At 45.2% G+C, this 57,671-nt stretch carries 53 protein-coding genes and 1 tRNA gene (1 of these 54 running past the window's edge); 31 read left to right on the plus strand and 23 right to left on the minus strand.

Annotated elements, in window-relative coordinates:
- Positions 1–89 precede the first annotated feature (89 nt).
- Both ACFI6J_RS00005 and ACFI6J_RS00010 read left to right on the plus strand, forming a co-directional pair.
- Entirely contained in the window at positions 90–1,184 is a 1,095-nt protein-coding gene (locus ACFI6J_RS00005) for a mechanosensitive ion channel family protein (RefSeq protein ID WP_321825179.1), read from the plus strand.
- A gap of 435 nt (positions 1,185–1,619) precedes the next feature.
- On the plus strand, positions 1,620–3,167 hold the full coding sequence (locus ACFI6J_RS00010; RefSeq protein WP_321825180.1) for a pectate lyase family protein: 1,548 nt from the start codon (positions 1,620–1,622) through the stop codon (positions 3,165–3,167).
- Positions 3,168–3,287: 120 nt separating this feature from the next.
- On the opposite strand, the gene ACFI6J_RS00015 is transcribed toward ACFI6J_RS00010, so the two are convergent.
- The 3 genes from ACFI6J_RS00015 to ACFI6J_RS00025 all read right to left on the minus strand — a co-directional run bounded on the left by ACFI6J_RS00015 (position 3,288) and on the right by ACFI6J_RS00025 (position 5,759).
- The gene (locus tag ACFI6J_RS00015; RefSeq protein ID WP_321825181.1) at positions 3,288–3,866 is read right to left on the minus strand and encodes a porin family protein; all 579 of its coding nucleotides are present in this window, start codon (positions 3,864–3,866) and stop codon (positions 3,288–3,290) included.
- 171 nt (positions 3,867–4,037) lie between these two features.
- Positions 4,038–5,213, minus strand: a complete 1,176-nt coding sequence (locus ACFI6J_RS00020) for an MFS transporter (protein WP_321825182.1) — start codon at positions 5,211–5,213, stop codon at positions 4,038–4,040.
- Positions 5,214–5,462: 249 nt separating this feature from the next.
- The gene (locus ACFI6J_RS00025; RefSeq protein ID WP_321825183.1) at positions 5,463–5,759 is read right to left on the minus strand and encodes a hypothetical protein; all 297 of its coding nucleotides are present in this window, start codon (positions 5,757–5,759) and stop codon (positions 5,463–5,465) included.
- A gap of 192 nt (positions 5,760–5,951) precedes the next feature.
- Between ACFI6J_RS00025 and ACFI6J_RS00030 the strand changes: the two genes are divergently transcribed.
- Together ACFI6J_RS00030 and ACFI6J_RS00035 are read left to right on the plus strand one after the other, a co-directional pair.
- Positions 5,952–6,209 (plus strand): ribbon-helix-helix domain-containing protein, encoded by a 258-nt coding sequence (locus tag ACFI6J_RS00030; protein WP_061484850.1) that lies wholly within the window; start codon positions 5,952–5,954, stop codon positions 6,207–6,209.
- Positions 6,196–6,483 (plus strand): type II toxin-antitoxin system RelE/ParE family toxin, encoded by a 288-nt coding sequence (locus ACFI6J_RS00035; RefSeq protein ID WP_061484854.1) that lies wholly within the window; start codon positions 6,196–6,198, stop codon positions 6,481–6,483. Before ACFI6J_RS00030 ends, ACFI6J_RS00035 begins: the two co-directional genes overlap by 14 nt.
- A 176-nt stretch (positions 6,484–6,659) precedes the next feature.
- Here ACFI6J_RS00035 and ACFI6J_RS00040 read toward each other — a convergent pair.
- Positions 6,660–6,736: transfer RNA gene (locus ACFI6J_RS00040), tRNA-Ile, on the minus strand.
- 126 nt (positions 6,737–6,862) lie between these two features.
- Positions 6,863–9,616, minus strand: a complete 2,754-nt coding sequence (locus ACFI6J_RS00045) for a choice-of-anchor B family protein (RefSeq protein WP_462585558.1) — start codon at positions 9,614–9,616, stop codon at positions 6,863–6,865.
- 83 nt (positions 9,617–9,699) lie between these two features.
- On the opposite strand from ACFI6J_RS00045, the gene ACFI6J_RS00050 reads away from it, so the two are divergent.
- From ACFI6J_RS00050 to ACFI6J_RS00060, 3 genes are all read left to right on the plus strand, one after another.
- On the plus strand, positions 9,700–10,509 hold the full coding sequence (locus ACFI6J_RS00050) for an MbnP family copper-binding protein (RefSeq protein WP_458733530.1): 810 nt from the start codon (positions 9,700–9,702) through the stop codon (positions 10,507–10,509).
- A gap of 71 nt (positions 10,510–10,580) precedes the next feature.
- Positions 10,581–11,630 (plus strand): MbnH family di-heme enzyme, encoded by a 1,050-nt coding sequence (locus ACFI6J_RS00055; RefSeq protein ID WP_462585586.1) that lies wholly within the window; start codon positions 10,581–10,583, stop codon positions 11,628–11,630.
- Between the two features lie 154 nt (positions 11,631–11,784).
- Positions 11,785–12,114, plus strand: coding sequence for a hypothetical protein (locus tag ACFI6J_RS00060; protein ID WP_014948463.1), 330 nt, complete (start codon positions 11,785–11,787; stop codon positions 12,112–12,114).
- A 48-nt stretch (positions 12,115–12,162) separates the two neighbouring features.
- On the opposite strand, the gene ACFI6J_RS00065 is transcribed toward ACFI6J_RS00060, so the two are convergent.
- Positions 12,163–12,822 carry a hypothetical protein gene (locus ACFI6J_RS00065; protein ID WP_462585560.1) on the minus strand — a complete coding sequence of 220 codons (660 nt, stop codon included), beginning with the start codon at positions 12,820–12,822 and terminating at the stop codon, positions 12,163–12,165.
- 312 nt (positions 12,823–13,134) lie between these two features.
- On the opposite strand from ACFI6J_RS00065, the gene ACFI6J_RS00070 reads away from it, so the two are divergent.
- The 9 genes from ACFI6J_RS00070 (at position 13,135) to ACFI6J_RS00110 (ending at position 21,067) form a co-directional block, all read left to right on the plus strand.
- Entirely contained in the window at positions 13,135–13,461 is a 327-nt protein-coding gene (locus tag ACFI6J_RS00070; RefSeq protein ID WP_014948465.1) for a DUF3718 domain-containing protein, read from the plus strand.
- Between the two features lie 152 nt (positions 13,462–13,613).
- Positions 13,614–14,375 (plus strand): LytR/AlgR family response regulator transcription factor, encoded by a 762-nt coding sequence (locus tag ACFI6J_RS00075; protein ID WP_061484920.1) that lies wholly within the window; start codon positions 13,614–13,616, stop codon positions 14,373–14,375.
- A 138-nt stretch (positions 14,376–14,513) separates the two neighbouring features.
- Positions 14,514–14,915: a CidA/LrgA family protein gene (locus ACFI6J_RS00080; protein WP_239220363.1), complete on the plus strand. Its 402-nt coding sequence runs from the start codon at positions 14,514–14,516 to the stop codon at positions 14,913–14,915.
- On the plus strand, positions 14,912–15,622 hold the full coding sequence (locus ACFI6J_RS00085; RefSeq protein WP_014978487.1) for an LrgB family protein: 711 nt from the start codon (positions 14,912–14,914) through the stop codon (positions 15,620–15,622). The genes ACFI6J_RS00080 and ACFI6J_RS00085 overlap by 4 nt, the downstream gene beginning before the upstream one ends.
- A gap of 366 nt (positions 15,623–15,988) precedes the next feature.
- Complete coding sequence (locus ACFI6J_RS00090; protein WP_014975809.1) at positions 15,989–16,984, plus strand: response regulator; 996 nt, start codon at positions 15,989–15,991, stop codon at positions 16,982–16,984.
- Positions 16,984–17,496, plus strand: a complete 513-nt coding sequence (locus tag ACFI6J_RS00095) for a PAS domain-containing protein (protein ID WP_014948470.1) — start codon at positions 16,984–16,986, stop codon at positions 17,494–17,496. Before ACFI6J_RS00090 ends, ACFI6J_RS00095 begins: the two co-directional genes overlap by 1 nt.
- A gap of 111 nt (positions 17,497–17,607) precedes the next feature.
- Entirely contained in the window at positions 17,608–19,386 is a 1,779-nt protein-coding gene (locus ACFI6J_RS00100) for an Lcl C-terminal domain-containing protein (RefSeq protein WP_039224958.1), read from the plus strand.
- Between the two features lie 2 nt (positions 19,387–19,388).
- The gene (locus ACFI6J_RS00105) at positions 19,389–19,961 is read left to right on the plus strand and encodes an Lcl C-terminal domain-containing protein (RefSeq protein ID WP_014948472.1); all 573 of its coding nucleotides are present in this window, start codon (positions 19,389–19,391) and stop codon (positions 19,959–19,961) included.
- A 311-nt stretch (positions 19,962–20,272) separates the two neighbouring features.
- A complete protein-coding gene (locus ACFI6J_RS00110) occupies positions 20,273–21,067 on the plus strand; it encodes a YggN family protein (RefSeq protein WP_014975812.1) in 795 nt (264 codons plus the stop codon).
- A 101-nt stretch (positions 21,068–21,168) separates the two neighbouring features.
- Here ACFI6J_RS00110 and hemW read toward each other — a convergent pair whose 3' ends face one another.
- From hemW to ACFI6J_RS00140, 6 genes are all read right to left on the minus strand, one after another.
- Positions 21,169–22,308: a radical SAM family heme chaperone HemW gene (hemW, locus tag ACFI6J_RS00115; RefSeq protein ID WP_338357078.1), complete on the minus strand. Its 1,140-nt coding sequence runs from the start codon at positions 22,306–22,308 to the stop codon at positions 21,169–21,171.
- On the minus strand, positions 22,301–22,903 hold the full coding sequence (locus tag ACFI6J_RS00120) for an XTP/dITP diphosphatase (protein ID WP_239259726.1): 603 nt from the start codon (positions 22,901–22,903) through the stop codon (positions 22,301–22,303). Before ACFI6J_RS00120 ends, hemW begins: the two co-directional genes overlap by 8 nt.
- 220 nt (positions 22,904–23,123) lie before the next feature.
- The gene (gene srmB / locus ACFI6J_RS00125) at positions 23,124–24,350 is read right to left on the minus strand and encodes an ATP-dependent RNA helicase SrmB (protein WP_014948476.1); all 1,227 of its coding nucleotides are present in this window, start codon (positions 24,348–24,350) and stop codon (positions 23,124–23,126) included.
- Between the two features lie 73 nt (positions 24,351–24,423).
- Entirely contained in the window at positions 24,424–25,137 is a 714-nt protein-coding gene (locus ACFI6J_RS00130; RefSeq protein WP_342291107.1) for a hypothetical protein, read from the minus strand.
- 274 nt (positions 25,138–25,411) lie between these two features.
- Complete coding sequence (locus ACFI6J_RS00135) at positions 25,412–26,446, minus strand: WD40 repeat domain-containing protein (RefSeq protein WP_462585563.1); 1,035 nt, start codon at positions 26,444–26,446, stop codon at positions 25,412–25,414.
- 13 nt (positions 26,447–26,459) lie between these two features.
- Positions 26,460–27,638 (minus strand): CCA tRNA nucleotidyltransferase, encoded by a 1,179-nt coding sequence (locus tag ACFI6J_RS00140; protein ID WP_342291105.1) that lies wholly within the window; start codon positions 27,636–27,638, stop codon positions 26,460–26,462.
- 219 nt (positions 27,639–27,857) lie between these two features.
- Between ACFI6J_RS00140 and ACFI6J_RS00145 the strand changes: the two genes are divergently transcribed.
- Together ACFI6J_RS00145 and ACFI6J_RS00150 are read left to right on the plus strand one after the other, a co-directional pair.
- Positions 27,858–28,769 carry an ExeA family protein gene (locus ACFI6J_RS00145; protein ID WP_168532564.1) on the plus strand — a complete coding sequence of 304 codons (912 nt, stop codon included), beginning with the start codon at positions 27,858–27,860 and terminating at the stop codon, positions 28,767–28,769.
- Complete coding sequence (locus ACFI6J_RS00150) at positions 28,762–29,997, plus strand: general secretion pathway protein GspB (RefSeq protein ID WP_342291104.1); 1,236 nt, start codon at positions 28,762–28,764, stop codon at positions 29,995–29,997. Before ACFI6J_RS00145 ends, ACFI6J_RS00150 begins: the two co-directional genes overlap by 8 nt.
- A 110-nt stretch (positions 29,998–30,107) precedes the next feature.
- Here the strand turns inward: ACFI6J_RS00150 and ACFI6J_RS00155 are convergent, their stop codons facing one another.
- The 9 genes from ACFI6J_RS00155 to mutS all read right to left on the minus strand — a co-directional run bounded on the left by ACFI6J_RS00155 (position 30,108) and on the right by mutS (position 43,418).
- Positions 30,108–31,304: an HD-GYP domain-containing protein gene (locus ACFI6J_RS00155; protein WP_462585564.1), complete on the minus strand. Its 1,197-nt coding sequence runs from the start codon at positions 31,302–31,304 to the stop codon at positions 30,108–30,110.
- A gap of 346 nt (positions 31,305–31,650) precedes the next feature.
- Positions 31,651–32,256 carry a 3-isopropylmalate dehydratase small subunit gene (gene leuD, locus ACFI6J_RS00160; RefSeq protein ID WP_014948483.1) on the minus strand — a complete coding sequence of 202 codons (606 nt, stop codon included), beginning with the start codon at positions 32,254–32,256 and terminating at the stop codon, positions 31,651–31,653.
- A gap of 3 nt (positions 32,257–32,259) precedes the next feature.
- Positions 32,260–33,660 carry a 3-isopropylmalate dehydratase large subunit gene (gene leuC / locus ACFI6J_RS00165; RefSeq protein WP_239219967.1) on the minus strand — a complete coding sequence of 467 codons (1,401 nt, stop codon included), beginning with the start codon at positions 33,658–33,660 and terminating at the stop codon, positions 32,260–32,262.
- Positions 33,661–33,669: 9 nt separating this feature from the next.
- Complete coding sequence (gene leuB / locus ACFI6J_RS00170) at positions 33,670–34,767, minus strand: 3-isopropylmalate dehydrogenase (RefSeq protein WP_342291102.1); 1,098 nt, start codon at positions 34,765–34,767, stop codon at positions 33,670–33,672.
- Positions 34,768–36,327 (minus strand): 2-isopropylmalate synthase, encoded by a 1,560-nt coding sequence (gene leuA, locus ACFI6J_RS00175; RefSeq protein WP_061484942.1) that lies wholly within the window; start codon positions 36,325–36,327, stop codon positions 34,768–34,770.
- A 430-nt stretch (positions 36,328–36,757) separates the two neighbouring features.
- Positions 36,758–37,510, minus strand: coding sequence for a hypothetical protein (locus ACFI6J_RS00180; protein ID WP_061484944.1), 753 nt, complete (start codon positions 37,508–37,510; stop codon positions 36,758–36,760).
- 147 nt (positions 37,511–37,657) lie between these two features.
- The gene (eno, locus tag ACFI6J_RS00185) at positions 37,658–38,950 is read right to left on the minus strand and encodes a phosphopyruvate hydratase (RefSeq protein ID WP_039230614.1); all 1,293 of its coding nucleotides are present in this window, start codon (positions 38,948–38,950) and stop codon (positions 37,658–37,660) included.
- Positions 38,951–39,008: 58 nt separating this feature from the next.
- Positions 39,009–40,640, minus strand: a complete 1,632-nt coding sequence (locus ACFI6J_RS00190; RefSeq protein WP_014948503.1) for a CTP synthase — start codon at positions 40,638–40,640, stop codon at positions 39,009–39,011.
- Positions 40,641–40,796: 156 nt separating this feature from the next.
- Entirely contained in the window at positions 40,797–43,418 is a 2,622-nt protein-coding gene (gene mutS, locus ACFI6J_RS00195) for a DNA mismatch repair protein MutS (RefSeq protein ID WP_462585588.1), read from the minus strand.
- A 143-nt stretch (positions 43,419–43,561) separates the two neighbouring features.
- On the opposite strand from mutS, the gene ACFI6J_RS00200 reads away from it, so the two are divergent.
- From ACFI6J_RS00200 to ACFI6J_RS00215, 4 genes are all read left to right on the plus strand, one after another.
- Complete coding sequence (locus ACFI6J_RS00200) at positions 43,562–44,101, plus strand: CinA family protein (RefSeq protein WP_156086020.1); 540 nt, start codon at positions 43,562–43,564, stop codon at positions 44,099–44,101.
- 120 nt (positions 44,102–44,221) lie between these two features.
- Positions 44,222–45,268 carry a recombinase RecA gene (gene recA, locus ACFI6J_RS00205; protein ID WP_014948506.1) on the plus strand — a complete coding sequence of 349 codons (1,047 nt, stop codon included), beginning with the start codon at positions 44,222–44,224 and terminating at the stop codon, positions 45,266–45,268.
- 317 nt (positions 45,269–45,585) lie between these two features.
- On the plus strand, positions 45,586–46,407 hold the full coding sequence (locus tag ACFI6J_RS00210; RefSeq protein ID WP_156086021.1) for an ABC transporter ATP-binding protein: 822 nt from the start codon (positions 45,586–45,588) through the stop codon (positions 46,405–46,407).
- Entirely contained in the window at positions 46,391–47,587 is a 1,197-nt protein-coding gene (locus ACFI6J_RS00215; RefSeq protein ID WP_156086022.1) for an ABC transporter permease, read from the plus strand. Before ACFI6J_RS00210 ends, ACFI6J_RS00215 begins: the two co-directional genes overlap by 17 nt.
- A 136-nt stretch (positions 47,588–47,723) precedes the next feature.
- On the opposite strand, the gene ACFI6J_RS00220 is transcribed toward ACFI6J_RS00215, so the two are convergent.
- Positions 47,724–48,041: an EscU/YscU/HrcU family type III secretion system export apparatus switch protein gene (locus ACFI6J_RS00220; RefSeq protein WP_156086023.1), complete on the minus strand. Its 318-nt coding sequence runs from the start codon at positions 48,039–48,041 to the stop codon at positions 47,724–47,726.
- 11 nt (positions 48,042–48,052) lie between these two features.
- Positions 48,053–50,638, minus strand: a complete 2,586-nt coding sequence (locus tag ACFI6J_RS00225) for a flagellar hook-length control protein FliK (protein ID WP_197044390.1) — start codon at positions 50,636–50,638, stop codon at positions 48,053–48,055.
- A gap of 323 nt (positions 50,639–50,961) precedes the next feature.
- On the opposite strand from ACFI6J_RS00225, the gene ccmA reads away from it, so the two are divergent.
- From ccmA to ccmI, 9 genes are all read left to right on the plus strand, one after another.
- Positions 50,962–51,585: a cytochrome c biogenesis heme-transporting ATPase CcmA gene (gene ccmA / locus ACFI6J_RS00230; RefSeq protein WP_043959982.1), complete on the plus strand. Its 624-nt coding sequence runs from the start codon at positions 50,962–50,964 to the stop codon at positions 51,583–51,585.
- Positions 51,585–52,250, plus strand: a complete 666-nt coding sequence (gene ccmB, locus ACFI6J_RS00235; protein ID WP_012517453.1) for a heme exporter protein CcmB — start codon at positions 51,585–51,587, stop codon at positions 52,248–52,250. The genes ccmA and ccmB overlap by 1 nt, the downstream gene beginning before the upstream one ends.
- The gene (locus tag ACFI6J_RS00240; RefSeq protein ID WP_156086024.1) at positions 52,250–53,038 is read left to right on the plus strand and encodes a heme ABC transporter permease; all 789 of its coding nucleotides are present in this window, start codon (positions 52,250–52,252) and stop codon (positions 53,036–53,038) included. The genes ccmB and ACFI6J_RS00240 overlap by 1 nt, the downstream gene beginning before the upstream one ends.
- 1 nt (position 53,039) lies before the next feature.
- Positions 53,040–53,249: a heme exporter protein CcmD gene (ccmD, locus tag ACFI6J_RS00245; RefSeq protein WP_156086025.1), complete on the plus strand. Its 210-nt coding sequence runs from the start codon at positions 53,040–53,042 to the stop codon at positions 53,247–53,249.
- Between the two features lie 74 nt (positions 53,250–53,323).
- The gene (ccmE, locus tag ACFI6J_RS00250) at positions 53,324–53,818 is read left to right on the plus strand and encodes a cytochrome c maturation protein CcmE (RefSeq protein ID WP_156086026.1); all 495 of its coding nucleotides are present in this window, start codon (positions 53,324–53,326) and stop codon (positions 53,816–53,818) included.
- 3 nt (positions 53,819–53,821) lie between these two features.
- Positions 53,822–55,879 carry a heme lyase CcmF/NrfE family subunit gene (locus ACFI6J_RS00255; protein WP_156086027.1) on the plus strand — a complete coding sequence of 686 codons (2,058 nt, stop codon included), beginning with the start codon at positions 53,822–53,824 and terminating at the stop codon, positions 55,877–55,879.
- On the plus strand, positions 55,879–56,580 hold the full coding sequence (locus tag ACFI6J_RS00260; RefSeq protein ID WP_156086028.1) for a redoxin family protein: 702 nt from the start codon (positions 55,879–55,881) through the stop codon (positions 56,578–56,580). Before ACFI6J_RS00255 ends, ACFI6J_RS00260 begins: the two co-directional genes overlap by 1 nt.
- Before the next feature lie 2 nt (positions 56,581–56,582).
- The gene (locus ACFI6J_RS00265) at positions 56,583–57,074 is read left to right on the plus strand and encodes a cytochrome c-type biogenesis protein (protein WP_156087318.1); all 492 of its coding nucleotides are present in this window, start codon (positions 56,583–56,585) and stop codon (positions 57,072–57,074) included.
- Positions 57,071–57,671: the 5' end (the start) of a c-type cytochrome biogenesis protein CcmI gene (gene ccmI / locus ACFI6J_RS00270; protein ID WP_156086029.1), read on the plus strand. The gene runs 731 nt beyond the window's last position; only the first 601 of its 1,332 coding nucleotides appear in the window; it begins with the start codon at positions 57,071–57,073; its stop codon lies off the right edge, out of view. The genes ACFI6J_RS00265 and ccmI overlap by 4 nt, the downstream gene beginning before the upstream one ends.

A 57,671-nucleotide genomic window follows, 5' to 3' on the forward strand; every position in this document is an offset into this window, starting at 1 on the left:
CTGGTGCACCTTTTGCCTCTTCTTTCACGTACTAAGGTGTAGCTAAAAATAAAAAGTGCCTACTCATATATGCAGGAGCCCCGTCAGCCGTGGACAGCACTCAACTTCTTGAAAACCAGCAGGCAATAGCAATAGCCGGATTAGTAGGCGTTGTTATTGTGCTCTTCATTGTTAAACGACTTATTTTGGTGCGTTTGAAAGCTAAAGCGCGCTCAGAAAACAGCAGTATGTCTGATATTTATCGCGTGCTTGTATTGTCATTAAATGCTCCACTTAATTTGCTTATCTGGGTGATTTTCCTGCTGTTGGTTAAAAGTATTGTTTCAGTATTTCAGATAGAAGATGAAGGGGCGATTAAAGCGCTAACCATTGTTATCGAAGCTGGCCTCATCATTACTCTATTTCTCTTCTTCGAGCGTTTTGTCACTTACTCGTTAAGTCGTTATCGCGACCAGTCAACCATAGTTAAAAATACCAGCGCAATTGCCGGTGGAGCAGTTAGAGCGCTATTCGCTGTATTAGCAATTTTGATTATATTAAGCACCATGGGGGTGTCTGTAACACCCGTTGTTGCATCGTTAGGCATTACTTCGCTCGCAGTAGCACTAGCGCTACAGCCAACGCTTGAAAACTTCTTCTCGGGTATTCAGTTGGTAATGGATAAGCCCATTCGTATAGGCGACTTCATCGAGCTGGATTCCGGAGAACAAGGTTTTGTAGAGAAAATAGGATGGCGCTCCACGTGGGTTAGAATGCTACCTAACAACATCGTGATCATGCCTAACAGTAAGTTGTCTAATTCAAAGTTGATTAACTACTACTACCCTGAACGCGAACTGTCGGTGCCTGTTGAAGTTGGCGTGCATTATAGCTCTGATTTAGAGCATGTTGAAAACGTATGTTTAGAGGTTGCCAATACAATTCTAGAGCAGCACGAGTTTGGTGTTGAAACTTATCAACCTTTTGTTCTGTTTCACACTTTCGACAATTCTAGTATCAACTTAACAGTGATGCTGAGAACCCGTGAATACTTTAACCGCTTCTTCATAAAGAGCGCCTTTATAAAAATGCTTAAAAAGCGTTTTGATGAAGAAGGGATTGTCATTCCATTTCCAATTACTGCGCTTAACCTAGAGCAGGAAGGTGCAGCTCAATCCACAGAGAATTTAACGCCCAAAGCTTAAAAATCTCGCTAAATATGACTTGAGCAAATGATGTCTCAGACTTCTTACGGGGAGTTTTCGCCAAAAATAGTCAACATGCGTTTATCCGTATCGCTCTCTTTTCTATACACCGTTTATTTTCACCGAGTGATTTTTGACTCCTTAAAAGATACCGGTGGCAATTTAGGTTGTATTTCTCTTTCCTATAAAAAAATTAACTTTAAGCTTTTCAAGGTTATACCGCTTTTTGTATATTTTTTGTTATATTTATTAATAATTTGTTATTAATGCAATTGTTAATTATTTCCTTTTGCCTGCTACTATCTTTTTGCTACCGGTGGCAAGCGGGCGGTAATTGAGTTCCGTTAGTTCGCGTAAAAAGAAGAACTAATTGATGTTGTCTTGTTGAGTAATTGAAGCAGTACGCCCTTCTAATTATTAATCTAAGGACAAAAAATGAAAAAGAACTTACTTATATTTCAATCGACGATAATTGCGTCATCAATTGCCTTTGCCGTCTCTACGTCTGCAGTTGCTTCAGGTTTTCACACACAGAACGGAGGCACGACAGGCGGTCAAGGTGGACAAGTAGTACAAGCTTCTACGGGTAAACAAATTCACGAAGCATTGTGTAATAGAAACACCTCAGAAACGCCAATCATTATTCAAGTCTCGGGTACAATCAATCATGGTAATACTGAAAAAGTGTCTGGAGACAGCTGTAATACCGCAGAAGACAAAATTGAGTTAAAAGACATCGCGAATGTGACACTTATTGGTGTAGGCAGTGGCGCTACATTTGACCAGCTGGGTATACACATAAGGAATTCCCAAAACATCATTATAAGAAACGTTCATGTTAAAAATGTCAAAAAATCGGGCTCACCCACGTCAAATGGCGGAGACGCGATAGGGATAGAAAAAGACGTTCACAACGTATGGGTTGACCATGTAACCTTAGAAGCTAGTGGTGGTGAAAGTGATGGTTATGACGGCTTGTTCGATGTAAAGGATAACTCGAAATACATCACCTTATCTTACAGCATTTTACGTAACTCAGATCGAGGTGGTTTGGTAGGTTCAAGCGAATCACAAGTCAATAACGGTCCGATCACCTATCACCACAATATCTTTGACAATTTGAACTCGCGCGTTCCCCTTGTAAGGGGGGCAACAGCTCACATTTACAATAACTACTATGACGGCGTTCGCTCTTCAGGGATTAATTCCCGCGCAGGAGCCGAAGTCAAAGTAGAAAACAACTATTTCGAAAATAGTAAAGATCCACTGGGTACGTTTTATACAACAACTGACGGTTATTGGCAGGTTGCGGGAAACACTTTCGGAAGTGGCGTAACGTGGAGCGACTCAGACAGTGACTATGAACCTGCAGGGCCAAACGTTCAATCAACAGCATCAATATCTATTCCCTATAGTTACTCGCTAGATGGGGCATCTTGTATACGAGATATTCTTGAGAACACCGCTGGTGCCAACAAAAATCTTGCAGTATCAGACGGTAGCTGCGGTTCAACTGGTGGCGGTGGCGATACCGGAGGTGGTGATACAGGAGGTGGCGACACAGGGGGAGGTGATAATGGTGGCGGCGATGATAACTCAGGTGGTAATCCGCCAAGCGGCACCAACTTAGCGTTAAATGCACAATCTGACGGTAGCTCAAAGTACAGTGGAACAAGCTACGGGAACGTTAGGGATGGGGATGTATCTACTTACTGGTCTCCGAGCGGAACGACGGGAAGAATTAGCATTAAACGCTTGAATACGACAGTAAATACTGTACGGGTAATTGAGACTTCTTCTACTAAAGGTGCGGTAACTTCATGGCAACTTGTGAACAATGACACAGGCAGCGTATTGGCATCAGGAAACTCAATTCCAAGTACGATTTCGTTTTCAAATACCAATTTGGATAAAATCAACTTTGTCATCGATTCTGCGACACAGCGACCACAAATTGCAGAGTTTGAGGTGTATTTAGATTAAGTCGGTTGCGCTTGTTCTAAACCTTTTTAGGTGACTCTCGGTAAGAGTTTATTTAACTCAATAAAAAAGCCACGTTGTGTAACGTGGCTTTGTTGCGAGTACGTTAACCCATAAACGGTGTTAGAAGGTGTAACGTGCAGATACGCCTAGTAGGTCAATATCATCAGCTATAACGTAAGTTGCGCCGAAAGAGAATTGTGGTGTAAAGAAATAGTCTGCGCCAATTTCAAAAGCTGTTTCGTCGTCTTCAATGTCGATATAGCGGATAGCACCGCGAAGCTCAAATTGCTCTGACAGCATTGAACGAATACCGGCAGTAATGCCATAGCCATTGTCGTCAGCTTCAGCAGAAGCGAAGCTTGAATCTAGGTCAATATCCACATACTCATACGTCAACTCACCAAAAAAGTCAGTTGTTGTAGTTAAACCATAGCGGTAACCAACCCCTGCAGAGATATAGTCAAGTTCACCGTCAACACCATATTCGTCTTCACTCAACTGACCATAACGACCTGTCAGGTATACATTTTCGTTAAGTGATTTGAAGCCTTGAATTTGAAAACCGGTTGGCTCGAAGTCGCCTGCGTCTTCAATATCTGCTTGTACGTATCCAACTTTAACGAAGTCATATGAAGGCGAAGCTGCGAAAGCATTTAAAGAAAGCGCGCCAAAGATACTGGCGAGAATAGTACGTTTCATTGTTTCTAATATCCTTTTAACAATAATTACTCCCAACCACTTCGGGAGCCTCATCATTATGGGGATGGATTTTAGAAATCAAATGGGCAACACGACTCGATTTTCACTATTCAACACCTTAAGTGGTGTACGTTATTATCAATACAACGGCATTGCCGTACAAGAGCTTAGTTAATTCCTCTTCAGTGTTGTACAGATGAGGATACTTGCAACGCTTAAGCCGCAAGAGGACAAACAAAAAGAAATGATAGGTTCTAGGGTAATTAAGGTCACCGCGTAAGCGCCTATTGCTGCCCCTGTTAGGTGAAAAAAGCCGGTTAGTGCCGCTAAAAAACCTGCGGATTTATCAGAGTAGCCAAGCATGATAGTTACGCTGCAGGGCATTGCGATGCCAATAAAAAAGAAGGTGATATAGGAATAAGTCAAAATACCCACTAACCCTTTTATTGCGAAGGGGGAAATAAGTAACCAAAAAAGCACTGAAAGCACAGCGATAAACAAGCTTGAATACTTGAATTTAAACAATGGTGAAACAGAGGCTAGTCGAATATTGATTATGCTTCCCATCACAAAAGACAGCGTAGCTAGAAGCGAATATATCGAGAACATAGTTTTCGTGAGTCCGAATTGCTGCATTATCATTGACGGCGAGGTGGTAATGAAGCTAAACACAATGCCATAAAGTAGTCCGCTGGCCATACCCACTGAGACGATTTTCATCATTGTGCTTTTAATAAGCGCTAAAGTATCTCTAAAGACGTTCTCTGAGATTGTCGGCGTATACTGTTTGAGGGTGGTGGAAACCGAAAGCAGTAAAAGTAAGGCGAATACTCCCATTACTAGTACAAAATAAAAGATAGATGAAACTCCGAAGGACTCGCCTATTAGTGTACCTACTAGTGGCGCTATTGCTGGCGCGATAGCGAATGCAATGTTGATAAATGAAAGTGAAACATTCAGCTGCTTTTCGCTAAATATCTGACGCGACAGTCCGCGCGATACTGAAACGCCAACCCCACCGCCTAAGCCTTGAATGACTCTTCCTACAAGAAAGGTATTTTCTTCGGTGGCAAGTGCCACCATAAGCGTACCGGCGATGAATACCAAGACTCCGTACAGTAGAAACTTTTGTTTATTTAGGTAGTCGCAGGCGACACCAGACACTAACTGAGAAAGTGAGAACGAGATTAGAAACACGGCCACGCTTTTTTCAATTATTCCCACATAGCTGTCGTATATAGCAGCCAAATCAAAAAAGAAGGGGCTATAAATGCTGGTAGAGAGTTGGCCAAGAATAGACAAAATGGTGAAGGTTACCGTCAGCGAATAAAACGTATGGCGTGACATGGTGTGCTTCATCTACGGGGAACCAAACAATGGGTAAAGAGACAGTGCAGTTAGGCTACAGATTTGGTGTTACAGTTTTAATAAAGACGCTTTTTTTAAGTTTGAGAAAACTGATAACGTGATGATATAAGCGAGTGGTGATTAATAATTCTAGAAAAAATGGTGGCCCCACCCTGACTTGAACAGAGGGCAGCTTTAATAGCATAAAAGAGATAAAACAATAGAGAGAGTTTCTGACTCCCTCGAATATCAGCGAGTTTGTAGTAGCTCAGCCTGCTTCACTACTGAATTCTGAGATTCTACAGCTCTATCAATAACACGGCTGTATACCTTTTTCTTTTTAGACGAGTCGGCGTTGCGGACGAACTCAGACAGGCTGGAGTTGTATTTGGTTGTCTGGCCGTTTTTAAATCTGGCAAACATCATCATTCTCCCATTTGGTTGCCCGATTAATGAGCGGATTGATTGTATCAGGGTAGTAAGCGTCTCGCGAGTAAATTTATGCTTAACATGATTTTCTACAGCCTGAATGTTGGCGTGGTACATGCGAGTGCCCCCATCGTTGTCCTTTAACAGTAGATCTATTTTTATCTGGCCACCAAATTGCTGCTTTAGTTACCAAATAAGGATTGTATGGTGAAACTCGAATTGATTCTTATCAGTTCTGAGCTAAACTTTACTGTAGTAGTATAAAGTGGGATTTTATCCTTATTAAATTTCATCTATCGGAGGTAAATTATGGCAATGGTAAAGAAAAGTATCACAGTAACTGATCAACAAGAACAATGGATGCAAGCTCAACTAGCAACTGGTAATTATGCTAGTGACAGTGAATTATTGCGAGATTTGATCAGGAAAGAGCAAGTACGAGCAGCCGAGATTGAAGCTATTCGTTTGAAGTTAATTGAAGCAGAGCAAAGCGGTTTTGTTGAAAGGTCACCGAGTGAAATGCTAGCTAGCTTTAAAGAAGAAGCACGAAATAATGGGAAACTATAAACTCAGTGCAGCGGCTGAGTCTGATTTAAAGCGTATTTGGTTTCGTGGTCTTGATGAATTTGGCGAAGCGCAAGCTGACGCATATTATTATAGATTTTTAGAACGCTTTGAGCAGTTAGCAAATCAGCCTTACATTGCACCTGCTGTTGATGATATCAGACTAGGCTATCGTCGAGCAGTTTGTGGAGTTGATGGTATCTACTATCGCATTCATGGTGATTATATTGAAATAATGCGGGTGCTAGGAAGGCAAGATGCTCAACTCAACCTGTAATGAGTTTTCAATGAGATAAAAATGAACAATAGTTTGTTATCAGATGGGCTATTAAAAATTGATAACCAGCTTCGGTTGCTCGCTGATGAAAAAGAGTCATTCTTACGACAAATTTTACATTATTAAAGTTTCTACAAGTGGCTTTGGTAGTTACTATCGCTTGAAGCTAGGAAAAATGGTGGCCCCACCCTGACTTGAACAGGGGACCTGCCGATTATGAGTCGGATGCTCTAACCAACTGAGCTATGGGGCCATTTTGAGATGTGCTGTGCAGTTTTTTATTGCAATTTGCTATGCATAACAACCACGAGCGAGCGCAAGTATAAGCAGTTTTATTTGCCTTGTCACGCCTCGCTGGTGGCTTTGTGATTTGTTTGCTTTATTTTTGTTCACTAAGCTGTAGTTTATGTGCCTTGTTTGGCAATTTTACACGTCGCCACCCAAGAGCTAATGCCAAGCCTAACATGCTAAACAGAGTCGTAGAACCGCCTCCACCAGAGCTATTTGAATTAGTATCCGTTGGCAGGCTCACTACACTTTCGTTTACGGTAACAGTAACGGTGTCGCTGGTGCTAACTCCAAACTCATCTGTTGCAGTTAACGAAAAGGTTAAATTGCTTTGAGATGATGGGGCGGTAAAAGACATGGTTAATGTATCTGCATTTCTGATGGTAACCGTGTCGCCGGCGGTTTGCGTCCATTCTACGCTTGTTAACGCGCCTTCTGGGTCTTGGGCGCTTCCCATTAACTCAACGCTGGCTCTTACATCGGTTTCAACATCTGTTCCTGCGTTTACCACAGGGGCTTGATTGCTCTCATCGTCTTTTATCGTAATCAGCGTTTCTACCACACCACCTAGAAGATTGGTGTCTTGTGCAGCAAGCACTAAACGAAATTGTTCGTTGTCTTCTTCGGTACTATCGTTAATAAGAGCAATATTGACGGTCTTCGAATTAGTTTCGCCGTCGCTCCAAGTTAGCGTGCCGCTTTGGCTGACAAAGTCTTCATCGCTCACTGCTGTACCGCTTTCCAGTGAATAATTCACACTTACTTCGCCTTCACTTCCGCCTTGGCGAACAATGTTTAACGCAAGTTCAGAGTCAGTCTCTAAAACAGCGCGTTCGCCAGTGCTTAATTCAATTTTTCCTTGCTGTGCAGTACCGTTAATGGTGACTCGAGTATAACCGCTACCAGAGGTGATGCCTCCTCCTTGTGGGTTAAATAACCTTACGAAAAATACTTCATTGCTTTCAGTATTTTCATTAGCGCTGATGCTTAACGTGATGTTTTTAGCCTGTGTTTCAGATGCACCCCAACTGAGTTCTCCAGGCGCTAACATTACATCACTGCTGGTGGCTGAACCCGCTATTACTTCATACGCAACTGTCATAGCCCCGGTACCTGTCTTATTAACAGGAAGGCTTAAGGTTGTATCAGCATCCGTTTCATAATTAGCCTGAGAGAAGCCCGCAACTGTTGTTGCGCTTAACGTATTGTCTTTTAATACAAACAAACCGCGCTGAATATCACTAACCAAAATATTACCGCTAGGTAGAAACGGGTATACGCCCCACGCACCATTAAAGTTGGTGCTGTTAAAAGCAGGGTAGGTGTCGAAAAAGCCTGCTTCTACAGGCGCGGTAGGATCTGAAATGTCTAGTACCGTTAAGCCACGCTCATAGTTAGACATATAGTAGCGGTTACCTCTTACGTAGCCATTGTGATCGATAGTGCCGTTGTCACTGGTCCAAATGCTGGCAAGCACAGGTGTTGTGAGTGATGAAATATCAAAAATCATAACCCGGGTATTTAAGCTGAAGTTTCGCTCGTCCAACTCATCGTGTACAAAGGCGTACTGCTTGTCTTCACTAAACCAACCGCTATGGGTGTAGGCAACCTCGTTATAACTAATACTACTTAGTTCAGAGGTACTATTTGTGTTCGTGTGATCCCAAAGGCGCATTGCATCTTCATTGAAGTCAAGCATAACCGTACATCCATCAGCCGTAGCATTCACACAGTCAGTTTGCGCTCTTGCGTCGGTAACGCGCATAGATGACGCATCATGCGTATAGTCGGCACGTGTGAGACCGCTAGGTATGTAAGACGCGGTTGGTGTTTGAGGTGAGGTTAGCGTATATGAACGAAAGGCTCCGCCGTTACTATCCTGGCCAACCAAATGCAACTGAGGCGCAGCGTCATTTAACGGTGTGTTTAGCGTGTAATCTACGTTAGAGATGTAGATATTGTGTGCACGGTTATCGTCGTTAATCCGCTTCGTTAAGCTAATACCATTAGGGAGGTCGTTAAGGTCAATGATGGTAAAACCTTCTGTTACGCTATCGGCACTGGCATAGGCATACGCTTTAAAACGCCCCGCAGCGCTATCGAAATACTGATAGACCTTAATGTCGCGCCATGTCGTACTTTGACCGGTAATTTCACCCACTACTACCGGCGCTGTTGGCTCGGTTACATCTACAACGGCAATGCTGGCCTGCATGCCAACAATGGCATATTCTCTACGGTTGTTTAAATCGACGTGCCCCCAAATATCGTTGGTACTATTTGATACCGACGACAATACGTTAACAGGTACGTTAGAGAGTAGATCGATATTGCTGCATGGGAAGTCGGCAGCCGTTCCATCTGTGCAAGCTTCATTTGCACTGACTTCGGAACTAAGAACCATGTGCGATGATGCCTGTGTTTGAAGGGAAGACGCGGCTTTTCCGTCAGTTATACTGTCGAACCCTTTTTCATAAAGGGCTTCTGATAAATAGATAGGCACATTAACTAGTGTAGTTTTGTGCAAGGCAGGCTTCTGTGCCTGGTAATGATCTTCACGAGAAAAGCCTCCTAATACGGGTAAAAGACTGTCGTTTAGAACTTGTGCATGCTGAGCGTTGTCGAAATAATATTGGCCTTCAGCAACGAGAATTTTGTCGCCTTTATTGGCCTGTCGCGCGGCATAGCTCAACGTTTTACAGGGCCTGAAACGGTTGTCACACTTGCCCGCGTCCACGCCGTCTTCGGCAACAAAACGCGCTTTGTCATGGTCTGTGTGTGCTTGTGCACCTTGACTCACAAATGCTAAAAGCAGCACTATTAGCGTTAATGGGAATGCATTCATCTTGTCGTCCGCGCAAGTGTGTAATTAGAAAAAGGTAGTTTGTATAAAAAACTACCAGATATCCAAAGGAAGTACATACGTAAATGAAAATGCTTTTTCGCATGAGTGTCATGCCTTCGTTACTCTTTGCGGCGCTAGTGTCGTTAACCGGCTGTGATGTCATTGACCTCAAAGGAAGAGAGCCTGGTGAAATTCCGTTTAAGTTGGTGGGAGTCGATACGGGGGCATGTCCAATGATCATGAGTATTGGACAACAGCGATGGAATATAGACTACTTCGGTTTTTACCTTAGCAAGCCAGAAGTGCGCATTGATGGTAAGTGGCAGCGAGTTAAGTTTAAACAAACCCAATGGCAGACGCCGAATATAGCATTGCTAAAGTTTCACAATAAGTGCAACAACCCTGATGATGCCAATAGCAAAATTGTATTAGATGTATCGGAAGAGCTTTTAAAGCTGTCCACAAACTTGCGCTTCACTATGGGTCTTCCCTTCGACGATAATCACGCTAACCCGCTTACACAGCCTTCGCCACTGAATGACAGTACAATGTTTTGGAGCTGGCAAAACGGTCATAAGTTTTTGCGACTGGATGTGTCTAAAGGCTCAGAGGAAACACGCAAATGGTCTTATCATTTAGGTAGCGTGGGGTGCGATTCTGAATCAGCAGTCAGGCCACCTGAAAAATCGTGTGCTTTCACAAACCGGGTGGAGTTTATTCTGCCGATGACCCAGCTCGACACTGATTTAGATTTGGAAGTATCAGTGTCTAACATTGTCGCGCAAGTTGATATAAACGAAGCGCCAAGTTGTATGTTCGAGTCTCCTGAAACTGAGCCCTGTAAAAAGCTTATTCAGAATTTAGTGCACAGGCCTTGGATTAAGTGGCAGTAGCGGCACTTTTAATTTGCACTAGAAGGCGAGCTCTGCTCGCTTTCAAGGCGGCAATTATCGCTCTTGTTGTAATGATTTTAGGAGCGTGCAGTAAATCGCCCACGCCTTACACTTGGAATTTGCCTCACAATATTCCACCGCCTCCCGTTCCCGCAGACAATCCTGTGACCGAAGAAAGCGTAATTTTGGGAGAGAAGCTTTTCTTTGATAAGGGCTTAAGTGCTAACAACACGGTTTCATGCAGCAGCTGCCATGAACCAGAGCATGCTTTCTCTGAACCTAAGACGGTTTCAGTAGGCGCGAATGGAGACGCGCTAAACCGTAACGCATTAGCGCTAGTAAACGTGGCTTACAATGCATCCTTCACTTGGGCGCATAACAACTTAGAAAGTATAGAAAAACAGCTGATGATCCCGCTTTTCAACGAACATCCGGTGGAAATGGGCGTAACGGGAAATGAAAAGCGTATATTAAAGCGCTTTGAGGGCAGCGAATATCGAGCGCTGTTTGAAGCGGCTTATGGTGATGACACACCCAATTTAAATAATATCGTAAAGGCGCTCGCTAGCTACGTAAGAAGCTTAGTGTCGTTTAATAGTGCTTTTGATAACTATGCTTACGCTCAAGATGACGATGCACTAACCGCCCAGCAGCTTGAAGGTTTGAATCTGTTTTTTTCAGAACGCACTGAGTGCTTTCACTGCCACGGAGGTCTGAACTTCACTCAATCGTCGAAGCATAGTTTTCAACCTTTTGCGGCTCAGCCTTTCCACAACACTGGCCTGTATAACGAAGATGGTAAGGGCAGTTATCCGGAATCGGACATGGGACTTTACAGCGTTACCCACAATAAACAAGACATGGGGAAGTTTAGAGCACCTACTTTGCGCAATATTGCCCTTACTGCGCCTTACATGCATGATGGCAGCATTGCCACCCTTGATGAAGTCATTGAGTTTTATGCTCGTGGGGGAAATCTGGCTGAAAGCCCTAACCCTTACCGCAGTCCGTTCATAAAAGGCTTTGCGATTTCTGAAGATGAAAAGGCGGCGTTGGTTGCATTTTTGCGCAGTTTAACCGACGAGCAATTTGTAAAAACACACACTACACGCAAAAATTAGCGATTTATTGCTCATTTTGTGTAATTTATGTTTATACTTTGCACACATATATCAACCAAATGCTTATGTGCTGATTGTTAACATCGTGATAAACTCAATCACTTACATTCTTTGTTAATAACTATAAAGCAGGTGAGCGGTCGCGGAGATGAGAATGACTGAAAAACCCTTCATTACAAGTGGTCGAAATACCATCATTCATAAAATAAGAAAATTAGATCTATTGGTGATCAATGGTGATGAACATCCGCCAATTCTTGTTACTTATAAAGGTATTAAGCAGTACGAAGGCAAAGTGCCTGAAAACAAGCGCGATGCCAAGATGATGGACATGGAACTAGTAGATGTAACTACTAGCGATGTGTTTGGCGACGAAAAAACATTATTGTTCGTACAAACCCTAAATGGGAAAGAGTATAAAATCGATTACTCTAAAATTGGGACGAGCATGTTTATTAAGATTCACCAAGACAGTATTTTCTAAAACTCACCTTACCCCATATTGGGGTAGATGTGTTTTTAATTAATGGGGTTAGGCAATCTGGCCCCAGTTATCTGCCTTGAGTGAATTGAACCCTCCAATTACCCTTCCTTTTCCTTTAAGCTGTACGTAACGCTTTTTGAAAATGTTAAACTGGCAGATGTCCACTGGCGTGACTTCCGATGCATTTACGCCACTTACAACACCTGCAGTCTCCAACCCCTCAGCAATTAACTCTGAACAGAACCAGCTATTAAAGTCTTCTTGATTGTAGCTTATGCTGCCGAACAGGGGATGTTCATCAATCGCGTCCACTGCTGAGCCGAATAGCTGTAGCACGTCGTAAGGTTTCCCGTCTTGTTCAAACATGAAGTTAAAGAAGTCTCGCTTATTTTGCTCAAAGATACTTCTTGACGCGCTAGACAAGGGCAGCCACCAAATATCACCGTCATAAGATGCTACACGCTCGCTTAGTCTATTGGTCATTACCCCTCGCTTTCCTTTATACGATGTAGCTTCCATGACTTGATTAAAATATCGATTAGAATCTTCATCGCGCATCTTCGTTTGCATAACTATTGCCACATGCGTTACCGCAGAGCGTGTAGTGAGTTTGGTCCAACGAGAAAATAGGCTATTGCCACCAAATGCGATGATGTCACCAGGCTGCATATGCTCTCTAATAAGGTGGTACTGTTGCTGCTCTAACATGGCTCTTCCTTGAATACGTGTTAAGAAATTAGATTATTGTCTGCACCGCTAGGCGGGCAAGAGTATTTGCTTATGATTTTCCACTTTGCAATGTATGCATTTATAAGAATGTTGCAAAGTGTGTGTTAAGTACGACTAATAACAGTTTAGACCGATTATTAAACCTTAGCTTTTGTGTACTTGTCGCAACGACTCAAATAGCGGTGCTTCAACGTTTTTATAGCGTGAATTTTACAAAGTTTCACTAATTTAATGGTGCGGGGACAAAAGAGGTAGTCACCGCGTTGCCGAATATTATCAGAGGAACTTGTTATGTTTATGTCACGCCGTGTTACCCAACTTGCTTTACTAGGAATAACCTTGTCGCTTACTGCAACAGTAGCGAATGCCGCCCCGTATCCCAAGCATGTAGAAAAAAACTTAATTGCAGTGTGTGAAGCGGTAAAAAGCGATAGCCGTTTGCGATTGCATCGCGCCGTGAAAGCGACGGGTTTTAAAATGCGATATATCCATGAAGGATTAGTGTGCAACGGGCAAGACATGCTTACTTTTGCACTTACTCATAATGCATCTAAAAACGCACAACTGATTGCTCGTCGCATTAATGCTAGCCCTAGTGTACTAACAGCAAAACGCTAATGAAGAGTTTTCTACCCTGGCGATTGGGCTATGCAGCTTATAGCCCCTTTTTCGCTTATTTTTACTTTTCGCTGTCTACATCCCATCACTTATTAAGACTGGGATAGATAACACTGACAGCTATTACTGCTTGCACTTGCAAGGGATCGCAGATGATCGCACTGGTTTTTTTACACTCTGTTTCTATGCAAAACTCACTTTGCGAAATGCTAGAAAAGCTAGACGTATTCAGTCACGTTTATGGCGCGCAATCTGTAGGCCATTGTCTTGCGTTAGCAGAGAAATATCCTCAGTCCATCGGTTTCTATTCAGTCTCACAGTCAAGTCGAAACCTTGCATCAAGGTATTGGCTTGCAGTAGGAAATAAAGACGAAGAAGCGCTGTTAGCCTTTTCTCACAACGCGTCAGGATTTGTTAAATCACCACTTGAAGAATCCCAAGTATTAAACGCTATTGAGCATGTCAAAACCAAGTACCATTTTTATGAACGGGACTTTCAATTCAATATGCTGGTAAAGGGACTTTGTGAACAATATGGGGTGTCTGAACCTGCGCTTTTAGCTACATTGCGCCAGCAATTGAACAAAAGTGTTCAGCCAAATGTTGTAGGGATACGCGCTGAAAACGGGTGGTGTTGTTTAAATCCAGCAGAGATTAAATGGATTGAAGCTGCAGGTGACTACATGTGTGTTCAAACGCTATCAGAAAGCTACGTTGTCCGCACAACCTTGTGTGAATTACTTAAGCGTTTGGGAGAGCAGAATTTTAAACGCTGTAACCGCTCTGTGGCGGTCAACGCAAAACATATCGCGCACCTGGAGCAAAAACTCAATCAGCAGCGAGTTGTCATGCAAGGTGGCGAAGCGTTCAAGATTACTCACAAGTATTACTACCAGTTTTGGCTGACAGACTGAACGTCAAAGCGCATTTCAGTGCAACATTCTACTATACGACCATGGTACTGCTGGTGGTCTAACTCGCTTATCGTTACACTTACTTACTGAATTTTGGGAATAAGTACTAGGACCTGCAAGGCCTAATAAGGAGCGATAGTGCGAGATGTAAGAAACATGATAGTGGGCGCAGTTTTAGTGTTTGCTGCTTATTATCTTGGGCTAGTTGTCGTTAGTGTGAGTACCCTTCCTATACCAGGGCCATTAATGGGCTTATTCCTTTTACTCGCGATGCTTTTTCTTTTTCCTCAGCTTGAGGTTCACACGGCGCGCTTTGTTACTTTTCCCTTGAAGCATATGTCCTTACTGTTTATTCCAGCCGTACTTGGCGTATCTATTTATTGGGCTGACATTCAGTCCAATGCACTTGCCATTGCTATCGCGATTATTGTAACGACCTCGATAAGTTTAGGGATAACCGCTTGGTTTTCACAGCAATTGTTTAATAGCAAAAGCGGCAGCGGCTCAGATGTGGCAAGCAAGGGTGGAAAGCAAGAATGAAGGAGGCTCTACATCAAGCATTTAGCTTAACGGGGTTATTGTGGCTTAGCGTTTCAATAATTGGCTACATTATTGCTCTTTGGGTGAACAAAAAATGCAAAGGTCACCCGCTAGCGCATCCCATTGTCGTTACCGCGCTGATTGTGTCAGCTGGCCTTTATTTAACTGAAACAGGGGTTACTGAGTATCAACAGGCGGCTTCTTTGTTGCATTGGTTGCTAGGGCCTATCACTGTGGCATTAGCATTACCCATTTACAGACAATGGCAAAAGCTAAAGCACTACGGCTGGCGGTTAATGGCGAGTATTGCTTTTGGTGGCATACTCGCGCCTTTCACCGCGTGGCTTACTTTGTTTGCACTTGATGCACCGCGTGCAATACAAATTACCATGTTAGCTAAATCAATCACCACGCCCCTTGCTATGGAGTCGAGTGCGCAGGTTGGCGGCATTCCCGCATTGGCTGCCGTTTTTGTCATTGTGACGGGTGTAGTTGGAGCCATTGTGGCTACTGGTGTGTTTGCGGTCCTCAATGTACAAAATCGTCAGGCGCAAGGTATTGCTATGGGCACGGTGGCCCACGCAATTGGTACAGCCAAAGCTATTCAAATGGGGGAAGACGTGGCGGCGATGGCGACTCTAGGCCTTTGTGTAAATGGTATATTTACTGCGTTGGCACTACCTGTCATTTTTGGTTTCTTTGTTTGAGAGCTTTTTTCGTAACTTGGCGTTCTATCTATTAGTTGTGATTTAGCCTGACCAGACCTGCAATCACCCGCCTTGACTAAAAGGTGCACAAGCTGCTGGAAAAACGCGTAGCAAAGAATCAACGCGCGCTGATGTTTGTGAGTAAAAACGTGCTGGCAATATTCCCCAAAAGTGCTATTTCTTAGTGAGGTGTTTCGTATCACTATATACATGGTATCTATTCAAACAAAAAGTAACCGGGTTACAGCAAAGTGTAAGTTAACTCAAATCGTTACTTCAGTTCACAGTAGTTGTGCCGATACAATTGAAATTGCTAGAAAATACCGGCGGTAGCTGGTTTCAAGAGCTAGGTGGTAAAAGAACTTAATGTTTTCTGTACTCGTATGTGACGACTCGTTAGTTGCGCGCAAGCAAGTGGCTAAATGCCTTCCTCAAGATTGGGAAGTGGCCGTACATTTTGCGAAGAATGGTCAAGATGCTCTATCGGCTCTCGCTGAAGGAAAGGGCGATCTTCTATTGCTCGACCTCAATATGCCCGTTTTAGATGGGTACGGCACATTAGAAGCAATTCAGAAACAAGGTCTTAAAACCAAAGTTATTGTTGTGTCTGGTGATATTCAGCCTGAAGCTCACGAAAGAGTAACATCGCTTGGCGCTTTGGACTTTATTCGAAAGCCGGTGGATCCTAAGAAGCTGGCCGAGGTACTAGATAAATTCAACATTCTTCATGTTGAAGAGGAAGAGCCGGAAGAAGTTTCACCGTTAGACCCTGAAATCCGCGATTGTTACCAAGAAATCACTAACATAGCCATGGGGCAAGCGGGGGATCATTTAGCCCGCACCATGAACGTGTTTGTTGAACTGCCTATTCCCAACGTTAATTTAATTGAAGTGTCTGAACTTCACATGATGCTTTCTGATATTGAGAGCCATGAGCAAGTTACCGCTGTATGCCAAGGCTTCTTAGGGCCAGGAGTTAGTGGTGAGGCGTTGTGTATTTTGAGCGACTCAAGCTTTGACGACGTGGCTAAAATACTCAATGTAGAAGGCGAAGTTGATGATCAGCTTCAGTTAGAGCTGCTTATGGATGCTGCGAGTATTTTGATTGGAACCTGTTTAACAGGACTGGCCCATCAAATGGACATTAACTTCAGCCAAGGCCATCCTATCGTACTTGGTCAACATCGTGCTATCACTGAAATTATTAGCATGAATCAAATAAAGTGGAAGCGAACGTTGGCGATAGAGCTTAGCTATGGCTTGGAAGGCTACAATGTTCAGTGTGATTTGATTTTGTTGTTCACGGAAGAGTCTATGAAAATGATGAATTCTAAACTCGCCCACTTGTTGGAGGATTTTTAATGAGCCAGCATTTAGATGAGTTACAAGAATTTCACTGGATGATGGACATGCTACAAACGGTAGACGTTGGCATTGTCGTACTAGACCGCAACTTCACAGTGCAAGTGTGGAACGGTTTTATGGAAAGTCACAGTGGGCTTTTGCCGAGTGAAGTAAGAGACAAAACGTTATTTTCGTTATTTCCCGCAATCAAACAAGACTGGTTTATTAAGAAAGCTAAGCCCGTTTTCGACCTAAAAACCCGTGCCTTTATGACATGGGAACAACGCCCTTATTTGTTCAAGTTTCCAAACTACCGGCCGATTACAGGTAGTGAGTCATTCATGTACCAAAACATCACACTTTCTCCTCTTACTTCTGCGACGGGTAAGGTGGATTTTATCAGTATGATGATTTACGACATGACTGATGTAGCGGTAGGTAAAAAGCAGCTAGAAGCGCTACAAGTAACGGTGTCTGAAGCGCAAGAAGCAAGCTCACAATCAGATAGAGCAAAGAAAACCTTCTTATAACCGCTACGTGTAACCCGTGAGAGTATATTGTTTATCTTGCGGTTCTATCTACATCAAGTTTTTACTCGCACTGAGCATAGAACAGCAGCACAGAGTGCGATGGGAGTACGTATGCAATCAAGTTCGTCTTCATTTTCAAGCTACCTTCCTCGCACCGTAATACGCGGGCTTGCAGTTATTGGTGGTGCTTTCATTCTAGCAGCCTGCGGTGGTGGCGGAGGCGGAGATGGTGACTCTAGTGGTGGGGGATCTGGTAATGGCAACTTAGTTGTTAATGCAGGCGCTAACGCTACCGTAACGGAAGGCGTGACCTATTCACTAAGTGCACAAGTGAGTGGTGGTGATGGCACGTACACGTACAACTGGAGCGCTTCTCCATCGCTGACCATTACACATGAAGACACCAGCGCTTCTGCAGCGAGTTTCGTCGCGCCGTTAGTTAATAGCGCCACTGAATACACGCTTACCGTCTCGGTAAACGATCAAAGCGGTAATACGGCTAGTGACTTCACGGTAATTACTGTTGCGCCGGTAAACATAGCGCCGGAAGCAAGTATTGATGTGCCTGCGTGGGAAGGCCTTCCAGCAAATACTTTCCCAGGCGGTGTTGAAATTATTTTTGATGGCACGGGAAGCAGCGATACTGACTCATCTACGTCCGATGGCGAAATTGCCGATTATGTTTGGTCTCAAACCAGCGGCACTAACGTTATTACGGGGGTGGAAACGAACCTTTCTACCTTAACAATTACTACGCCTATCGCTAACGAGTCTCAGGAACTCACTTTTCAACTTGAAGTAACTGATAGCGAAGGTGCAACCGACGTAGACACAGTGACAATCTCAGTGCAGTCTGAAACCGAGACACTGCCTGTGGTTGATGCAGGCTTCTCGCAAGGCGTTTTCAGTGGTGAGGTGGTTATTTTGGATGGTGAAGCAAGCACCAGTATTCCCAGTGCTTTACCGCTTACTTATTCTTGGGAGCGCAGTAACAACGTTACATCTAACAATGGGGCAAACACGGGAGTGGCAGCTCGCCCAGTAGATGACAACGATGCACTATCTACGTTTGCTATTGCCCCTTCCGTATCCACCGCGACTGTGGTGGCCTATACACTTACTGTAACAGACGCTAACAACAACAGTGTTGAAGACACCATTAACGTTAGAATACGCCCCATGCCGACGCCGCTATTGAACGACACGGGATTTTTGCAGCAAGCCACCAATAATGCGTTAACAGAGGCGCAGCAAAATGATTTTCCTGGCCAAGACGGACAACGCGGAGCTGATATTATTGAACAGAACGGCTTAATTGAAAAAGCTGGGCGTGGTAAAGCCGGCTTCGACTTTACCCGTTTAAATGCCAATGGCGACGAACAAGACGCCAGCGCAGATACGTGGTCGTGCGTTCGTGACAATGTCACCGGATTGGTGTGGGAAGTTAAAACTGACGATGGAGCATTTCAAGATAAAGACTACACCTATTCTTGGTACAGCGAAGAGGTAAATGGCGGTTTTGAGGGCGACCAGACAGGCGCGAATGCAACGTGCTTATTAACCAGCTGTAATACCTCTGCATATGTACAGGCGGTTAACGCACAAGGGCTGTGTGGTTTTTACGACTGGCGGCTACCTACTCACCATGAACTCTTTTCGTTAATGCATTTAGGCATTGCCGACGACGTGGCCATTGATGAAGATTACTTCCCTAACACCGGTGCAGTCTCTACCGAGCCCCTATGGTATTGGACCTCAGTGCCAAGTGCTGATGGGGTAAACAGTGATGATGCACAAAATGCATGGGCATTGGATTTCGATTCAGGTGTCGATAACTTTCTTAATAAGTCATCAGCGGCGCGTGTTCGTCTTGTAAGAGCAGGGAGATAGTCATGAGCAATAAAGTTAATAAATCCGCTCAACGCGTACTGAAAAGCGCAGTGCTAACTACACTCAAAATGGTTGCGGCCTCGACGTTGCTTGCTAGTGCATCGCTTTCAGCTTTCGCCCAAGAGTGCTTGTCTGATGGACTAGAAACCACGCCCAACGATAATTTTGAAGCAGTGACTACCAGTACTTTGTTGGATACCACCACAGATTTAGTATGGAGACGATGTTCCGAAGGGCAAACTTGGGACGGCTCAACTTGCAGTGGTGAAGCGGTGAAGTATACGTGGCAGCAGGCGCTACAACTTGCGCAGCAGGCGAGTAACGAAGACCTGCTAGGATGGCGCTTGCCCAACGTTAAAGAGTTGGCCACCTTAACGGAACGCGACTGCGTACGCCCGGCGATTAATAGCTCCCTTTTCCCAGCTACGCCTCCGGATGATTTTTGGACTTCTACCCCTTCGGCAGATGATCCAGACAGAGCCTGGGTTGTTGCGTTCTTTAATGCGAGCCATTCGATTAAAGAGAAAGACCGTTTCATTTACGTTCGACTGGTGCGCACCTACACCAACGAATAGGTGTAGATAAAGATCTACACCGCTTCGTATTAGTCTTTCGTCTAGTATCTGACCCTTAGACTTTTTATCAACAAAGCACGCTCTATAATGCGTGCTTTGTTTTTTTGGTTTGAACGTCAATTTTAAAGAAAATCGACACTCTTGCTTAGAGCCTGTTGACCTTTGGTGAATAACAAAAGTCTACAGGCCCTAGTATCAACCTGCGTTTTGAGTAGATTGATAATATCGACATGTTCAACCTGATTTTTAGCACGTTAGACTCATGATGGCTTTTTATTTCCCAGTAAGCTAGCCACAATGTTGGTATGAAAATGATATCGAGCCTTAAGGCTGCCCTTTTTACAATTTGTTTATTCGCTGGACTTAGCACATCGGCGCAGGCTGAATATACCTGTAATATCGATTTTGCTTACGGTATTGCCGTTAATAACGAACAGCTTCGCGTAATGGATAAAACCCGCACCGTAGTTCAGATTAATGACCAAAACCAGCTTTTTGTAGGTGGACGTTGGCAAACCTTGAATGAGCAAGAACGGCAGTGGCTAGAAGAGTATTCTTCAGGGTTACACTATGTAGTACCAAAAATGATTATTTTGGCCACCGAAGGTGTAGATTTAGCTATTGATACCATTGAGCATGTTTATCTAGGCTTAGTAGGCAGTGATCACGACAGCTATGAGCGTTTGAATGCTGCTATGAAGCGTGTTCAAAACCGCGTGAAAGATAAATTCAGGCATGCCAGTAATCATTATTTTATTGGCCCAGGATCACTGGAAAGCGTTGATGAATTCGTGGATAGTGAAATTGAAGCGCAGCTTGAGGAAGCAATTTCTACCTCAGTAGGCGGTATATTATCGGCAATCAGCGGCATTAACACCGGAAGTGGCGAAGTAAATCAAGAGAAAGTAGCGGAAATTACTCGTCAGCTTAATAACGTGGGCGAGCATCTTGATGTGGGTGATAAAGCTACGACATTGCGTAAAAAGGCAGAGTGGTTTTGTGAAAAGCTCAAACGCTTAGACGTAGCGGAAGAGAACCTTCGAGCAAGTGTGCCTGCATTCAAGCCTTACAATATCATTACGCGACATGATAAGAGTGAAAACTAGTTGAAATAAGTATTACGTGTACTAATTCTGGTTAAAGACTGAAAAGCCTGCGTGAGCAGGCTTTTTTGATCTAGCTTTTTGGTTGGCTCTAATGGGCAAGATTATACGAAGCACGACAGCAGAGAGTTGAGATATCTACGTCCTTTAGCAGTTACCTGCCAGTGGCTATCTGAAATAGAAAGCAGCCCTTGGTGATGAGCATCAGACAGTGCGCGTTTAACGTCATCCGTTAACTCAGTACCTGTGAAGTCACTAAAATCACTCATCGGGCAAGGCTCAACTAAACGAAACCTATTCATAAAAAACTCAAACGGTAGGTCGTCTGCACTAACCAGCGTTTGCGTATCTAAATACGGGCGGCTCATTTCCATATAGCCTCTTGGATGCTTCACTTTAACGGTACGATGAATTGTGCCGTTAGCGGCATCGGTAATCTTCCCGTGGGCACCACAGCCAATGCCTAAGTAGTCGCCAAAACGCCAGTAATTCAGGTTATGGCGGCATTGGTGCCCGGCTTTGGCGTAGCCTGAAATTTCGTACTGGTGATAGCCTGCACGCTCTAAGAGGCTGTGGCCTTTTTCCTGTATTTCCCACAGGATGTCGTCGTCTGGCAGTTCTGGCGGCTTTGAATAGAAAGGCGTGTTTGGCTCGATGGTAAGCTGGTACCACGACAAGTGGTAAGGCGTGAGCTCAATGCCTTGCTTCAAATCTGCCATAGCATTCTCTACGCTTTGTTCAGGTAGACCATGCATGAGATCTAAATTAAACGTAGGTAGCCCCGCGCTGTGTGCTTGTTTTACCGCATTTTCAGCTTGGCTTTCGTTGTGAATACGGCCTAGCACTTTTAAATGCTTCGGCTGAAAGCTTTGAATGCCCACCGATATTCGGTTTACGCCTGCCTGATAAAAGCCCGCAAACTTACCTGCCTCGACGGTGCCTGGGTTGGCTTCCATGGTTATTTCAGCAGTGTCGCTTAAGTTAACCCGCTGTTTGACGCCGTTTAAGATGTCAGCCATGGCCTCGCTTGAAAACAAACTGGGCGTGCCACCGCCTATAAAGATTGTCTCGACAGGGCGGTCGCCAATGCGTTTGGCATCAATGGCTAAATCGTCCAGCAGGTGCGCCACATATTCTTTCTCGGGTAAATCAGACTTAAGCCCGTGAGAGTTAAAGTCACAGTACGGACACTTTTGAACACACCAAGGAATGTGGATATAAAGGCTAAGCGGAGGATTACGCAAAAGTCGCTCTCATATTATCAAGCAAAATCGCTAAGGCGTTGCCGCGATGGCTAATACGGTTTTTTTCGGCTTTCTCCAATTCTGCCGCAGTGCAGCCATGAGTTGGCACGTGAAATACCGGGTCGTAACCAAAACCGTCGTTACCAGAGCGAGCAGTTAAAATTTCGCCTTGCCATTTACCTTGGCTAACTAATGGTACTGGGTCGTCAGCATGGCGCATAAACACTAATGTACAGAAGAAATGCGCTTTACGCTGGGTTTCGCCATCTAGGGCAGCTAATAGCTTGTCAATATTGGTGTCATCAGTTGCATCAGCGCCAGCATAGCGGGCTGAATAGATACCGGGTGCACCGTCAAGGGCGTCGACTACTAAACCTGAGTCGTCAGCAATAGCAGGGAGGCCTGTTACTTGTGCCGCATGACGCGCTTTAATAATGGCATTTTCAACGAATGTTGTACCTGTTTCAGGCACATCAGATACACCTAATTCTTTTTGCGCCACAACGTCTACGCCGTAATCTGCAAATAAGGATGCAAACTCTCGCACCTTGCCTTGATTACCTGTGGCTAAAACAATTTTTTCTGGGAATTTCATTGTGCCAGACTCCTCGTTTTTTCTTTGCTCCTGAAATAAGCTCAAACACATTCATCGGGTTACTTTAGGTTATTCAGGACGAACGTTGGGAGTGGTTTGAGCAAACCCTCTGCCGCAGGGATGCGGCAGCGGAGCGCACATGGATGTGTTTACCGCGTGTTTGCGAAAGCCACTCCCAACCTTCGGCCGTCGCATCGCTCACCCTCTACGTGCTCAAGTTTTACTTTTTCTTTTTAGGCTTAGCTTTTGCCTTGGCTTTGTCTTTGGCCTTTACTTTTTTCTTTTTCGGGCCAATTTTAGGCGTTTTGTTTTTAGGGCGTAGCTCGTCAATAACGCGAGCTTTAAGTGGTTCGCCCATGTAACGTGCGGTTTTGGCTACCATGTCAAAATCGTGGGCCTCAACCAAAGATATTGCAGTACCTTTGGCGCCAGCGCGGCCGGTTCTGCCAATGCGGTGAACATAAACGTCGGCTTTGCGCGGCATGTCGAAGTTAATAACATGGCTCACGTTAGGCACATCAATACCGCGGGCAGCAACATCCGTTGCCAGCAAGATAGGTACTTCACCACTTTTGAAACGGGCTAGCGCTGCAATACGTTTGTCTTGTGGCATTTCACCCTGTAGCCAGCACACTGGGATATCTTTCGAGGCTAAGAAGTCCTTAAGCATTTGCAGGCGTTCGCGGGTTTTCACAAACACAACCGCTGACGTCGTTGTTTCTTGCTTCAAAATATTCACCAGCAATGCTTGCTTGTGATTCATGTCGTCAGCAAGGTGATACCACTGATGAATTTTGTTCTTCTCTTTACGCGATGGGTTCGCTTCAATCACTTCAGGATTGTTGAGAATGTCATGAGCGAAAGTCTTAACGCCTTTGCCTTCAAGCGTGGCAGAGAACAATAGGTTTTGCTTGCGCCAGCGCGCTTCGGCAGCAATTTGGTTAACTACCGTTGAGAAACCCATATCCAACATGCGGTCAGCTTCATCAAGGATCAAACACTCGATATCACGGCAATCTGCGGCTTCTTTTTCGATATGCTCAAGCAAACGACCTGGCGTGGCCACAAGAATATCGAGATTCTTGCTTAAGGTTTCTTTATCGGTACCGTAGTTAATACCACCGGTTATTACCCCGCACACAATTTGTGTATGCTTTGTTATGGCTAGGGCTTGTTCATAAACCTGTAGCGCTAACTCGCGGGTAGGCGTTAGGATCAAAATACGTGTAGCACCAGGCTGTCTGCGCGGATAATCAAGTAAAAACTGGCATGCAGGCAATAAGAAAGCGGCTGTTTTACCAGTACCTGTAGGAGCAGAGGCCAAGATATCTCGTCCATCCAACGCATGCGGGATAACCAGTTCTTGAATGCTAGTTGGGGTTTCAAACCCCATATCGGCAGCTGCGTGACACAGTGCTTCGTCTAATTCGAGTTCTTCGAAAGTCATAGTATAAAAAACGCTCTAAATGAATGGGGCGTATTGTAGCATTGCTATACCAAAACATTGAGAAAAACTGGCGTTAAATTCGCACACCGTAGGTAAATACACATTCTGACGCTAACGGGTTGGTACTGTTGGCGTTAAGTAAGTGCAAGTGCGTTAAATCGAGCTTACTCACTTTATCCTCACTTTCAACCCGTGAAATTTCGAAGTAGTAGTTGGCGTACGGTGAATTTGGTTCTTGAAGCTCTAGGTAAGGAAACTGGCGATACTTCCATTTACCCTTTACGTCTTCTGAAGATGTGGGCGTTTGAAGTGTGAGGGTATACGTACCGTCTTTGTACAGCGTGAGGCGCTCGCCGTTACCACATCCATTGGCGATATAGTTATGGATAAGATCTTGGGCAAGGAGGGTTCCGTGGGGGCGATTGCCGTCAGGAAACACGAACAGCGCCAAAGAGTTTTTAGTATACCAATGATTGCCTTGAGTGAGTGATTGGACACGGTTTATAGAGTAACCCGCATGCTCTGCGATTCTAGTGGTATTGTCGATTGCTTCTGGTGATTGTAGCAGCAATGAATAGAGCAACGTATTTGTAGACACGGATGTAGGAAAATCAAAGTCGTTTACTTCAACATTCAAGCCTTGGTCCGTTAACTGTTCAGATAAGGCTTGAACTTTGGACAGCTCAAGATATTTGCCATAAAGGTAGACGGTTGGGGGGCTTGCACATCCACTAACTACAAGGGGAAAAGCTAAAGTTATAAGGTACGTTATTATTGTTTTTTTCACTTAAGAATCTCCAAGCCGATGCCAGATTTTTTCATTTAATAGGGCGAATCGTTTGTTTAAAGCGAAGCGCGCTTTGACGTTGTTATTTAACGAGCTGCGAACAAGCAACGAATAACTAGCGAGCAACTGTTGCACAAGAACGCACAAATATAGTTAAGGATTACATTTGTAATCTAAATTAGATAATAGCGACATGCTTAAGTTGTGTAAACGAAAACTTGTTAGCAAAAAGGTGGGGCAAAGGCTGTGAGGGACGGTATAAGCATTAGGTATATCACAGTGATGTAATCAGTGCGCGGTAATCCCAGCTTTGAAGCACGCCATCAGAGGAGAGGGTAACAACATCACCATCCTTGTTAAGTGTAATAGCGTGAGTGGTGGCTTCGCTTGAGTAGCGTTTAATTTCCCATGAGGCTATCTCTTCGCCAGAGTTAGCATGCCATAGCGTCACCACTGATTTGGATGATGTTGTCATAAGGTAGTCACCGTTTTCTAAAAATAACCCTTTTCGGAAAAAGCGGAAACGTTCCATAAATTGTAGTTCAGAGATCACTTCATGGGTGGCGAGATCAATAATTTCGTGGCTGTTCAGCGCATCGGATATAAAAGCTCGCTGAGCTCTATTGTCTAGCACTGAAGCGGTAACTCGACTGCGATATTGCCTTTCTAGCAACACATCGTTTTTGTCTAAATCCCATAGAAACCAGCGCTTATCTATCCCTCCAGAAAACGCATAGTCATCAGAAAAATAGCCTACATGAAGCACTTTCATTATATTGTGCTGGTATTGCAATGCAGTGCTGTTATCAAAATTTAGTAGCAATACGGTACCGTCGGTCATACCAACTAGTGCGCTGTCACCATGGTGGGATAGGGAAGTTGATGACGCTGTGGCGCCGGGATCTATACCACTAAAATGCCAACTACCTACCACGTCACCTGAGCGCAAGTTAATCAGTGTAGTGCTCCAATAGCCTGTGAGCGCTAACCATGCCTTGTCTTTGGAAAACGTAATTAGGTGCAGTGACTCTTCATCAAGCACGTCACTGTGCCATTTGTAGCGCTCTCGTTTTTCATCTACATCCCAAACAGACACCGAGGAGTCGTCAAAAATGAATGCCGCAAGACGGGCATCCTCCGAAAGCGCAGCTTTCCTCACTGGCTCTTGGGTAAAGCGAAACTCGTGAACAGGTAATACGCGCGTCTCTTCAGTGCAACCAAAAAGCGCAAGGAGAACGGTGAAAAGTAAATAAAAAAGTGGTGACGCTAAAGGTGAGAGAAAGCGTCCGTACGTTTTTCTTTCGATCATTGCTTTAGCACAATTATGTATTAATAGAGGCAATAGCGGATAGCTTTGCCCGGTTAAGCGCGTCTTTTATTCCAGGGCCTTTAACGCCCGTGGCAATGATATCTTGCACGTTCACTTGGTTGGCGGCTGATAATGCATTTTCAATGCGCTTTCGTTGGCGTTGCCAATCTATGCCCTTGTTATGAGCATAAGGCGCAAAAGCGCTAAGTAATAATGTGAAACGTTCCTCTCTTCGCCACGCATCACAGCCATTGAACAGGGCAAGTAAATCGGCGGGCGAGTTCTGCGCGTTCAAAAGAAAGCCTTTGAATTTGCAGGCAAGGCTGACGATTTCACTAACTTGGTTTTGCACTTTGAGCCGACTGCATAACTGTTTCGCTTCTTCCTCATTAAGGTGAGTGAGCAGGGCAGTAAACCTTGTTATCAGCCTAGCGGTTTCTGAATCGCTACTTTCAGGTAATGGGGTTTCTGAACCCGTGTATTTAACAACGCTTTCGTTTTCAGCCTTTTCTAGTGCTACCGCCGTTTTTAACGTTTCCAGAGCAGTATCTACGTTTCTTTCAAGCTCAGTAAACCAGTCATTGAGGCCATGGGCTTGGTTTAATACAGTGAAAAAAACATGCGGTGTTTTCTCTAAAAGACTGCGCTTTGTTTCTTGCCATACCCGCTCTGCACTTAGCGTGCTTAGCTCGCCGCTTTGCGCCATAGACTGCATAAGAGCCATGGTTTCAGTGGCGATAGTAAACCCCAAATAAGCATAGCGGGTGGCAAACCGAGCAACGCGAAATACGCGTAAAGGGTCTTCACTAAAGGCTTCAGATACGTGGCGAAGTAGGCGGTTTTCTAAATCTTTTTTACCACCATAGGGGTCGATAAGGTTTCCAAGGTTGTCTTGCGCTATCGCGTTAACGGTAAGGTCCCTGCGTAACAAATCTTCTTCTAACGTGACCGAGCTCGACGCATCGCATACAAAACCGGTGTAACCTTTTCCTGACTTACGTTCTGTACGTGCAAGTGCGTATTCTTCCTGTGTTTTAGGGTGTAAAAAAACAGGGAAGTCTTTGCCTACTTGGGTAAAACCTTGGCTGAGCATTTCTTCCGGCGTGGCGCCCACCACGACATAGTCGCGTTCAACAACCTTTCTGTTTAACAGTGCGTCACGCACTGCGCCACCAACGAGATATATTTGCATGCTCTTCCAACGATTTTTTAGTCAGTAATACTTTTTAGATTGGGAATATATCGACTTTTGACGTGTAACGAAAATCAACCTTCCCAAGGTAACAGAGGCGCAGTATAGCAATGTTACAAATAAAATTCGTAGCCACATCGTTATGCGCTTTCACTTCAAGGTTGCGTCTGGTAGTTTAATCGTCGTTAAAAATTAAAACAGATAGGCGCTTCAGCAACCATGTATTTGAACTACTTCGGGTTAAATGACAATCCTTTTTCGATTGCGCCTAACCCCGATTATTTGTATATGAGCCCAAGGCACAAAGAGGCTTTGGCCCATTTGACCTTTGGCCTCAGAGAAAGCGGTGGTTTTGTAATGCTCACCGGAGAAGTGGGCACGGGAAAAACAACGGTATCGAGAAAACTGTTGCAGCAGCTACCCGATAATACGCAGGTAGCCATGATTTTGAATCCAACCTTATCCGCCCTTGAGCTATTAGCAACGGTTTGTGATGAGCTAGGCTTGGCTTATACACCTGAAAAAGCAAGCCTTAAGTATTTCACCGATTTGATTTTGTCTAAGTTAGCAGAGAATCATCAGTCAGGCATGAATACGGTACTAATGGTTGATGAAGCGCAGCATCTGTTGCCCGAAGTACTAGAACAACTTCGTTTATTGACCAACCTAGAAACGAATCGTGAAAAACTGTTAAAGGTGGTATTGATAGGTCAGCCTGAATTACAGCAGTTGTTAAAGCGTAATGAATTACGTCAGCTGGCTCAACGCATTACCGCTCGTTATCATCTGCTGCCCTTAACTGCGCCAGAAGTCAGTGCTTACATAGCACACCGCTTAAGCGTGGCTGAAGGTGATATCAGTATTTTCAGTAAGTCTACATTGCGCGCGGTGCATCAAATTACGGGCGGGATTCCAAGGGTAATTAATTTGCTGTGCGATCGGGCGTTAACCTTATCTTTTACTAAGCAGCATGCGGTTGTGCAAAAGCCTATATTCTTGGCCGCGGCAGAGCAAATTCTAGGTGAAGATGTTGTCAGTCAGCGCGTGCAAAGCCAGCGTAAATGGTATCTCGCATCGGCGTTTATTTTGGCCATCATTTTCGGCTACGGATTAGGGAGTTTGTATGTCTAATATCGTTGCCATTGACCATTTGAAACCCGGTATGGTGATTGTTCAAATTACCAAGCAAAATGGGCCAGTTAAAATTAGAAAGTCGGGTTTAGTGACAAGCGATGCTATGGTGCAGGGATTGTCTGAAATGGGCGTGCAAGAGGTAGAGATAGATCCTGAGCAAACTGTGGAAATAGCGCCTGTAGTTCATCATAGAACACAAACCCAAGCCTTGCTTCGCGGCGAGCACGACACTACCGCCAAATTTGATAAATCCCTTAACGAGCAGTTTAACCGAAGCCTGTTTTTACCCACGGTAGAAGGATTGCCATCGGCGTGGAAACTATATACCAAGCAAGCAGCACTTTTTGCTGTAGTTATTCTGGGAGGGGCGTGTATTGGTTTCACTGCGGCTACTGTAGAGCGTTGGTGGCCAATGTTTACGGCACAGAGTGTTGCTTCGGTAACAACACCTGAACGCCCTGATTCGCCGGTTGGTACAGTCGGGGACTCTTCAGAGTCTACGCTAGATAGTGATGGAGCACCGGGCCCTTCAAACAATTCAAATAAGCCAGCTTCCCCTAACGCTCTGCAAAGCGGACAAGACATAGGTTCAAGTACAGTTGCTAGTAATAATTCTGGTAACGTGGCGGCCGTTCAACAAGGCATGCAAGCTAACGGCAGTAACCCGCCTGTTGAGAACTTAAGCGCTGTCTCTGGCACAAACTCAAGCGCAACAGACACTCAAGCTAGCAATAACAATGATGTCTCGCAGCGCTCTGGTGCTGACTCAAATAATGACTCTGCACGCAACTCTTCAACGAACTCAAGACAAACCGCGTCTTCAGACGCGTACGAAGGAAAAGTACTAAATGAAGAGGTGTCTCAATCTGATGTATCGGTGTCGCCAGAGCTTATGGCGCGATTTAACGCTGCTGTTGCAGCATTAGATTCGAAAGCAGAAGATGGCGCCCCCGCTGAAGAGCAAACAAGGGTGACGGTAAAAGATGAGCTACCCCGTGTCGACCAACTGCCTGTTCGCCTATTAACACGACTTCCTACCATGAATTTTAGCGCGCATATGTATGCGTCTCGTCCTGCCGATAGATGGGTGAGGGTCAATGGCCGTCAAATAGGTGAGGGCGACTGGATTGCCGATAGAGTGCAGATCGTCAATATTGAAGCGCAACGTGTAGTGCTTGCTTTCGAAAATGAAATTTTTACTATGGCGGCGTTAACCGATTGGTAATTACTATCTGTTAGTTCCAAAAAACACTAACAAGTGACCCGTCCTAAGCTAGGTTGACAGTTTTTAGGCCAGCTCTAGTAGCTGGCCTTTTCACTGGTAAAACTGTGTTTCTACAGCGGCATCTGATTGATGAAAACGTCTTTAAAGAATTTTGGCAAGTTCAAACTAAACTCTTCGGGGCGAACGCCTGACACAATCTCATCGTCGTACTGACTTAAATCAACGCGCTTAACTTCATTGAAATGCTGCGACGTGACGCTGTAAAAGGTCATTACGTGAGGGCTTACGGGGTCTTTTGGGTTGATTTTGCTAACAATACCTAATTTACCGCTCTTTAACCTCACCAAGGAGCCAACAGGGTGCACGCCAATACACTGGATAAATTGTTTTACCAATTCTTGGTCTAAGTTCTCTGTCGCAGTTAGTCGCTTTAGCGCTTGAGTAGGCGTGATACTGTTTTTGTGAGTACGGTTAGATGTCAAGGCATCGTAAGCATCCACAATGGCAGCAATACGCGCGAACTCTGAGATTTCGTCACCAACCAATCCTCTCGGGTAGCCGCTTCCATCAACGCGCTCGTGGTGCTCTTCAATGATGCGTAGCGATAGGTCAGAAATATCGCCACACTGTTCAACTAGGTTTGCACCAATTTCAACGTGGGTTTTCATCACTTCCCAATCATCACTGGAAAATTCGCCTGTATTATTGCGAATTTCATCTGGCAGGGAAGACATGCCGATATCCATCAATAGGGCACCTAAACTCACTTGCTCTGTGGTATCTCTGTCATAGCCAAGAAACTCACAGAATATGCCGCTTAGTACACTGCAATTAATACTGTGCTCAAGAAGGTACTGGTCGGTATCCTTGATCATAGTCAGGCAGCTCAGCGCATCTTTATTATCAAATACACTTTCGATCAGGCTTTGCGACAGCGACTCCATGGGAGACAAATCTTTTACCGCCCCATTTTTAAGCGACTTTAAAAAGCTGCTTTGAATAGCAATTGCGCTGCTGTAAAGCTCGTTGGCTTCGTTAATTGAATCACGACCCACTGGCTTAACAACCGGTTTAGTCACTTCGGGCTCTTTTTCTTTAGCTGGCTCGGGTGGCACAGCTGGCTCGGGCAGCTTAGACTTCGCAAGATCTACTTCGACGCTTAAAATACCTTTCGATTTTAGACTATCAATAATGGCTTGGGTTTTCACAATGCCTTTAGAGCGCATTTTAAGTGAGCCTGTTTGTTCAAGTACTTGATTGACGTACATTCCTGGCTGCAAATCATCAATGGGTACCTGTTCTAGCATTATTTCTCCTGTGAGGCACAACGTTGCCATAGCCTTCAATTACAATAGAAATGAATAGTACGATATTCCAGTGAAAAAAGTGAGGAGTTTATTAGTCTTTAGTATAGCTAGAGTCAGCGAATATAAGATTAACGTATTCGTGAGAAAACGTGTGACGTGTAAATGTGTCGAGAAGTTGCTTATAGCTCAAATCAGGTGAACTGATATTCTCTATGCGGTTTGGTATTAGGCGTATTGATACGAAGTTAAGGTAAAGGCATGGAAGAGAGAAATAAACAGGGTGCCATCTCGCGACAGCACCCATGTGTCATGCTAGGGCCTTGTTAAGCGCTAAAGCCCCACGCTTTTACAACCATGCGGGCTGTTTATCTTCGAAGGCTTCTATAGCACTTGTGAGTTCTAGCGTTTGACCGATAGCATCTAAGCCTTTAATTAGGTTGTTTTTGTGATGCTCAGCAATATCGAAACTGAAGCTTGTATCGTTAAAACTTACCGTTTGCGCTGGAAGATCAACGGTGATCTTAGTTGCTGGGTCTGCCTTCACTGCAGCAAACAAAGCGTCCATTTGCTCGCTTGATAATGCCACAGGCACTAGCTGATTATTAATGCAGTTGCCGTAAAAAATATCAGCAAAGCTGGTGGCAATAACCGTTTTAAATCCAAAGTCGGCAAGTGCCCACGGCGCGTGTTCTCGGCTTGATCCACAACCAAAGTTTTCGCGAGCTAGCAACAGACTCGCACCTTTGTGCTCAGGCTTATTCAGCGCGAACGCTGGGTTTGGCTCTTTCTCTTCTAAATCCAAATAACGCCAGTCGTGAAACAAATGTTTGCCGTAGCCAGCACGCGTTACGCCAGTTAGAAACTGTTTTGGAATAATTTGGTCGGTATCGACATTGGCCTGATCAAGCGGCGCAGCAATGCCTGTGTGTTGTGTAAAACCTTGTTCAGACATAACTTACTCCTGATAATCTCTAACGTCAGCAAAGCGACCGGTAATTGCAGCAGCGGCAGCCATTGCTGGGCTTACTAAGTGAGTGCGCGCACCACGGCCTTGACGGCCTTCAAAGTTACGGTTACTGGTAGAGGCACATCTATCGCCTGCCACTAGCTTGTCGTCATTCATACCAAGGCACATAGAGCAACCTGGCAACCGCCACTCAAAGCCAGCATCGATAAAGATTTTATCTAAGCCTTCTGCTTCAGCTTGGCGTTTAACGTTACCTGACCCTGGAACGACAATCGCAGTCACTGAATCGGCGACTTTACCGCGCTTGGCGATTTGTGCCGCTGCGCGCATATCTTCAATACGACCGTTGGTACATGAGCCGATAAATACGTGGTTTACTGCAACGTCAGCAAGCTTTTCACCGGGTTTTAATCCCATATACTCTAGTGCTTTTACCGCGCTTTCTTTTTCAATCGGGTCGCTGAAATCTTCAGGAGCAGGTACCGGTGTGTTTACGCCAATAACCTGGCCTGGGTTGGTGCCCCACGTAACCTGAGGAGCGATATCTGCCGCTTCAAGTTCAACCACAGTGTCAAAGGTTGCGCCCTCTTCGGTATAAAGGGTTTTCCAATAAGAGACAGCGTCTTCCCAGTCCTGGCCTTTGGGTGCGTATTCACGGCCTTCAAGGTAGGCGAAGGTTTTCTCGTCTGGTGCAACAAGGCCAGCTTTCGCGCCAGCTTCAATACTCATGTTACACACCGTCATGCGCTCTTCCATGCTCAAACCGCGGATAGCTTCACCTGCGTATTCGATAACATGGCCAGTAGCGCCAGCGTGGCCAATTTTGCCGATGATGGCAAGAATAATGTCTTTTGCGGTAATACCGACAGGAAGCTTGCCATTTACGTTGATAAGCATGCTTTTCGCTCGGCTTTGTTTTAACGTTTGTGTGGCCAATACATGCTCTACCTGAGAGGTACCAATACCAAACGCTAGCGCACCAAATGCACCGTGGGTTGCAGTGTGTGAGTCACCACACACCACCGTCATACCAGGCTGAATTAGACCTAATTCAGGGCCCATAACGTGCACAATACCTTGCTTTTGGTGACCCACTGGAAATAGCTGAATGCCGTGTTCTTCACAGTTTTTTGCCAAGGTTTGTAGCTGAAGCGCATTCGCCGGACCACAGGCATCAATTGCCAGTGAACGGGTTGAAATGCTGTGATCCATAGTACCAACCGTGCGATCAGGGCGTCGTACTTTACGGCCTTTTTCATTAAGGCCAGCGAATGCCTGAGGTGACGTTACTTCATGAATTAAGTGACGGTCGATATAAATTAAGCTGTCTTCACCGATTTGGTCAATAATGTGGGCTTGCCACACTTTGTCATATAAGGTCTTGGCCATGAGGTTGTTTTACTCCTGCGCCATTAATTGTTTAACGATTTCATCGCCTACTTGCGACGTGCTTGCCGCTTGGCTGCGTTTGTCAGAAGGAAGTAACTCGCCTGTAAGTACACCTGCTTCTAGCGTTGCCACTACGGCCTTTTCAATTGCGTCGGCAGCATCATTCAAGTTCATGCTGAAACGCAGCATCATGGCGGCCGATAAAGTTTGTGCGATAGGGTTAGCAATGCCTTGGCCTGCAATATCTGGAGCCGAACCGCCTGCTGGCTCATAAAGGCCGAAGCCTTCCTCGTTCATGCTTGCCGATGGCAACAAGCCCATAGAGCCCGTCATCATAGCGCATTCATCAGAAACGATATCGCCAAAAAGGTTTGAACACAGCATTACATCGAACTGCGCTGGGTTCTTCATTATTTGCATAGTGGCGTTGTCGATGTAGATGTGGTCTAGCTCTACATCTGGATAGTCTTTTGCGACTTCTTCAGCAATTTCACGCCATAAGCGGCTGGTTACTAGTACGTTGGCTTTGTCCACCGACGTCACTTTGCCGCGACGCTTCTGTGCTGCTTCAAACGCTGCAATAGCAATACGGCGAATTTCACGTTTGCTATAGCGCATGGTGTCATACGCGAACTCTTCTTCGCCTTCACCTTCTCGGCCCTTAGGCTGACCAAAGTAAATACCGCTGGTTAGCTCACGCACAACTAAAACGTCTACGCCTGATTTAGCAATGTCTTCACGAAGGGGAGACAGGCTTTCAAGGCCCGGATAAATGCGAGCCGGGCGTAAGTTACTGAACAAGTCGAAATGACTGCGAAGGGTAAGTAGTGCGGCACGCTCAGGACGTTGCTCTAACGGCAAGGTGTCCCACTTAGGGCCACCGATACTGCCAAACAAGATCGCATCGGCTTGCTCACAGCCCAAAAGCGTTTTTGAGGGTAGCGCTTCGCCTTCAGTATCAATGGCGTAGCCACCTACAGGATATGCAGTACGGTTCAGGGTGACGTTAAACTTCTTTTCAACAGCATCTAAAACCTTATTGGCTTCCTGCATAACTTCTGGGCCGATACCGTCTCCGGCTAATACGGCAATTGAATACTGGCTCATTTATACTCCTGCAACGCGTTCTTGTTGGTTTTTTTGCTGATCAATTTGATCGGCCAAATATGTGTTATTTAATACAAAGATAAGGGCTTTAACGCCGGCTTCCACAATATCTGTAGCCAAGCCGATTCCATGGAAACGACGGCCTTTATATGTAGCGATAACGCTCACTTGCGCCAAAGCGTCGGCACCTTCACCTTTTGAATCTAATTTAAAGTCGACAACTTCTAAATCTTCGTGACCTAGTATAGACATGATGGCCTTATAAGCCGCATCTACCGGGCCGTTTCCAATACTAGACTGGGTAATCTCTTCAGTGCCCACTTTCATTTTAACGGTGGCGCTTGGAATGATTTCACGCCCTGAATTAGCTTGAAGATAAAGCAACTGGAAGTGTGCTTGGTCGTGCTTTTGCTTATCGAAGAACAACAAGGCTTCAAGGTCGTAATCGTATACTTGGCCTTTTTTATCCGCTAACTTTAAGAAGGCGTCATACACCGCTTCTAAGTCATAGTCTTCGGTTTTATAGCCAAGTTCGGTTAAGCGATGTTTAATCACATGACGGCCAGAGCGTGACGTTAAGTTTAGGTTGTTCTTATTAATGCCCACACTTTCTGGGGTCATAATTTCATAGGTATTTTGCGCTTTTAAGACACCGTCTTGGTGAATACCAGATGAATGGCTAAACGCATTTGCGCCAACAATGGCCTTGTTTGATTGAACTGGCATATTACAAAGCTGGCTGACTAGCTTAGATGTGCGCGATATTTCGGTAGAATTAATGTTAGTTTCAAAGCCCAACATGTTCTTACGGGTTTGTAAGATCATGGCAATTTCTTCAAGTGAAGCGTTACCAGCACGCTCGCCAATACCGTTTATCGTACATTCAACCTGTCTGGCACCTTGCTCAACAGCTGCTAATGAATTTGCTACCGCTAAGCCCAAGTCGTTGTGACAATGTACTGAAATGGTTGCTTTATCGATATTTGGAACGCGATTGAACAATTGCTGAATAATACCGCCAAACTCTGTAGGTGTTGTGTAGCCTACGGTGTCCGGAATATTTACCGTCGTTGCGCCAGCGTTAATAGCAGCTTCAACCATTCGGCATAGGTAATCAATATGGGTACGCCCCGCATCTTCACAGGAAAACTCTACATCGTCAGTATACTTACGTGCATGTTTCACTGCGGCTACAGCCATATCTACAATTTCATCTTGTGACTTGCGAAGCTTGGCACCTACGTGAATCTCTGACGTTGCGATGAAGGTGTGAATTCTGAATTGCTCAGCAACGCTTAATGCTTGTCCGCATGCATCAATGTCACCCGGCAATGCGCGAGATAGGCCACAAACGATAGAGTTCTTAACTTCTTTTGCAATCATTTGTACAGAGCGAAAATCGCCTGGAGAAGAGACAGGAAAGCCAGCTTCGATAATGTCTACGCCTAACCGTTCGAGCGCCAGTGCGATCTGCAATTTCTCTTTGGCACTTAGGCTTGCAGGTAAGGCCTGCTCACCGTCTCGCAATGTGGTATCAAAGATCTTCACTTGATTTGTCATGACGCTCTCTCAGTTGAATAGTTAAAAAAAAACCCGTGCTTGGCACGGGTTTTTGTGAAATTAAATCGCTGGTCGCAATCTACCCGTGCAGTCTGGCTGCCATAAGGAGTAGAGATAGAAGAAGGAAACGAATACGCATGAGCTGTTGTTTCTTTGCTGACCAAGTAGATAGCGACAATGTACCCATGTGGCATGAAGAGGTCAACCATTGTTTACGATAATGAGTATATTTTTCGTGTATAAATGCTTTCTTTTAATTATTTAGGATGCGCATCCTAACGGTGTTCGTTATCAGTAAGCATGGCTAGCAATATCTGTCATTTCAAAGGGCTTTAAGTTTTAACTGCAGGGTTGATTAGGATGTTCGTACTAATTTTATCTATAGAGGTGAAATGCGAATCTTGGCTATTTATGCTTTTTAAGTGGGTTTTTATTCTATACAAGCCTTGTTATTTCTAAGTAACGTAAAGTTCTTCCAATTGATTTGAGTAGATAAGCGCATTTCGCGAAGGGATAAGGCACGGGGTGAACGCTTGGATTTAAAGCTCCATGTGTGGCCACAGCATGCAGCGGTCACTATCGCCTTTGAAGGCCGCAATAGTATTTTGTTTTGAACTGAAAGTGCCGTAGCCGCTTCCAATTCATCGCGTAGTGTTGTTGAGTGAATGCATTCACCCGAGTTAGCAAACCATCCATTTTTGTTCAGATGGAGCTGGGTATTGTCTTGATTTACCATATCAATGGAATCAAGCTCAATGTGAGAACCTTCCATATTTAAAATTAAAACAGGTACAACAAGACCATACCTAGCGTTTTTTCTATACCACGCTTCTCGCTTTTCTACATCGTCTAAATGATTAATGCCGGGGCACTTTGCAGATTGCTTGGCATACCAACTCCCATTATGGGTATCTGTTTTTAGCGGGGATGGATTGTTTGCGATGCCATTACTAATCATATATCGAGCAATAGCTTTCACGTGATAGGGAAGCCCGCCCATTCGACGCTTAAGCAGCGATAGGTTTTTTATCTCGCTATGAGCTAGAGAGACGATTTCTCTTTCATACAGAGCAGTACATATTTCATTGAATTGAGGGTGGCTTCCACCGAGTTCACCAGCTTCACTGAAAAAGCCAACTTGGGCGTTGGGTAAAGAGTGGGAAAGTTTGTCGCCTGAAGCCATCGGGATTATCAAATACCTGTCTAAAGTTATTTAACCCTAGCAAGATTAAGCGCTTGTTGCTACACGGTTTCATTAAACAATGCGAAAAAATAGACACAAAAAAAGCCGCTATAGAAAGCGGCTTTTCATCATATTCTCAGGCGTCAATTATTGGCCTTTGATTTCGCTACGGCCTTTGTAAGTTGCAGCGTCACCTAGTGCTTCTTCAATACGAAGTAATTGGTTGTACTTAGCAACACGGTCAGAACGGCATAGTGAACCCGTCTTGATTTGGCCCGCCGCTGTACCTACTGCAAGGTCAGCAATTGTGGCGTCTTCAGTTTCACCAGAGCGGTGAGAGATAACCGCTGTAAAGCCCGCATCTTTCGCCATCTTAATAGCGTTAAGGGTTTCAGTCAGTGAACCGATTTGGTTGAACTTGATAAGGATTGAGTTACCAATACCGTTATCAATACCGCGCTTAAGAATTTTAGTGTTAGTTACAAACAAGTCGTCACCAACTAGCTGTACTTTGTCACCAATCTTCTTAGTTAGGCTTGCCCAGCCGTCCCAGTCGCTTTCGTCCAGGCCGTCTTCAATAGATACAATTGGGTATTGTGAAGAAAGGTCAGCAAGGTAGTCGCCAAACGCTTCTGAATCGAAGCTCTTATCTTCGCCAGATAGTACGTATTTGCCATCTTTATAGAATTCAGACGCCGCGCAGTCTAGTGCAAGGGTAATGTCTTCATTCATTTTGTAGCCAGCGTTTTCAACGGCTTCTACGATTACTGCAAGCGCTTCAGCGTTTGAGCTAAGGTTAGGGGCAAAACCACCTTCATCACCAACCGCTGTGTTAAGGCCTTTAGCAGACAGTACTTTCTTAAGAGCGTGGAAGATTTCAGCACCCATACGTAGCGCTTCTTTGAAGCTCTTCGCGCCAACTGGCTGTACCATGAACTCTTGAATGTCTACGTTGTTATCAGCGTGCTCACCACCGTTGATGATGTTCATCATTGGTACTGGCATAGAGAATTGACCAGATGTACCGTTTAGGTCTGCAATGTGCTCGTAAAGTGCTACGCCTTTCTCTGCTGCCGCTGCTTTCGCTACTGCAAGTGAAACCGCTAGGATTGCGTTCGCGCCAAGGGTTTCTTTGTTTTCAGTGCCATCAAGGTCAATCATGATGCCGTCGATATCAGCTTGCGCTAGTGCATCTTTACCGATAAGTGCTGGCGCGATGGTATCGTTAACTGCTGCAACTGCCTTTGTTACACCTTTACCTAGGTAACGAGACTTGTCGCCGTCGCGTAGCTCTAGTGCTTCGCGGCTACCAGTAGATGCACCAGAAGGTGCTGCAGCTCGGCCCATTACGCCTGATTCTAAGTAAACATCTGCTTCTACGGTAGGGTTTCCGCGTGAATCTAAGATTTCGCGTCCGATAATGCGACTAATTTTCGCCATGTTTTTTCCTCAACAATTGAATGGGGCGCAACGGGAGAGAGCGCCCTTTTATTAGAAATTAGTGATTTTCTTTCTGGTATTTTCCTGCCGCAGCAACGAAACCAGTGAATAATGGGTGTCCATCCCGAGGAGTTGATGTGAACTCAGGGTGGAATTGGCCCGCAATGAACCAAGGATGATCAGGGATTTCTACTACTTCTACAAGTCGCTTGTCAGTGGACAAACCACTTACCTTTAATCCAGCTGCTTCGATTTGGTCGCGTAGGTTATTGTTCACTTCATAACGGTGACGGTGACGCTCATAAATCTCTGTGCTGCCATACATCTCATGCACTTTTGTGCCGTCAATAAGGTGGCAAAGCTGGCTGCCTAAGCGCATAGTACCACCAAGATCTGAGTTTTCAGTGCGAGTTTCAGTTGTACCAGCTGCGTCTAACCACTCAGTGATTAGGCCCACAACAGGATAAGGCGTTTCAGGGTCGAACTCTGTGCTGTTCGCATTTTCCATACCTGCAACATTGCGCGCGTACTCGATAAGCGCTACCTGCATACCTAAGCAAATGCCAAGGTAAGGGACTTTGTTTTCACGGGCATAACGAGCAGCAGCAATTTTACCTTCTATACCGCGTTCGCCAAAGCCGCCAGGCACCAAGATAGCATCTAGTTTTTCTAGAATTTGGGTACCTTTGCTTTCCACGTCTTGCGAGTCGATGTGGTGAATATTCACGGTCAGACGATTTTTAAGGCCAGCGTGCTTAAGCGCTTCGTTTACAGACTTATAAGCGTCAGGTAGCTCAACATACTTGCCTACCATACCAATATTAACTTCAGCAGTAGGGTTAGACTCAGCGTAAAGTACTTGTTCCCATTCAGATAAGTCGGCTTCTTCACACTCAAGACCGAAACGGTCAACTACCAGCTGATCCATGCCTTGTGCTTTAAGTGCAGCAGGAATGCGGTAAATGCTGTCTACGTCTTTCAAAGAAATAACGGCTTTGTCGGCAACGTTTGTGAATAGGGCGATTTTCGAGCGCTCACTGGCCGGCAGTGCACCTACCGAACGACAAACTAGAATATCTGGCTGAATACCAATCGAGCGAAGCTCTTTTACCGAATGCTGCGTAGGCTTAGTTTTTACTTCACCTGATGCTGGCATATAAGGTACAAGCGTTAGGTGCATGAACATAGCGCGTTCACGGCCTACTTCGGTACCAAGCTGACGAATAGCTTCTAAGAAAGGTTGTGACTCGATATCACCAACCGTTCCACCTACTTCAACAATAGCTACATCATGACCTTCAGCACCTTCAATTACGCGGCGCTTAATTTCATTGGTGATATGAGGAATAACCTGAATGGTTGCGCCAAGGTAATCACCGCGACGCTCGCGCTTTAACACTTCTTCATATACACGGCCGGTAGTGAAGTTGTTGCGCTTAGTCATGCGGGTGCGAATAAAACGCTCATAGTGACCAAGATCAAGGTCGGTCTCAGCGCCGTCATCGGTAACAAATACTTCACCATGCTGGATAGGGCTCATAGTGCCCGGGTCGACATTGATGTAAGGGTCGAGTTTTAACATGGTTACGGTGAGACCGCGAGCTTCCAGAATTGCGGCTAACGATGCTGCAGCAATACCTTTACCTAGCGATGAAACTACACCACCGGTGACGAAAATATAATTTGTCATGCGAAACCTAGAACGTTTGGGTTGTATGGTAAATATAGGCTGAGTTTAGAACAAAACCAGCTACACTTTGGACGGGGCGATAGTATACGCAAATTCATGTGGGCAGACAATCAATTTGCCCACATGATGCGCAATTTATACGCGCTTAAGCTTGGTTTAAGATTGGCTCAGGCGCTTAAGTGTGTAGATAAGGTCTAGCGCTTGGCGCGGTGATAACTCATCGGGTGATAAGTTTTCAAGGGCTTCTACAACCGGGTGCTGCTTATCAGGGAATAGCATTTCAGCTTGGCCTTTAGTATTTGATGTGACTTTAACTGATGCGCTTGTTTTATTTACACCTTTTACCGAGCTCTTCGCTACAAAAGACTCATCGTTGGCTTTCTCTGATCCGTCTTCCGTGCTGGTCATAAGGTGTGATGATTCCAACACCGCGAGTTTTTGTTGCGCTGCTTTTATTACCGCCTTCGGTACGCCTGCAAGTTGGGCGACTTGTAAACCAAAGCTTTTGCTCGCCGCACCTTCTGATACGGTATGCATGAAGCGTATGGTATCTTCAAACTCCATCGCGTCTAAGTGCACATTCACTACGCCGCTTTGCGTTTCTGGAAGTTCAGTAAGTTCGAAATAATGAGTGGCAAAAAGCGTATAAGCATTTAGCTGTTTTGCCAAATAACTCGCGCATGCCCACGCCAGAGACAATCCATCATAGGTACTGGTACCACGGCCTATTTCATCCATTAATACCAGAGAGTTTTCTGTGGCATTGTTTAGAATGTTCGCCGTTTCTGTCATCTCAACCATGAAGGTAGAACGACCTGAGGCTAAGTCATCTGATGCGCCTATACGGGTAAAAATACGATCTAGCTTTCCTATGTGGGCATTTTCTGCAGGTACAAAACTGCCAATACAGGCCAACAGGGCAATCAGCGCAGTTTGGCGCATATAGGTCGACTTACCGCCCATGTTCGGACCGGTAATAATTAGCATGCGGCGCTCGGTATCTAGCTGAAGCGGGTTGGCAATGAAGGGGTCTTTCATCACGTTCTCAACCACAGGGTGGCGGCCGGCATCATAAGTAAGCGCACATTCTTGACTCAAATGAGGTCGATACCAATCAAGGGAGACTGCGCGTTCGGCAAAACAGCATAGCACGTCTAATTTGGCTAGCGCCGCAGCGGTTTCAATTAAGTTGTTTAAGTGCGGCGCAAAGTTGTCAAACAAGGCTTCATAAAGCTGCTTTTCAAGAGCAAGCGCAGCGCCCTGACTGCTTAGCACTTTATCTTCGTGCTCTTTAAGTTCTGGCGTTATATAACGTTCAGTGTTTTTAAGGGTTTGTCTTCGAATATATTCAGCAGGCGCTAATGCACTGTTCGCCCGGCTAATTTCAATAAAGAACCCGTGAACTTTGTTATAGCCCACTTTTAGCGTAGAAATGCCGGTGCGCTCGCGCTCACGTTGTTCCATAGCGTCTAAGTAGTCGGTAGCACCTTGTGATAGCTTGCGCAATTCATCAAGTTCGGCGTTGTAACCCTCGGCAATTACGCCGCCATCGCGTATTACCACTGGTGGGTTATCGATAATGGCATCATTTAACAGAGCTTGAAGCTCAGGGTAAGTGCCAATGGTTTCGCTAATACTTCGGATTTGCCCTGTGTCGAACCGAGCTAGAGCATCTTGTAAATCAGGCAGGGCGTTAAAGGCATTTTTTAGGCGAGCGAAGTCGCGTGGCCTCGCTGAACGAAGGGCTAAGCGCGCCATAATACGCTCAATGTCACCAATGTGTTTGAGCGCTGCGCGAATATCTTCAGGGTCGTCATTAATGAAAGTTTCAACAGCATCTAAGCGGCTGTGCAGTTCATGCTGGTCGGTTAAAGGCGAATGAATAACACGCTGTAGCATACGACTACCCATGGCCGTAGTGGTGGTATCCATCACGCTGAACAGCGTATTTTCCTGTCCGCCCGACAAATTATGGGTAAGTTCTAGGTTTCTGCGGGTGGCAGCATCAAGCTGCACGCGGCTGTCTTGCTGTTCGGTCTGAATGCGGCGAATGTGAGGCAGAGCAGTACGCTGGGTATCCTTTACATATTGTAAAACGCAGCCCGCTGCGCCTAAGCCTTTAGTGACGCCTTTTATTCCAAAGCCATCTAATGTTTTGGTTTCAAACTGCGCGTTTAATTGCTCTGAGGCGGTATCAATGTCGAATTCCCATTCAGGACGGCGTCTAAGTCCTTTGCGGTTTTCAACCAATGCTAAGCTTTCAAATCCTTCAGGATAGAGCAGTTCAGCTGGGTTAATGCGCTGAATTTCAGCAAGTAGGCTTTCATCGCTGTCACATTCAAACACAACAAAACGACCGCTCGTAACATCTAGGGTTGCCAGCCCATAGTGCATACTGTGACCACAAACGGCGGCCAGAATATTGTCGCAACGTTCTTCTAACAGCGCTTCGTCGGTGACTGTACCGGGCGTAACAATGCGTTGTACTGCGCGTTCAACAGGGCCTTTACTGGTGGCTGGGTCGCCTACCTGTTCACAAATGGCTACTGACTCGCCCATTTTCACTAAGCGTGACAGATAACTTTCTACCGCATGATAAGGCACACCAGCCATAGGAATAGGTTCACCACCAGATTTTCCTCTGGCTGTTAATGAAATATCCAGTAATTCAGCAGCTTTTTTGGCATCGTCGTAAAACAACTCATAAAAGTCGCCCATGCGATAAAACAGTAAAATATTCGGATGCTGCGCCTTAATAGTCAGATATTGGCGCATCATAGGAGTATGTGATTCCAAAAAATGCCTCTGCGAATTTGTTGCTGGGTTTAATGCCTGTTGAGGGGAATAAATGATAAACTCACGCCCATTAAGATCAAGCGAAGATCTGATAAAGCACAACAGGTGTAATTAGGTATATCCAAATGAGCACAACATTTTCAACTGATTCGACAGCAAACGCCACCCCTTTAACACTTGATAGCGCATTATCTGCGCAAGTCCATGTGTTGGGTGACGCACTCAGGAGCAAAGGTTGGACCGTATCGAGCGCCGAGTCGTGTACGGGCGGAGGAGTTGCTTTTGCTTTTACCAGTGTGGCTGGCAGTTCTGATTGGTTTAACCAATCCTGGGTGACGTACTCTAATGACGCAAAGCGAAGCGTTCTGGGCGTAACAGAACAGACGCTAAAAGAGTACGGCGCGGTGTCGAAGCAAACGGTGAAAGAAATGGCTGAAGGCGTGCGCCGTAACAGCGGAGCGCAACTTGTTGTAACGGTTAGCGGCATTGCCGGCCCTGGCGGTGGCAGCGACGCAAAACCGGTGGGCACTGTGTGGTTTGGCTTTTTATGTGGGCAGCACGAAGCGCAAATCAAACAGGTTTTCAGCGGCAATCGCGACGAAGTACGTCAACATGCTATTAGCTTTGCCATTACTCAGTTAATTAAAATGTTGAGTGAAAATTAAAAACACTGGTTGAAACTGTATGCTTGTACAGTATAGAATGTGATCATTATTTGGTAATTTCATAAAAAATATGGAAAACACCAATACAGAATTTAACCGCAAATCCTAGAGGATACATACGTGGACGATAACAAATCAAAAGCTTTAACCGCCGCAGTTGGCCAAATTGAAAAGCAATTTGGTAAAGGCGCTATCATGCGCTTAGGCGATAACCAAGCCATGGATATCGAAGCGATTTCTACTGGCTCACTTACCATTGATATCGCTCTAGGTATAGGCGGTTTGCCATGTGGACGTGTTGTTGAAATCTACGGACCTGAATCATCAGGTAAAACCACGCTAACACTTCAAGTTATTGCTGAAGCCCAGCGCAAGGGTAAAACCTGTGCTTTCGTTGATGCTGAACACGCCCTAGACCCGGTATATGCTGAGAAACTTGGCGTAAACATCGACGAACTATTGGTATCTCAGCCTGATACTGGTGAGCAAGCGCTGGAAATTTGCGACATGCTTGTACGTTCAGGTGCAGTAGATGTTGTTATTGTTGACTCGGTAGCGGCGCTTACACCTAAAGCAGAAATTGAAGGTGACATGGGTGATTCTCACGTTGGTCTTCAGGCGCGTCTAATGTCGCAAGCGTTGCGTAAGCTTACTGCAAACATCAAGCGTTCAAATACACTGTGTATCTTCATTAACCAAATTCGTATGAAGATTGGTGTTATGTTTGGTAACCCGGAAACCACTACTGGTGGTAACGCGCTTAAGTTCTATTCTTCTGTTCGTCTAGATATTCGCCGTATTGGAGCAGTGAAAGAAGGCGATGAGGTAGTAGGTAACGAAACTCGCGTTAAAGTAGTGAAGAACAAAGTTGCACCTCCGTTTAAGCAAGCTGAATTTATGATCCGCTACGGCGAAGGTATCAGCAAAGAAGCTGAGCTTATTGACCTTGGTGTTAAGCAAAAGCTAGTTGATAAAGCGGGTGCTTGGTACAGCTACAAGGGTGACCGCATTGGTCAAGGTAAAGCGAACGTGATGAAGTTCTTAAAAGAGAACCCTGAGATTGCAAACGAGATTGAAACTAAGATCCGCCAAGAACTTTTGCTTTCTAAAACAATGAAAGCAGAGGAAGCGGTACCTCAGCAAGAAGACGATGTGCTTCCTGAGTAAAATTAGCGCTTAACCGCATATTAAGAACCCACCGTTAGGTGGGTTTTTTTATGGCTTCATCAAAGAGTATATTAAGAAATATTTACTAACACTTAATGCAAGGCTGAAACTTGTACAACAAATAAAAACAAGGAATGCTGTAATAAATATTTGTAAGTACAGACTACTAGGATGAAATAGCTATCGCAGCCTAAGCTGGTTAAGTACGCTAAAACAATTTTAAACAAATAGAACGGCATAATTTGCGGCTACAGCAAAGCAAGCCTACAACAATAATGAACGGTGCTACTGTTCACACGTGAGAAGAGGGAAGGGAAATGATTGAAATATCAGGCCTTGCTAAGCGTTTTGAGGTGGAGAACCCAAAAAAGCTTAGCGAACAGGAAAAAAAGGACCCGCGATTAAAAGGGCGCTATTTCCAGTCGGTAAGGGATGTGTCGTTTACTTGCGAAAAAGGACAAGTACTTGGTTTATTAGGGCCAAATGGAGCAGGTAAAACAACTACACTTCGCATGCTTTCAACAGCACTCAAACCTGATAGCGGAAAAGTTATTATTGGTGGTGAGGATGTGCTTACTAACCCTAATATTGCCCGTAAAAAAATTGGCTTTTTATCTAGCTCAACGGGCCTTTATGGTCGTTTAAGTGGCCGAGAGAATATTAGCTACTTCGGTGAGTTGCACGGTATTCCAAAAAATGTGATTAACGCGCGTATTGAAGAGTTAGCTGATTTACTCGATATGCAAACCTTCCTTGATAGACGAGCCGAGAATTTCTCATCAGGGATGAAGCAAAAAGTTTCTATTGCTCGCGCTGTTATACACGAGCCTGAACTAGTGGTGCTTGATGAACCCACAACCGGACTTGATATTATGGCAACGAGTACCGTGATGGAATTTATTCAGCGCCTTAAAGATAAAGGTACCCCGGTTATTTTCTCTACTCACCACCTTGATGAGGTGCAAACCCTTTGCGACAAGGTGACCGTGATTAACCAAGGTGAAACGGTATTTAACGATTCGCTAGCCGCCTTTAGCGCATTGTCTGGTAATGACGGGGCTGGCGGGCAAATGCATAAGAGCTTCCTAAAAACACTATCAATGGATTCTGAGGAGATGGGTCATGTGGTTAATCTTTAAAAAGGAATTCAAAGAACTATTACGGGATAAGAAAACCATCATATTCATGATTGGTTTACCGCTTTTATTATTCCCAGCTATTTTCGGTGTCGCGTTCTTTTTCATGAGTTCAGCGGCGGATAAAGCGGAAAATAAAGTACTGAAATACGCGATAGTTGGTGAAGCGTATGCGCCAGCAATTGTTCAGTCTTTTAACGACGCATCAGATAAATTCGAATCGGTTGCGATTGGCGATGAGGCTGACTACGCTAAACTCATCAAAAACGAAACACTAGATTTTGTTTTGGTTATTCCCGAAACCTTTGATAGCGATGTTTTGCGTTCAGGTCAGCATAAAATTGAGCTTTATCTCAACGATGCTGGTCTAAATAAGGTGATGGGGCGCGTATCCGACATCATTGATGAATATACCGATGCATTCCAACAAACAGCTTTTGCGCAGCTTAATCTAGATGAAACTCAGCAAGAGGCCTTGCTAAAGCCAATCAAGATAGAAAAGCAAAATGTCGCCGACGATCGCGAAGTGTGGGGTGAACGCTTAGGCGGTATGCTGCCATATTTCATCTTCATCTTGTGCCTTCAAGGCGCTATGGCCCCAGCGGCTGACTTAGGTGCCGGTGAGAAAGAGCGAGGTACATTAGAAACACTACTTATATCGCCGATAGACCGTCATAAGCTGGTACTGGGTAAATTCTTTACTATCGCTACTGCGGGTATAATTACTGCGCTTATTACCGTTTCTTCCATGGCTATATGGGGACTGGTGTTATCGCAAGGCATGGCCGTTGAGTTTGTGGTTAAGATCATGTCGATGATTGGTCTTGTGGACTTCCTGCTGATCTTTCTAATGTTGGTGCCAGTGGTGGCAGTTTTCGCCGCTATTCTACTATCACTTTCAATTTATGCTCGCTCGTTTAAAGAGGCGCAAAGCTACATGGGGTCACTGATTATGGTGGTTATTTTCCCTGTAATTATAGCCATGATGCCGGGTGTAGAGCTTAAAGGCGGCTGGGTTTGGGTACCGCTGACTAACGTTGCTTTGGCGATGAAAGAACTGTTCAAAGGCACCATGGACTACTTTGCGCTGTTTGGCATATTTACGTCTACCGCAGTGATTGCAACCGGATTGATTTTCTTCTGTATCCATTGGTTTAACAAGGAAAAGGTCCTGTTTAGATAACAAAACTGCTTACCTAGCATTCTTGTAACAAGCCCGCTAAACGCGGGCTTATTCTTTATTGAAGCAAGGTTTTTTTATGTGGTGGACAAAATTGATACTCGAAGTGCAGGTTCAATACGTTTTAGTTTTGTGTTTACTACACTTCAAAGTCGATACACTTGATAATTCCCTCCCAACCGGGAGGGATTTTTCCTTGAAGTACATAAGAATAGGCCAGCAACTCGGCAATTACATAATACAGCGATTCAGGGATATCTTGCCCCACATCAAGGGTAGCGAGGACTTCGCTTAAGTAAGGGTCTTCGTGAATTAATATCCCGGTTTCTTCAGCCATGGCAATGATGGCTTCTGCCAAATCTCCATAGCCTTTGGCAACCACTTTCGGCGCATTTTTTTTATCGCCTCCGTCATATTTTAGGCCAATAGCGCGCTTTGTTTTTTGTGAATCAGTCATAAATTCCTCATCTACACCCTGGTTTCAAAGATCTGATGAGGGCGTGAGCTTAATGACTCTGGTATGTGTCCCCGTTGGTAACTGGTGTTTTCTACAACTAATCCGAGGGAAGTAAGACGATTATGTAAATAGGGTAGGGTATCGCCAATGCGCCTAAGTACTTCATCGTTGGATGCATATAAGTCTAAAGTAATGGTGCTTTTATCAATTTTTGATTTTGCCAAAACTTGTCCGCTATCACCAATGTCCAGCTTCATCGTGATATTCCAAAGAGAACGCTCGCCTGTTTGTGCGTGCTTTTTGTTCTGCCCACCTTGCTCTCGTTTTATCAAGAGCTCTGGCGGACTGTGCTGCTGTGAAAGCGATGGCAAAATGTAATAAAAACTGTCTTGTCCTTGAATACGGCTGTCCACATTAGCAATTTTGTTTTGCTGGTGGCTACTTAACAGTGTCTTAAGTTGAGAAAGCAGCTGTTGTCGGCTGTCTAGCTGGTGCATGTCTTGGCTAACGCGACTTGGTTGAGCCGTTACCCCCATATTCGCCAACGTTTTTGAAACAATAGAGTCGGGCGCATCTATTTGCGCCTTTAAACCAGGTTGACGCTGCATGGCGCGACCCGCTAGTGCCAATTGAACTAAGGCAACCAATCCTTGAACAAAGCTGGAAGCGTTTACGGGAGAGGTTAAGTTTATTGGTGTGGTAACTAGCGCCTGTGTGGATATCAGCTGCTGCAGGCGTTGCGACAATCCTTGTTCATTCATATCTAGCGCTAGTTTCTTTGTTCCGCTTTTTACCACCTCGATAGCACTTTCATTCTCGCCAGCTACGCTCTCATTTGATTTTGAACCCGCTATAGTGGCGTGACTATCTGAAACCACTGGCGCTATTTCTGCCCCTTTACCTTGTGTAGCCGCCAGTTGTGCAGCGATATTGCTCAGTAAACTATTTGATAAGCCTTTGGCCTGTGAGCTTAACGCTTGTGCGAGAGAGGCAAGTGATACAAGCGAGGGTTTACGCCCACTGTCTTTTCCTTGCAGGCCATTATTCTCTGCTGAAGCGGCATCTTTCCCTTCAGTTAATATAGCTTTTGCCGATGCTAGCAGTTGTTCCTTGGGTGGCTTTGGAGGGCCGATAAATTCCCCATTGGATACCTTGGCTTGAGAAGCCTTCGCGTTGAGCGCATCAAGGCCTTTAAGTTGCTGCAAAATTTTATCAAAATGCTGAGCTTCATGTGCTTTAGGCATACCCTGGCTGGGCGGTAATCTTTCATTCTCCACAATAGCTATGAGTTGGTTTAGTGCTTGGTTTGTACTGCCTGTTTGGCTCAGTAATACTCGAGAAAGTGCAGTGATGGCATTGTGAACATCGGTGCCTTTAAGCGATGTGGGAGCCGCTGCCTTTAGGTTTGTAATGGATGAAGAGTCTTCAAGCGAGCTATTTCCCGTGACTGCTTCGAGCCCTTTCGCTGTCGCTTTTGGTAATTGCGAAAGGTTAAGTTTATTTACCTGCTCCTGCGTCAGAGTCGGGGCCGAGAGGGAAGACCCCTTGCTCTGAGGTACAACAATTTGTAATACCGCATTTTGTTGTGATGTACGAATCGAGAGCTTGTTGTCAGTTAAGGTCAACGCAGAAAGCACTTTTAACGCGTTAGTGTCGGCACCAGAACCTTTTAAAAGCGCGTTAAGTCGAGGCGGGTTACTCAAGTTATGCTCAACAGCTACGCCACCTTGCTTAAGTGCGCTGGAAATGAACTGTTGTTGTAAGTTGGTACTTACATTTTTATGAGTCATGGCAGCGAAATTATTGTCGTTGGTTGTTGGGCGAGCGCTTTCATTGGACAAACCTTGAGAGATTTGCAGCGCGATTCCACCGTTGCTAGCTCGGCTTAGTCCTATGACGACCTGTTGTCCAACTAGCTTTTGAAGCGCTGCTTTAGCCGTGCTATCAAGCTTTTCAGTATTAATGTCCGATAGGGGAATAACCTCATTTTTAGCGGTGGTGAGCATGAGTTGCCCAAAATTTTCACTCTTTGTAGAAATAGAAAGTTGACCTTTAAGCGTAACGGCGGCGTTATTTGCAGCAAGAGCTTGTGCCACGGCTTTCAGTAATTCAGCTTTTTCGGGCGCAGACAATGACACGCCTTGTTGAGACAAGCGTGTAGAAAGCAGCACTGCAGACTGAGTGTTTACCTGACTTTGAGAAGTATTTTGAGCACTTTTCGCTTCTGGGCCTGAGATATGATCAGGGGAGGTAGGCAAAAGTGCAAGCTGCGCATTATTAATTGCTTGGTTAGAAAGCTTAGCGCTGACTTCTGCGGGTAAGGCAACGTTGAGTACTTGAGCTGCTGACGATACATTTTTTGGTGTCACCGTTATCGATAGCACTCGTTCAGGTAAGCGTTCAACTATTACTTTCGCGGCATTATCTAAGGTGGCTGCCTGCGACAGCGCAGCGTTGGCAATAGCGGGAGAAGTACTTCGACTCGCCCCTTGAGTAGCGGCATCAACATTTACCTGTGACGGTAAAGATGTAGGGGAAGTCGTGCCCGTTGACTGATTCAGAGTCGCTGCCAATAGTGATGATAATGGTGTTGTCATAATTAAGATATCGGCACAGTCGCGCTTTTCCTTACTTATTTGAGTATAGCAAATTTGACTATAGCAAAGTGCTTTGAGGCTGTTTCATCATTAATAAGTGCTCATCGATAACGTACAGCGAAACCATTCGTTCTTAAGGCAGATGAACAATTTATTTTTGCGCAGAAAGACAACTCACCCTTGTTCTACTGGCTCTGTGGAAAAATGCCTTTGTCTTTGAAGTAAATCATATTTAATTGGAATTCGCGACTGCGAAAAAGCGTTCATGTGGTAGACTAGCGCCATTTTTTAAAACCTCTTTTTTAGGTTGGAGTAGCCAAGTAGTGTTAGAGGCGTGCGGATTAACGTGCAGCAAACGAGATAGAACCCTTTTTGAGGGGCTTTCACTGGTTGTTAATACTGGTGAGTTGCTGTACTTGCGCGGCCCTAACGGTGCAGGAAAAACCAGCTTACTTCGCATATTAACTGGGTTGAGTGCACCTGAGTCGGGCGCCGTTTTATATAACGGTGTAAACATTTCCGAAGACAAGACCGGCTATTATCGCGATCTTTTCTATTTAGGACATAAGAGCGGTACTAACGGCAGCCTTTCAGCCTTGGATAACTTATCATTTTGGTTAGCCCAACACAGTATATCGGTACAAGAAAATACGCTGTATGACGTCTTGGCAAAAGTAGGGTTAGTTGGGCTTGAAGATGTGCCTGTTAGGTATTTGTCGGCAGGTCAACAGCGTCGTGTGGCGCTATCAAGACTATGGCTTAAGCCAGCAAAGGTGTGGATATTAGACGAACCGTTTACAGCGCTTGATGTAAAAGGGGTTCACTTACTTGAAACAAGTATGAAAGAGCACGTTAGACGCGGTGGTCTTATTATTACCACTTCGCATCAAACACTGTCAGAAAATGCTGGGGAACACCGCGTATTTGACCTGGAGTACCGCTTTTAATGTCACTTTACCAAGGTATTTTTAAACGCGACATGCACATTGCGTTCAATCAAAAAGCGGAATTGGTGCAACCACTGATGTTTTTACTCATGGTGGTAACCTTATTCCCTTTAGGTGTAAGCCCTTCTCCTGATACCCTTCAGCGCATTGGACCGGGGGTAATTTGGATTGCGGCAATTTTGTCATCACTTATGGCAATGGAAAGACTGTTTCGCGATGACTTCCAAGACGGTTCGCTAGAACAGTATATGCTCTCTGGTCTGGCATTGCCGGCGGTGAGCGCGGTGAAGGTAGCTGCCCATTGGCTGGTCAGTTTTGTGCCTTTATTATTGCTTTCTCCACTGCTAGCGATGTTTTTGAATCTAACGGTCGATATGTATATCGCCCTCGTTTTAACATTGTTGCTGGGAACGCCATTACTTTCTTTAATTGGCGCCATTGCGGTAGGACTTACCGTTGGATTGCAAAAAGGTGGGGTGCTGTTGGCATTGCTACTTATCCCTGTCTTTATTCCGTTACTGATATTTGCCACGTCGGCTGTGGATTCTGCCGCACTGCAATTACCTTATCATGCGCAACTTGCTATTATTGCCGCCATGCTTTTATTGGCTGCGGCATTGGCACCGTTTGCCATCGCGTATTCTTTAAAAGTGAGTCAAAACTAATGTGGAAGTGGTTACACCCCTACGCGAAGACAGAGCGCGCGTATCAGCTCTGCCTAACTTTACAGCCTTGGTTTTGGGTTGGTGCTTTAGTGTGTCTGAGCATTGGCACTGTATGGGGGCTGGCATTTGCGCCTCAAGATTATCAGCAAGGTGATTCGTTTAGAATTATCTATATCCATGTACCTAGTGCAATCTTGTCTATGGGTACTTATGTCGCCATGGCAATTGCAGCCTTGGTGGGTATGGTTTGGCAGTGGCGCACCGCTTATATGAGCATGATTGCTATGGCGCCTATCGGCGCAGTAATGACGTTTATCGCTTTGTTCACTGGCGCCGCGTGGGGCAAGCCAATGTGGGGCGCTTGGTGGGTGTGGGATGCACGCCTAACTTCAGAGCTTATTCTGCTTTTCTTGTACATGGGCGTGATTGCTCTTTACGGTGCTTTTGAAGATAAACAGCAGGCGGGTAAAGCCGCAGGCGTGATGGCGCTGGTGGGCGTAGTAAATATTCCTATTATTCACTACTCGGTAGAATGGTGGAACACGTTACATCAAGGCGCGACCATTAGTAAATTCGACAACCCTTCAATTGCCCCTGAAATGCTGTGGCCGTTGTTAATTAACCTGCTGGGCTTCGCTTTTTTTATTGGAGCTGTGACCACTGTACGATTACGTAATGAGATTGTGCTTAGAGAGATGCACAGGCCTTGGGTACAAGCCTTGGCAGCAGAGAAAGTGTCGAAACAGACCAGCGGCTCACCTAACGGTAATTTAAAAGAGGGCAGTTAAGATGCAGTTTGAATCCTTTGCCGATTTTTTAAATATGGGCGGCTATGCATTTTATGTATGGCTTTCTTTTGGCGTTACCTTCTTAGCAATGGGCATTATCGCTATTCAGAGTTTTAGTAAACATCGCGACCTTTTAAAGCAGGTAGTGGTGGAAAAAGAGCGCAAAGCGCGGATTAAACAAGCGCGACAGCAACAGCAAGACAGCATGTAGTATTAATGCGAAAAGTGAACTTAGTATTCATTTGCGTTTTTATTGTTTATTAGTTTTTTCGAAGAGAGAGTTGCATGAACCCGAGACGAAAGCAGCGACTAGCCGTAGTGGGAATTATCGGTTTTTTAATAGTAAGTGCAATTGGATTGATGCTTTACGCCCTAAACGACAGTATTGACCTTTTTTATACGCCAAGTGAAATTATTGAAGGTAAAAACGGCCAGAAACCGCAGGTTGGCCAGCGTCTTCGTATAGGCGGTATGGTGGTACCTGGCAGTGTAAAAAGGGATCAAGAAAGCTTAGCGGTGAGCTTTGACCTTATCGATACTGGCCCAACAGTCACTGTGACTTACACCGGCATCCTTCCTGATTTATTCCGTGAAGGCCAGGGCATTGTAGCAACGGGTGTACTCACTGGCGCGAGCAACATAAAAGCGCAGGAAGTGCTAGCTAAGCATGACGAAGAGTACATGCCGCCAGAACTTGCTGAAAAAATGAAAGGCATTAAGCATGTAAAACCTGAAAATATGCCAACGTATGAGTCGTCAAACGGCGCCGGGAGCAAATAATCTATGGTACCTGAAATTGGAAATATTGCGCTGACGCTTGCGCTAGTGCTCTCTATATTATTGGCCGTTTATCCGCTATGGGGGGCTCACCGTCAGCACGAAGCGTTAATGGCAACCGCCAAACCACTGGCAATCGGCTTATTTACCTTCACGCTTATCGCCTATGTATGCTTAACCTACGCCTTTGTGACTGACGATTTCAGTGTGGCGTATGTTGCCCAGCATTCAAATAGTCGACTTCCTATTTATTATAAAATTACCGCCGTGTGGGGCGGCCACGAAGGCTCATTTCTTCTGTGGGTGTTGATGCTTTCCATATGGACAGTAGCAGTGGCGATATTCAGCAAGGGTATTCCTCTTGCTATGGTTGCAAGGGTGCTGTCGGTGTTGGGAATGGTGGGCATCGGTTTTTACTTATTCATGCTGCTTACCTCAAACCCGTTTAACAGCATGCTGCCGTTTTTCCCGGTAGATGGACGAGATCTTAATCCACTGCTGCAAGATTTTGGCATGATCATTCACCCGCCTATGCTTTATATGGGCTATGTTGGCTTTTCTGTCGCGTTTGCTTTTGCAATTTCAGCACTAATTTCAGGTCAGCTAGACTCAACCTGGGCACGCTGGTCAAGGCCCTGGGTCATTTCTGCTTGGGCGTTTCTCACCGTGGGCATTGCGCTAGGTAGCTGGTGGGCGTATTACGAACTTGGCTGGGGTGGCTGGTGGTTCTGGGACCCAGTAGAGAACGCCTCTTTCATGCCTTGGCTGGTCGGTACTGCGCTAATGCACTCGCTAGCCGTAACCGAAAAGCGAAAGGCGTTTAAGTCGTGGACCGTACTGCTTGCAATTGCCGCATTTAGTTTGAGTTTACTTGGCACCTTCTTAGTACGTTCTGGAGTGATTGTTTCGGTACACTCGTTTGCAAGCGATCCTACCCGAGGCTTATTTATACTGGGAATATTGATTGTACTTAGTGGCTTTGGCTTGCTGCTTTACGCTATGCGAGCAGCTTCACTTAAAAGCCCAGGCCGCTATCAAGCGTTTTCCCGTGAAGTGTTGTTAATGGGTAATAACGTCTTTTTGTGCGCAGCAACACTAGTTGTATTGTTGGGTACACTACTGCCACTTGTACATAAAGAGTTAGGCCTAGGCAGTATTTCTGTAGGCGCTCCGTTCTTCAATCAAATGTTCACCTTATTGATTGTGCCATTCGTACTAATGCTAGGTCTTGGCCCGCTCACGCGCTGGAAACAGCAAAAAGCCAGTGAATTACAAAAACAGCTATCAATCGCTGGCGGTATTGCACTAAGTGCAGGTGTGTTAGTGAACTTTGCCTATGATGAACCAACCTATATGGGCGTTTTAGGCATGGTGCTGGTGTTTTGGATTTTAGTCACTACAGTGCAAGAGGTGTTGCAGCGTCTATCGGCAATGCCATCAAGTAACAGTGACAATGCATCGGTGCTATCTAAACTTCGCAAGCTTACGCCAAGCCACTGGGGAATGGTGCTGGGCCATGTGGGTTTTGCTATCTGCATTATCGGCATTACGCTGGTTTCAAACTATGAAATGGAGCGCGATGTGCGCATGGACATCGGCGATACCGTTTCTCTTGGCGGTTATGACTTTAGCTTTAGAGATGTCGTCAAAGTCCAAGGTCCGAACTTTGAGGCGGACAAAGGCGTATTCGACGTTTATCAAGACGGTGAATTAATCGCGCATCTAGAGCCTGAGAAGCGTTTGTATATAGTACAGCGTATGCCGATGACTGAAGCCGCTATTCACTCAAATCCTATAAGAGATTTATTTATCGCTATGGGCGAGCCTTTAGACAATGGCGCATGGGCCATCCGTATTTATATTAAGCCATTTGTTATCTGGCTATGGGCGGGCGCAGTGGTTATGGCTATAGGCGGTATCTTCTCTATTAGCGACAAACGTTACCGTATGGCTAAAGTAAAAAAGATCAAACGTGTATTTGGTGGGAAAGGTAAAAACGACGCTGAGCAATCTCATGGTCAAGTATCCACTCCATCAAATGCGTCAGTGAAAGGAGGCGCATAATGAAAAAAGCACCACTCGTTGCTATTCCGTTAGTGTTGTTTTCTTTGCTGGTCATTTTTCTGTTTAAGGGGCTTTTTTCTGACCCCAGAGAGTTAGATTCTCAGGTTCAGGATAAGACGTTACCTGCATTCTCACTGCCAGACCTGATGAAGCCAGAGGTGACCTATACGCCTGAAGATTTAAAGGGCAAGGTCACCATATTAAATGTATGGGGTGTATGGTGCGTGACCTGCGCTGTTGAGATGCCGTATCTCACTCAGCTAAAGAACGAACAAAACGTTCACATTGTGGGTTTGTATTTTGATCAGGACTTAGACCCAGACTTTGGCACAAAAACACTGAGCCGTGTTCAGCAAGAAGTTACCGACATGCTCAGCCGTTACGGTAACCCTTACGCGTATAATATTTTTGATGTCTATCGCGATACGTCGCTCGACCTTGGAGTAACAGGAGCGCCTGAGCACTTTGTTATCGACGCTGAAGGAATTATTCGCATGCACCACATAGGCGATATTAACGAGCGTGTTTGGAACACCAAAGTTGGCCCGCTATACAACAAGCTGGTGGCAGAAGCTTCTGGCAAAACAGGCAATGACAAAAAGGTAGATGTGGATGCAGTGATGGTCTCAGAGCCTAACTTGTCGAACACGCTTAATGAAAAAAATAACCAGAGCACCACAAGTGCACAGGGAGGGGAATAATGATGTTATCGAAAACTTCCTCTCACAGTCTCGCGAGTTTGAAAGCCATTGCCCTAAACGTTTTAGCACTGCTGTTTGTGCTTAGTGCTTTTTCGGTAAGTGCGGTTGAAGATAAGTTTTCTTTCGACACGCCAGCTCAGCGTGAAAGCTTTTTAAAGCTTACCGCCGAATTACGTTGCCCTATGTGTCAAAACCAGAATATTGCTGATAGCGACGCCATGATTGCCCATGACATGCGCCGAAAAGTGTACGCGTTACTAAAGCAAGGCAAAACAGAGCAAGAAGTGATTGATTTTATGAAGTCACGCTATGGTGATTTTGTGCATTATCAACCGCCAGTTACAGCTGCGACCTTGTGGCTTTGGGCTGGCCCTGTTTTGTTTATTTTTATTGCCCTAATTGTGGTGATTCGCCGCAAATCGGTAACACCACCAGAAGATATGGCCGCTAAGTTAGCTAAAGCAGATGAAATGTTGGAGCGAGAGAAAGAATGAGTTGGTCTGAGTTTTATATTATTGTTTCAGGCTTAATTACGCTTGTTCTACTAATTGTCGCTTTCCCATGGCTGCGTAATAAAAGTCATGCAAAACAAGACAGTTTAAGCAATACGCAAATTGTTAAGCAGCGCCTTGCTGAACTTGATCGTGAAGTGCAAGAAGGGCTCATTAGTGAGCATGACAAACGACAAGCCGTTGACGAACTAAAACTAGCGCTGGTAGATGAAAGCGCATTTCAATCTCATAAAACGGGTAATGCAAAGCTTCCGCTCGCGATTGGCGCCGTGCTTGCGATAGCCTGCGGAGTGATTGTATATGCGCAGGTAAACCAAATGGGTCGTGTTGCCCAGGCAGCCCAAGCTATTGAAGCGCTGCCCGAGTTGAGTCAACAGCTTGCCAGCGGTAATGCGAATAACCTGACTCAACAAGACATTGCTAGCCTTGCTCTCGCTATTCGCCAGCGTTTGAGAGAAGAGCCAGAAGATGACACGGGATGGATGTATTTTGGCAGATTGATGCTGAGTATTGGTCAAGAAGTGCAGGCCATTGAAGCTATTGATAAAGCGGTAAGTTTGGCGCCGTCTAACTCTGCTA

The organism is Alteromonas sp. G4i13 (genome assembly GCF_054960505.1).

Excerpts from the sequence above, each read along its gene's own strand:
- ACFI6J_RS00010 (WP_321825180.1), top strand. The coding sequence starts at position 1,620 with ATGAAAAAGAACTTACTTATATTTCAATCGACGATAATTGCGTCATCA.
- ACFI6J_RS00015 (WP_321825181.1), bottom strand. The coding sequence starts at position 3,866 with ATGAAACGTACTATTCTCGCCAGTATCTTTGGCGCGCTTTCTTTAAAT.
- ACFI6J_RS00020 (WP_321825182.1), bottom strand. The coding sequence starts at position 5,213 with ATGTCACGCCATACGTTTTATTCGCTGACGGTAACCTTCACCATTTTG.
- ACFI6J_RS00025 (WP_321825183.1), bottom strand. The coding sequence starts at position 5,759 with ATGTACCACGCCAACATTCAGGCTGTAGAAAATCATGTTAAGCATAAA.
- ACFI6J_RS00030 (WP_061484850.1), top strand. The coding sequence starts at position 5,952 with ATGGCAATGGTAAAGAAAAGTATCACAGTAACTGATCAACAAGAACAA.
- ACFI6J_RS00035 (WP_061484854.1), top strand. The coding sequence starts at position 6,196 with ATGGGAAACTATAAACTCAGTGCAGCGGCTGAGTCTGATTTAAAGCGT.
- ACFI6J_RS00045 (WP_462585558.1), bottom strand. The coding sequence starts at position 9,616 with ATGAATGCATTCCCATTAACGCTAATAGTGCTGCTTTTAGCATTTGTG.
- ACFI6J_RS00050 (WP_458733530.1), top strand. The coding sequence starts at position 9,700 with ATGAAAATGCTTTTTCGCATGAGTGTCATGCCTTCGTTACTCTTTGCG.
- ACFI6J_RS00055 (WP_462585586.1), top strand. The coding sequence starts at position 10,581 with ATGATTTTAGGAGCGTGCAGTAAATCGCCCACGCCTTACACTTGGAAT.
- ACFI6J_RS00060 (WP_014948463.1), top strand. The coding sequence starts at position 11,785 with ATGACTGAAAAACCCTTCATTACAAGTGGTCGAAATACCATCATTCAT.
- ACFI6J_RS00065 (WP_462585560.1), bottom strand. The coding sequence starts at position 12,822 with ATGTTAGAGCAGCAACAGTACCACCTTATTAGAGAGCATATGCAGCCT.
- ACFI6J_RS00070 (WP_014948465.1), top strand. The coding sequence starts at position 13,135 with ATGTTTATGTCACGCCGTGTTACCCAACTTGCTTTACTAGGAATAACC.
- ACFI6J_RS00075 (WP_061484920.1), top strand. The coding sequence starts at position 13,614 with ATGATCGCACTGGTTTTTTTACACTCTGTTTCTATGCAAAACTCACTT.
- ACFI6J_RS00085 (WP_014978487.1), top strand. The coding sequence starts at position 14,912 with ATGAAGGAGGCTCTACATCAAGCATTTAGCTTAACGGGGTTATTGTGG.
- ACFI6J_RS00090 (WP_014975809.1), top strand. The coding sequence starts at position 15,989 with ATGTTTTCTGTACTCGTATGTGACGACTCGTTAGTTGCGCGCAAGCAA.
- ACFI6J_RS00095 (WP_014948470.1), top strand. The coding sequence starts at position 16,984 with ATGAGCCAGCATTTAGATGAGTTACAAGAATTTCACTGGATGATGGAC.
- ACFI6J_RS00100 (WP_039224958.1), top strand. The coding sequence starts at position 17,608 with ATGCAATCAAGTTCGTCTTCATTTTCAAGCTACCTTCCTCGCACCGTA.
- ACFI6J_RS00105 (WP_014948472.1), top strand. The coding sequence starts at position 19,389 with ATGAGCAATAAAGTTAATAAATCCGCTCAACGCGTACTGAAAAGCGCA.
- ACFI6J_RS00110 (WP_014975812.1), top strand. The coding sequence starts at position 20,273 with ATGATATCGAGCCTTAAGGCTGCCCTTTTTACAATTTGTTTATTCGCT.
- ACFI6J_RS00120 (WP_239259726.1), bottom strand. The coding sequence starts at position 22,903 with ATGAAATTCCCAGAAAAAATTGTTTTAGCCACAGGTAATCAAGGCAAG.
- srmB (WP_014948476.1), bottom strand. The coding sequence starts at position 24,350 with ATGACTTTCGAAGAACTCGAATTAGACGAAGCACTGTGTCACGCAGCT.
- ACFI6J_RS00135 (WP_462585563.1), bottom strand. The coding sequence starts at position 26,446 with ATGATCGAAAGAAAAACGTACGGACGCTTTCTCTCACCTTTAGCGTCA.
- ACFI6J_RS00140 (WP_342291105.1), bottom strand. The coding sequence starts at position 27,638 with ATGCAAATATATCTCGTTGGTGGCGCAGTGCGTGACGCACTGTTAAAC.
- ACFI6J_RS00145 (WP_168532564.1), top strand. The coding sequence starts at position 27,858 with ATGTATTTGAACTACTTCGGGTTAAATGACAATCCTTTTTCGATTGCG.
- ACFI6J_RS00150 (WP_342291104.1), top strand. The coding sequence starts at position 28,762 with ATGTCTAATATCGTTGCCATTGACCATTTGAAACCCGGTATGGTGATT.
- ACFI6J_RS00155 (WP_462585564.1), bottom strand. The coding sequence starts at position 31,304 with ATGCTAGAACAGGTACCCATTGATGATTTGCAGCCAGGAATGTACGTC.
- leuD (WP_014948483.1), bottom strand. The coding sequence starts at position 32,256 with ATGTCTGAACAAGGTTTTACACAACACACAGGCATTGCTGCGCCGCTT.
- leuC (WP_239219967.1), bottom strand. The coding sequence starts at position 33,660 with ATGGCCAAGACCTTATATGACAAAGTGTGGCAAGCCCACATTATTGAC.
- leuB (WP_342291102.1), bottom strand. The coding sequence starts at position 34,767 with ATGAGCCAGTATTCAATTGCCGTATTAGCCGGAGACGGTATCGGCCCA.
- leuA (WP_061484942.1), bottom strand. The coding sequence starts at position 36,327 with ATGACAAATCAAGTGAAGATCTTTGATACCACATTGCGAGACGGTGAG.
- ACFI6J_RS00180 (WP_061484944.1), bottom strand. The coding sequence starts at position 37,510 with ATGGCTTCAGGCGACAAACTTTCCCACTCTTTACCCAACGCCCAAGTT.
- eno (WP_039230614.1), bottom strand. The coding sequence starts at position 38,950 with ATGGCGAAAATTAGTCGCATTATCGGACGCGAAATCTTAGATTCACGC.
- ACFI6J_RS00190 (WP_014948503.1), bottom strand. The coding sequence starts at position 40,640 with ATGACAAATTATATTTTCGTCACCGGTGGTGTAGTTTCATCGCTAGGT.
- mutS (WP_462585588.1), bottom strand. The coding sequence starts at position 43,418 with ATGATGCGCCAATATCTGACTATTAAGGCGCAGCATCCGAATATTTTA.
- ACFI6J_RS00200 (WP_156086020.1), top strand. The coding sequence starts at position 43,562 with ATGAGCACAACATTTTCAACTGATTCGACAGCAAACGCCACCCCTTTA.
- ACFI6J_RS00210 (WP_156086021.1), top strand. The coding sequence starts at position 45,586 with ATGATTGAAATATCAGGCCTTGCTAAGCGTTTTGAGGTGGAGAACCCA.
- ACFI6J_RS00215 (WP_156086022.1), top strand. The coding sequence starts at position 46,391 with ATGTGGTTAATCTTTAAAAAGGAATTCAAAGAACTATTACGGGATAAG.
- ACFI6J_RS00220 (WP_156086023.1), bottom strand. The coding sequence starts at position 48,041 with ATGACTGATTCACAAAAAACAAAGCGCGCTATTGGCCTAAAATATGAC.
- ACFI6J_RS00225 (WP_197044390.1), bottom strand. The coding sequence starts at position 50,638 with ATGACAACACCATTATCATCACTATTGGCAGCGACTCTGAATCAGTCA.
- ccmB (WP_012517453.1), top strand. The coding sequence starts at position 51,585 with ATGTCACTTTACCAAGGTATTTTTAAACGCGACATGCACATTGCGTTC.
- ACFI6J_RS00240 (WP_156086024.1), top strand. The coding sequence starts at position 52,250 with ATGTGGAAGTGGTTACACCCCTACGCGAAGACAGAGCGCGCGTATCAG.
- ccmD (WP_156086025.1), top strand. The coding sequence starts at position 53,040 with ATGCAGTTTGAATCCTTTGCCGATTTTTTAAATATGGGCGGCTATGCA.
- ccmE (WP_156086026.1), top strand. The coding sequence starts at position 53,324 with ATGAACCCGAGACGAAAGCAGCGACTAGCCGTAGTGGGAATTATCGGT.
- ACFI6J_RS00255 (WP_156086027.1), top strand. The coding sequence starts at position 53,822 with ATGGTACCTGAAATTGGAAATATTGCGCTGACGCTTGCGCTAGTGCTC.
- ACFI6J_RS00260 (WP_156086028.1), top strand. The coding sequence starts at position 55,879 with ATGAAAAAAGCACCACTCGTTGCTATTCCGTTAGTGTTGTTTTCTTTG.
- ACFI6J_RS00265 (WP_156087318.1), top strand. The coding sequence starts at position 56,583 with ATGTTATCGAAAACTTCCTCTCACAGTCTCGCGAGTTTGAAAGCCATT.